The sequence below is a fragment of the Ensifer sp. R1-3 genome (genome assembly GCF_056739175.1).
In genome coordinates this window covers 1,199,523-1,257,193 of sequence record NZ_CP096516.1, presented here as the reverse complement: position 1 = coordinate 1,257,193, position 57,671 = coordinate 1,199,523, and the positions used below count along the sequence as shown (strand labels likewise).

Here is a 57,671-nt window from a genome sequence, read left to right as displayed (position 1 = left end):
CGGTCATCACCTGGAAACCGAGCCATATGATGATCAGCGCGCCGACCATGCCGAGCAGCCGGGTATCGATTTCGGTGGCACGGAAGAAGCGTTTCACCGGGTTTTCGTCCGTCGTGCGGGCGCGGCCGGCCTGCGCGCCCGGTTTCTGATCGGCCCGTGTCTGGTTGGCTTTTGTGATGTCGGCCATGGCCATGCCATCCCCCACTTATCTGTCGATGTCGTTCGATCCGCTTCGCACCTTGCAAGAGCGCCGCAACGGTGTGCGTTGCGGCGCTCTTGAAGACCAGAGATCGGCCATTTCGTTGCGGTTATTTGCAGGCAGCAACGTCGCTCTTGGCGCCCTGGCAGGCTTCTTCCTTGGAAATCCAGCCGGCGTCGATGACGACGTTCAGATTGTCCTTGGTGATCGCCAGCGGCGCGAGAAAGACGGACTTCATGGCGACGCCCTTCGGCCCGCCGTTGAAGGTCTGCACGCCTTCGACTTCGTCCATGGTTTTGCCGCCGGCAAGCGCCACGGCGATTTCGGCTGCCTTCTTTCCGAGCTCACGGGAGTCCTTCCAGACCGAAACCGTCTGCGTGCCGAGCGCCACGCGGTTCAGCGCAGCCTTGTCGGCATCCTGGCCGGAAACCGGAACCGAGCCCGCAAGGCCCTGGGCGTCGAGTGCCGCGATCGCGCCGCCGGCCGTGCCGTCGTTGGAGGCCACGACCGCATCGACCTTATTGTCGTTGGCGGTCAGGAACTGCTCCATGTTCTTCTGGGCGTTCTCCGGCTTCCAGCCATCGGTATAGGCTTCGCCGACATTCTTGATCTTACCCGCGTCGATCGCCTCCTTCAGGACTTCCAGCTGCCCGGAGAAGAGGAAATCGGCGTTCGGATCGGCGGAGGAGCCCTTGATGAAAACGAAGTTGCCTTCCGGCTTCTGCTTGAATACCTCGCGCGCCTGAAGGCGGCCGACTTCCTTGTTGTCGAACGTGATGTAAAAGGCGTCGGGATTTTCGATGAGGCGATCATAGCCGACGACCGGAATCCCCTCGGCGGCTGCCTTCTCGATCGCCGGGCCGATTGCGTCGGAGTCCTGCGCAAGCACGATGAGCGCGTTGGCGCCCTGGGCGATCAGCGACTCGATGTCGGTGAGCTGCTTGGCGGCGGAAGACTGCGCGTCGGCCGAGATATACTTATCGCCCGAAGCTTCGAGCGCGGCCTTGATGGCGGCCTCGTCGGTCTTCCAGCGCTCTTCCTGGAAATTGGACCAGGAAACGCCGATGACCAGATCCTTGGCGATCGCCGCGGAATGCATGGACGCTATGATGGCAGCCCCCGCCATCAGCTTCAAAATGGATTTCATCCTATCCTCCCAAATGGCCCGGCCGCGCGCACGAACCTCCCGCACGCATCCCCGACGAGCCTCCAGATGCTGCCGCTATCGCGTCGCCGCGTTTTTTCTCGACAGTCGAGAAAATAAATGTCAGAGTTTCCGCAAGCTGTCAACAAGGCCGCCGAAGCGTGTGAATCATTCCCGCAGCGCGTTGAAATCGCTACGGAAAACATGAATGCGCCTTGTCTTCTCGGCCGTCAGATGCTTTGGGAGGGGCATGTCTTCGAGGGACCCGCTAACGCTAATGCATGTTTCACTTGATCGCACCGGTTCAGGGATTGAACATGCGGCACCTTGAAGAGCTGCAGCGCCCTTTGAGCGCCTCGTCGGGCGCGCGGCGCTGCAAGGCGAACCGATGCTGACCAAATCCAGCACCGAGCTTGTGCGTCAGCAGAACAGCGCCCTCGTTCTCGCGGCGCTCCGCCGTAAAGGCTCGCTCTCCCATACGGAGATTGCGGCTCAGACGGGTCTTGCCTCGGCGACGATCTCCGTCATCACCGCTGAGCTGGAGCGCTCCGGGATCATCGCAAAGACCGAGCAGCACGTTCAGGGCGGCCGCGGCCGCCCGCGGGTTCTTTTCGAGCCGAGACGCGGCTGCGGCTACGTGATCGTCGTGCGCATTTCCTCCGACGTCGTGCAATACTCGCTTGCGGACTATGGCGGCATCCTGCTCGACCGTTTCGAGGATGCGCGCAGCCATGATCTTCGCGGCACTGCCGCTTTCGGGGAGGTTCTGGCAGCAGCGCTCGAACGCCTGCTCGTCCGCTCGAATATCTCGAAGGACGAGGTGCTTGCCATTTCGATCAGCAGCAAGGGGCTCGTGGCCGGCGGTGGCGCGCGGCTCATCTGGTCGCCGGTTTTCGGCAGGGAGCAACTCGACTTCGTGGAACTGCTCCGGCCCGCCTGGCGCGCGAGGATCATGCTGAGCAACGAGTCGCTGCTGGTGGCGCACGCCCTCGCGGTAAGGGAAGAGGAAAGAGAGAGAGGTTTCCATGCGCTTGCCGCCGTCTCGCTCGGTCACAGCATCGGGCTTGGGCTCGCCAGAAGAGGCAAGCCCGGCGAGCTCGATGTCTCGGCGCCGGATTTCGGTCATATGCTGCATCAGGCGTCCGCGGGGCTTTGCCGCTGCGGCAGCTATGGCTGCATCGAGGCGGCAGCGGGCTTCTACGGGATCCTGCGCACGGCCTTCGAGGTGCCCTCCGACACGATACCGGCGAAGTTCGTGCCGCTTTCGGAGGTGGACAAGATCGCCGCGAGCGCGCGCCAGGGGAATCGGATGGGCGGCTATGCCTTCCGCCAGGCCGGCTTGGCGCTCGGAAACGGCATTTCGCGGATGCTCAGTCTCTACGAGCCGATGCCGATCTTCGTGACGGGGCCGGGCACGCGCTATTTCGATCTTCTGGAGAAGGGATTGGAGGAGGGCCTCGCGCATTCGCTGCAGGTCCGCCTGCAGGGCATGCCGCAGATAAGGGTGGTCCCGGACGAGCAGCGGCTTGTTTTCGACGGTCATCTCGATCGGGCCCTCGGTGCGATCGACGGCGACATTGCAGCAGCGGGACATCCGTGAGGCGGCCGGTCTGCCGGGTCGCTGTCGCAGAGTTCCGGCTGACGCGAGTGCTGCGCAGTTTTCAATTTACGGTTATTTAGAGTCTCGTTGCCAAGCTGTCTTCGGCGTGGGGGACGGCGATGTTTTCAGCGATTGCATGCATACGCGATGATCATGACTGGCGCCTGATCGTGGTGGCGGCGGTCGTCTGCCTTGCCGGCAGCGTCGCGACGATGCTGCTTCTCGAGCGCGCCCGGCGCAGCGCAGGCAGTCAGCGGCACCTCTGGATTGCGGTCTGCGCCTTTGCCTGCGGCGTCGGCGTATGGTCGACGCATTTCATCGCGATGCTCGCCTATGACGGGGGAATCCCCATCGCCTACGGTGTCGGCGGCACGAGCTTTTCCATCGCGGTCGCGATCGCGGCGTCCTGGGTTGCCTTTTCGGTCGGTCTGGCTGGAACCTCGCGCCATGCTCCGGCCGTTGGCGGTTTGCTGCTCGGGCTCGGAATTGCCGCCATGCACGTGAGCGGCATGCGCGCCATCGAGGTCCAGGGACGGGTCGCATTCGATCCGGAAACGAGTTTCGCCGCCGTTCTTCTCGGCACCTTGATCGCCGCGCTCGCCCTGCATTCGTTCCAGGTGCTGCGCGGCGTGCGCGGCCTCGCCGCATCCATCCTGCTCCTGGTGGCCGCGATATGCGTCCTGCACTTCACGTCGATGAGCGGCGTCGTCCTGATCCCCGACCCGAGCGTCGCGGCAACGCACGTCTTCGATCCGTTCTGGCTGGCGGGCGGCGTCATCGCCGCATCGACCACGCTCATTCTCATGGCCTTCGGCGCTCTCTTCGTCGACAGGCACCTGACGGACCTCAAGGGGCTCGCCAATGCCTCGCTGGAGGGCATGGTGATCCTTCGCGGCGGCGAAGTCATCGAAGTGAACGAACGCTTCGCCACTCTCAGTGGTCGAAAGCCCGCCGAGCTCGTCGGCAGGCAACGGCGGGAGCTGTTCGCCGAGGCGCCCGAAAGACGGAGCTCGAACGATCTCGGGGCCGGAGAGGGGGCAAGCGAGGGAGAGCTCCTTCACGCGGACGGCGGGTACGTGCCCGTCGAAAGGCTCTGCCGAACGATCGAATACAAGGGCCGGCAATGCGACGTGATCTTCGTGCGGGATCTGACGGCGCGCAAGGATGCCGAACGGACGATCGAACACCTCGCTCACCACGATGCGCTGACGGATCTTTCCAATCGAAGCTCCTTCGACCGCCGCCTGAGGCAGGCCTTGGCCGCCGCCGTTCACCACGATGACGCGCTGGCGGTTCTGTGTCTCGACCTCGATCGCTTCAAGGCCGTGAACGACATTTTCGGCCATGGGGAAGGCGACCGTATTCTCAGGAAGGTGGCCGATATCCTCCGGGCGGCGACAGGAGAGGCCGACACGATCGCGCGGCTGGGCGGCGACGAGTTCGCCATCGTCCAGACCGGGGCGGCGCAGCCGGAAGCCGCACGACTACTGGCGGACCGTATCCTCAAGCTCTTTTCGGAAGAGATGGATACGCGGCGCGATCCGATGGCGGTCGGCGTCAGCATCGGCGTAGCGATCTGTCCGGGCGACGGCACCACCGCCGAGCGGCTCTACGGCAATGCCGATACGGCACTCTATCGGGCGAAGCAGACCGGCAAGGGCATCGCGTGTTTCTTCGACGCCGAGATGGACGCAGCCGTGCGCACGCGCCGGCAGATCGAAAACGATCTGAGGCACGCGGTCGTCAGGGGGCAGCTCTTCCTCGAATATCAGCCGCTGGTCGACGTGCGGGACGACAGGATCGTCGGCTACGAGGCGCTGTTGCGCTGGCGCCATCCAGATCGCGGTCTTGTCGGGCCAAATTTGTTCATTCCGATCGCCGAGGAGAGCGGCTCGATCATTCAGATCGGTGAATGGGTGCTGGAAGAGGCCTGCAGTGAGGCGGTGCGTTGGTACGAGCCGCTGCCGGTCTCGGTCAACGTCTCACCGGTACAATTCCTCCTCCCGAACCTTTTCGACCGGATCGAATCCATCCTGATGCGGACCGGGCTGGAACCGAGGCGGCTCGAACTGGAGATCACCGAAGCCGCGCTGATGCATAACCGCGACGACGTCCTCGCAACTCTTGTCCGGCTGCGTCTCCTTGGCGTCCGGATCGTGATGGACGACTTCGGCACCGGCCACTCCTCGCTCAGCAATCTCCAGACGTTTCCATTCGACAAGCTCAAGATCGACTGCAGCTTCACCGCCTCGCTCGACAAGGATCCGGCAGCCCATGCCATAATTCGCGCGATCATCGCTCTCGGCCACAGTCTCAACCTTCCCGTCGTCACCGAAGGCGTCGAGACCGAGCGGCAGAGACAGATCATCGTCGACGAGGGTTGCCGGCAGATCCAGGGGTTTCTGACCGGCCGGCCCGGGCTGGCGCCGAGCGTGGACGCGGCCTCATCATCCTCCACGATGCCGCATCGGATAGGGGCTTAACTCGTCATGAGACAAAAAGGCCGGGCAGCGCCCGGCCTTTCTCCACGATAAGGCAGCAGGCCGTCAGGCGATGCTGATCTGGCGCTTTTCCGCAACCGAGCGGACCGCCGCATCGGCGAGCGCCAGCGCGGCAAGGCCGTCGTTGCCCGACGGCGCGATCTCGGCGCCTTTTTCTATTGCGGCTATGAAGCTTTCGATCTCGTTGGCGTAGGCTTCCGTATAGCGCGTCATGAAGAAATCGTGCAGCGGCGGGCGCGTGTAGCCATCGCCGGTCGCGATCTCGATCGAAACGGGGCGCTGGTTTTCAGCGGCGACGGCGCCCTTGGAGCCGTGAACCTCGATACGCTGGTCGTAACCATAGGTGGCACGGCGCGAGTTCGAGATGATCGCCTGCTTGCCGGATGCCGTCTGCAGGATGACCGAGACGCTGTCATAGTCGCCGGCGTCGCCGATCGCCTTGTCGATGAGCACGGCCGCAGTCGCGGTGACCGAAACGGGCTCCTCGCCGAGGAGGAAACGCGCCATGTCGAAATCATGGATCGTCATGTCCCGGAAGATCCCGCCCGAACGCTTGATGTAGTCGACTGGCGGCGCACCGGGATCGCGCGAGGTGATCGTCACCATCTCGACCTCGCCGATGCGCCCGTCGTCGATCGCCTTGCGCACGGCCATGAAATGCGGGTCGAAGCGGCGGTTGAAGCCAACCATCAGCTTGGCCTTGGTGTCGGACACGACCTTCAGGCAGGCCCTGACGCGCTCGGCGTCGAGATCGATCGGCTTCTCGCAGAAGATTGCCTTGCCGGCACGGGCGAAGCGCTCGATCAGATCGGCATGAGTATCCGTCGGCGTGCAGATCACCACGGCGTCGATGTCGGCGGCAGCTTCGATCGCATCGATCGTCCGGACTTCGCATCCATAGGCGCCGGCGATCGCTTCCGCGGCGGCCGGAAAGGCATCCGCCACCGCGACAAGGCGGGCATCGGCATTGCCGCTGACGGCTTTCGCATGAACCTTGCCGATACGCCCGGCGCCCAGAAGACCAAATCTCACTGTCATCACTGTCGTCCTTGAATTCCGGTTTGCGACCGGGTTGGCACACGATGATTGACGCTCATCGCGCGAAGGCGTCGCGGGGCATCCGCGGAGGAACTGGAATGAAACGGCCAATTGGTGAATACACGGAATATTTATTCCAATCGCCTTGGCGCCGTCAAGTGTCAACCGCCTGGAGCTGGGTAGCAACTACCCATGCGTCCGGAAACCGACCCAACCTTTTTATGATTGTGATCTAGCAACTCAGAGGCGATCAGGGCTTCTTGTCATCGAGGAACGGCAGGACTTCCAGCCGTTCGGCGAACCTTCGCGAGGCCATGTTTCCCTCCCGTTTAAGACGCGAGGCTGCATCAATGACATCCAACAGGGAAGGGGACTTCATCTCCTTTGTCGACCAGAGACACAAAGGGCCGTACAGCTCGAACGCCTGGTGATAGAGCGACACAACAGACTCAGGCGCGGCCCCACGAAGGGCCCCACCACGTCTCGCAAATCTCTTGTCGCAGAAGAAGACATTTCAGCACCCGACTACATACAAAAAAATATGCGCTCGGCGCACTTTCCAAAAGTGGCCGAACGCATCGAACCGACAAGATGTACCTGCTACCTATTTGCAGAAATATGCAGTAGATGAACTTGCCACAAGTCTCCCCAGAGGAACCAGAATGATCAAATTCATCGATCCGGATCATCCCTTCTATCGTCCCTTATGGATCCGGCTGCTGATCATCCTGTTCTGCGCTGTATGGACGGCGGTGGAGTTCTACGGGGGGCAGGTGATGTGGGGGACGATCTTTCTGGTCGTGACCGCCTATGCGGGCGCGTCCCTCCTCGTCTTTTACCGGCCGAAGGAGGAGAGCCAGAGCAAAGGCGAAACCACCGGCGACACGACCGACGGCACGAACTGACGCTTATCCAGTCACCGTCGGCTTTTCGATTCGCCTCAAAGCCTCGTCGATGAGCATGTTGGCGAGCTTCATGCGCAAGGTCGCATTGACCCGCGCTTCCACTGGCAGCCTGTCGGGATGATTCGCGGCGGCGAAACGCCTTCGCTTGGCCGCGAGCGTCAGCGCGGTTTCCGCTTCTCCGAGCGCGAGCTCGGAAGCGACTTCCGCAAGGCTGGTGCGCGTGAGATAGTCGGGCATGGAGAAAGGTTCGGATCGCTCATCCGCCGCCAGTGCGCGATAGGCCTGTTCCACGGCGCTGCGGGATGCCCAAGCGTGGGCCGAGCTTTCGGCAATGAAGCCCGGCGCCGCGCCGATGACGGTGCCCCGCCATCCGCCCCTTGCCTCGTTCGTCAGCTCTTCGGCCTGCTCGGCCTTGAGGCGCTCGAGCACCGAGTGGAATACCGACATGCCGAACATCAAGTCTCTCCGGGCAGGCACTTGGTTGGCAGGATCTTGCGATATCAAGATTATGCGGACCTGATCACGCCCTGCTCTGCTTCAGGATCAGATCGTAAAGCAGCTTTGCGCTCGGGGGGAGAGCCCGGCCTTCCGCCGTGATCAGCCCATAGGGTTTGATGCGGATCGGAAATTCGGTCGGCAAAATCCGGATCTCGCCGGCTTCCGTGCCGTTGCCCGCCACCAGCCTGGCGACGTCGAGCGCAACCGGAGCGATCGCATTGGTGTTCCGCACGATTGACAGCGTCAGGATGGTCGATGAAGTATTGATGACCGTTGCCGGAAGCCGGACGCCGGCGGAAGCGAAACTGTCTTCGACCGCGCGTCGAAGCAGTGTACCGGGCGGCTGGAACACCCAGTCGTAGGCCGGGAGGTCGTGGGCGCTGGCTGACGCCTTGTCCAACAGCGGGTGGCCCTCCCGGACGATGAGGCAGACCTCCTCGAAACCGATTTCGACCAGGTTGAACAGCCGCGGATTGAGGTCGTCGGGGATCCGCCCGACGATGAAATCGTGCCGCGCCGCCAGAAGCTCCCGCGTCAGCACGTTGCTGTTGTCGATCTGCACGTTGATCTCGATGCCGGGATAGGCCGTCGACACCTGGCGGATCGCCGGCACTGCGAGATTGAGTCCCGGGCCGGTGACCGATCCGAGCGAGACCGATCCGCCGCTGCCGGTCTTCAGCTCGTTGATCTCGCGCGCAGCCTCGCGCAACTCGAGGAAGATGGTGCGGGCCCGGCGCGCCAGGGCCTCGCCGTAGCGGGTCAGTTCGACGCCGCGCGCCACCCGCTCGCAGATCGGCGCCTTCACGATCGCTTCGATCTCCGCGAGCATGCGCGATGCCGCCGGCTGCGAAATCCCGAGCGAATCGGCCGCGGCGCTGATGCGCCGATGGTCGTCGATCGCCAGGATGAGCCGCAAGTGGTTGATCTTCAATCCGGAGCGGAAAAGCCCCGTTTCCAGCATTTCTCCTGTGAGCCCGGCTGCATTCTGCCTGCCATCGAGCATCGCATTCGGTTCCGTTTTCAAGAGTTTCAAAAATCACACTCTTTTAGAGTGGTATATCAATTTTGATATGCATGCAAAGCGATATTGTATTTGACAGTTATGGCAATTGATTCCAGTTTCCCAGCATATGCGCCAGCGCATGCGGGAGTATGATAAGACGGGGAGGGCTTCCTTTATCTTGAACCACCGCCGGGGGGTCACGCTCCGCGACGGTGGTCGCTGCGCATAGACGGAGGCCCCGCGCCTGCCGGTTCAACACTCAGGGAGAGATCTGATGAAATTCTTTACTTCGCTTCTCGCGGCTGCGGCGATCACGGTCGCCGGCTTCGCTGCGCCGGCAGTCGCCCAGGAAAAGGGCATGGTCGGCATCTCCATGCCCACCAAGACGTCGACGCGCTGGATTTCCGACGGCGAGACCATGGAGAAGCTGTTCAAGGAGGCCGGCTATACGCCGGACCTGCAGTTCGCCGACGATGACATTCCGAACCAGTTGGCGCAGATCGAGAACATGGTGACCAAGGGCGCGAAGGTCCTCGTCATCGGCGCCATCGACGGCACGACGCTCTCCGACATCCTGCAGAAGGCTGCCGATGCCGGCGTCAAGGTCATCGCCTACGACCGCCTGATCCGCGATTCCGGCAATGTCGACTACTACGCCACCTTCGACAACTTCCAGGTCGGCGTGCTGCAGGCGACATCGCTCGTCGAGGGTCTGAAGCTCGACAGTGCCACCGAGCCGAAGAACGTCGAACTTTTCGGCGGCTCGCCGGACGACAACAACGCCTTCTTTTTCTACGACGGCGCGATGTCCGTCCTGCAACCTCTGATCGACAGCGGCAAAATCGTCGTCAAGTCCGGCCAGATGGGCATGGACCAGGTCGGCACGCTGCGCTGGGATGGCGCCGTGGCTCAGGCCCGCATGGAAAACCTTCTGTCGTCCGCCTATACCGATGCGAAGGTCGATGGTGTTCTGTCGCCCTATGACGGTCTGTCGATCGGCATCATCTCGGCTCTGAAGGGCGTCGGTTACGGCTCCGGCGACATGCCGATGCCGATCGTCACCGGTCAGGACGCCGAACTGCCGTCGGTCAAGTCGATCCTCGCCGGCGAACAGTATTCCACGGTCTTCAAGGACACCCGTGAACTGGCCAAGGTCACCGTCAACATGGTCAACGCGATCATGGATGGCAAGGAGCCGGAGGTCAACGACACGAAGACCTATGAAAACGGCGTCAAGGTCGTTCCGTCCTACCTCCTGAAGCCCGTTTCCGTCGACAAGTCCAACGCCAAGGACGTTCTCGTCGGTTCCGGCTACTACACGGAAGATCAGCTCAACAACTGATGCGGCGAACCGGGAGGGTGCGCGACACGCTCGCGCACCCTCTTAATCCAGGCGGCATGCGTCTCGTGGCAATGTCGCTGTAGCACTTTGGCCCGCCGCGTGGTTTTATTTCGTATCGGAGCCGGTCGAAACAACCGCGCAGCACGGGAGAGCGCCTGCAGTCTCTCCGACTGCAGCTGGAATGGCTGAGTATGGACAACATCATTCTTGAAATGCGGGGCATTACGAAGACGTTTCCGGGCGTCAAGGCCCTGGACAATGTCTCGTTCAAGGTCCGCGAAGGCGAGATCCACGCGCTTGTCGGGGAAAACGGCGCCGGCAAGTCGACCTTGATGAAGGTGCTGAGCGGAGTCTATCCGGCCGGCACCTATGAGGGCGAGATCCATTACGACGGCGAGCTTCGCCAGTTCAGCACGATCTCGGACAGCGAAGAGCTCGGCATCATCATCATCCATCAGGAACTGGCGCTCGTTCCGCTGCTTTCGATCGCCGAGAACATCTTTCTCGGCAACGAGGTGGCCGAAAAGGGCGTGATCCACTGGCCGCAGACCTTTGCCCGCACCCAGGAGCTCCTGAAGAAAGTGGGCCTGAACGAGTCCCCCGCGACGCTGATCACCGACATCGGCGTCGGCAAGCAGCAGCTGGTGGAGATTGCCAAGGCGCTTTCGAAGAAAGTCCGCCTGCTGATCCTCGACGAGCCGACCGCATCCCTCAACGAAAACGACTCCGACGCGCTTTTGAAGCTGCTCATGGAGTTCCGCAGCCAGGGCATGACGTCGATCATCATCTCTCACAAGCTCAACGAGATTAAGAAGGTTGCCGACCAGATCACCATCCTGCGCGATGGCGGAACGGTAGAGACGCTCGACTGTCACAAGGAAGACATCAGCGAGGACCGGATCATCAACGGCATGGTCGGCCGGGCCATGGAAGACCGCTATCCGCCGCGTGAACCGAAGATCGGTGACACGCTGCTCGAGGTGAAGAACTGGAACGTCTACCATCAGCATCACCGCGACCGGCAGTTCCTGCATGACGTCAGCTTCAAGGTTCGCGCCGGCGAGGTCGTCGGCATCGCCGGGCTGATGGGCGCCGGCCGCACCGAGACGGCGATGAGCGTTTTCGGCAAGTCCTGGGGCCACAAGATCACCGGCGAGGTGACGATGCATGGCCGGCCGGTGGACGTGAGCACGATTCCCAAGGCCATCAAGGCAGGTCTTGCCTATGTAACGGAGGACCGCAAGCAGCTCGGCCTCGTGCTGATCAACAACATCATGCACAACACCACGCTCGCCAATCTGCATGCGGTCGCATCGAACGGCGTCATCGACGAGCGCAAGGAACGGAAGGTCGCCGCCGAATATCGCTCGAAGCTCCGCATCCGTTCCCATTCGATCTATCAGGAGACGGTCAACCTCTCTGGCGGGAACCAGCAGAAGGTCGTCCTGTCCAAGTGGCTGTTCACCAATCCCGAAGTCCTCATACTCGATGAGCCGACGCGCGGTATCGACATCGGCGCGAAGTATGAGATCTACACCATCATCAACCAGCTCGCGGCCGAGGGCAAAGGCATCCTGATGATCTCGTCGGAGATGCCGGAGCTGCTCGGGACCTGCGATCGCATCTATGTCATGAACGAGGGGCGCATGGTGGCCGAGCTTTCCAAGGAGGAAGCAAGCCAGGAATCGATCATGCGCGCCATCATGCGTTCAGGGGAGAAACACTAATGGTCGCCGATACGAGCACCGAAACCACCAAACCGTCGATCGGTGACTACCTCAGGAACAACATTCGCGAATACGGCCTGCTGGTCGCGCTCGTCATCATCATGCTGTTCTTCCAGTTCGTCACCAACGGCGTCCTCTTCAGGCCCGTCAACATCACGAACCTGGTGCTGCAGAACTCGTTCATCGTCATCATGGCACTGGGCATGCTGCTGATCATCGTTGCCGGGCACATCGATCTGTCGGTCGGCTCCATCGTGGCCTTCATCGGCGCGATTTCGGCGATCATGCTCGTCAAATGGGGCTTGCCTGCCTTTGTGGTCATTCCCGCCTGCCTGATCGTGGGCGGTATCATGGGCGCGGCGCAGGGCTACTGGGTCGCCTATCAGAAGATCCCTTCCTTCATCGTCACGCTCGCCGGCATGCTGGTGTTCCGGGGAATGACCTATGTGGTCCTCGGCGGCCGTCCGATCGGACCGTTTCCGAAGGACTTCCAGATACTGTCGACCGGATTCGTTCCCGACTTTCTTTACTTCCTCAGCCCGAGCCCGGAGACGATCAAGAACATGGTCGCCCTGGTCGCCGTGCTGTTGCTCGTCGGCTATGCGATCTTTGCCGGGGTTCGCAATCGCCGGATCAACGAGCAGCACGGCACGGAGAACGAGCCGTTCGTCTTCTTCGCGATCCAGATGGCGGTCATCAGCCTGGTGGCACTGTTCCTCGGCTTCCAGCTTTCGACCTATCGGGGCCTGCCCAACGTCCTAGTCGTCATGGGCGTGCTGATCGCCGTCTACACCTTCGTCACCACGCGTTCGACGATCGGCCGCCGGATATACGCGATGGGCGGCAACGAGAAGGCGACCAAGCTCTCCGGCATCAATACCGAACGGCTGACCTTCTACGCCTTCGTGAACATGGGCGCGCTCGCGGCGCTTGCCGGCATGATCATCACGGCCCGTCTGAACTCGGCGACCCCGAAAGCCGGCGTCGGCTTCGAGCTCGACGTGATCGCGGCCTGCTTCATCGGCGGTGCGTCCGCCTCGGGTGGCGTCGGCAAGATTACCGGCGCGGTGATCGGCGCTTTCATCATGGGCGTCATGAACAACGGCATGTCCATCATGGGCATCGGCATCGACTACCAGCAATTGATCAAGGGCCTCGTGCTGCTCGCAGCCGTGTTCTTCGACGTCTACAACAAGAACAAGGGCAAGGGCTGACCGGCTTCCGCTCGGCCCCCGATGATCGCAACAGAAAAACGCGGCATGTTTGCCGTAACTGGGTGGCGTGAGCCACTCTCGGGCGAAGCGCTGCTTTTCCGCAAGGAAAGGCATCGTGGAAGCCAATTCATCAGGAAGGACAGAACGTGCTGATTTCTCAGGTCAGGAAAGAAGACGGTTCGGTTATCGTCGCCGTGCGTGCCCCGGGCGAGACGGCGCGTGCCGTCAGGGGAGCGGAGAGCGTCTATGCTCTGGCGATGGAAGCGGCCAATAGCGGCCGGAGCCTCAGGGACGTCGTCGACGCCAAGGGCTTTGGCGAAACGATCGATCTCGAGGAAGCCTATTCCCAGGGGCGGCTGCTTTCGCCGATCACGCATCCCGATCCCGCCCACCTGCATCTGACGGGGACCGGGCTCACGCATCTTGGCTCCGCTGCAACGCGGGACGCGATGCACAAGAAGGCGACGGAAGCGACCGAGGAAACGCTGACCGACTCTATGAAGATGTTCCGCATGGGGCTCGAGGGCGGTAAGCCGAAGTCCGGTGAGAAAGGCGTGCAGCCGGAATGGTTCTACAAGGGCAACGGCACCACGGCTGTGGCCCCGGGCGAGCCGCTCGTGTCTCCGTCCTTCGCCGAGGAAGGCGGCGAGGAGCCCGAAATGGCCGGCATCTATGTGATCTCCGACAAGGGCGTCCCCTTCCGGCTCGGCTTTGCGGTTGCCAACGAGTTCTCAGATCACAAGACCGAGCGGGTCAATTATCTGTGGCTCGCACATTCGAAGCTCAGGCAGGCGAGCTTCGGGCCGGAAATCCGCATCGGCGCGGCTCCCGAGGATATTCGCGGGGCATCGCGCATCCTTCGGGGCGGCAAGGTGCTGTGGGAGAAGCCTTTCCTTTCCGGTGAGGCGAACATGTCGCACAGCTTCGCCAATCTCGAATATCACCATTTCAAATACGGACTCTTCCGCGCACCGGGAGACATCCACGTCCACATGTTCGGCACGGCGACGCTCTCTTTCGGTGACGGCATCCGCACGGAGGAGGGAGACGTATTCGAAATCGAAGCCAAGGAATTCGGCCTGCCCCTGCGCAATCCGCTGGCGATCGCGGCGGAGGAAGAGGTCGCTGTCCATCAGCTCTGACATATCTCCAATGGCACGCCCGAGGCCGTGAACCACCACGGCCGCTTGCGGCAAGAAGACAAGGAGGCTGAAGCCCATGACACTTCACCAGAACCTGATCGCCGGCGAATGGGTCGGCGGAGACGGCGTTGCGAACATTAATCCGTCGAACACCGATGATGTCGTCGGAGAATATGCACGCGCGAGCGCCGAAGACGCGAAAGCCGCGATCGCGGCGGCAAAGGCCGCCTTTCCCGCGTGGTCGCGCTCCGGCATTCTCGAGCGCCATGCGATCCTGAAGAAGACCGCCGACGAGATCCTGGCGCGCAAGGACGAGCTCGGACGCCTTCTCTCGCGCGAAGAGGGCAAGACGCTCGCCGAGGGTATCGGCGAGACGGTCCGCGCCGGCCAGATCTTCGAGTTCTTCGCCGGCGAGACCCTGCGTCTTGCGGGTGAGGTCGTCCCGTCGGTCCGGCCGGGGATCGGCGTCGAGATCACCCGCGAGCCGGCCGGCGTCGTCGGCATCATCACGCCTTGGAATTTCCCGATCGCCATTCCTGCCTGGAAGCTCGCCCCGGCGCTTTGCTACGGCAACACCATTGTCTTCAAGCCGGCCGAGCTGGTTCCGGGCTGTTCGTGGGCGATCGTCGACATCCTCCACCGGGCGGGTCTGCCGAAGGGCGTGTTGAACCTCGTCATGGGCAAGGGCTCGGTCGTCGGCCAGGCGATGCTCGACAGTCCGGACGTCCAGGCGATCACCTTCACCGGCTCGACCGCGACCGGAAAGCGGGTCGCCGTCGCCTCGGTCGAACATAACCGCAAGTACCAGCTGGAGATGGGCGGCAAGAACCCGTTCGTGGTGCTCGACGATGCCGATCTGTCCGTCGCCGTCGAAGCCGCGGTCAACTCAGCTTTCTTCTCGACCGGCCAGCGCTGCACCGCCTCGTCGCGGATCATCGTCACCGAGGGCATCCATGACCGGTTCGTCGCCGCCATGGGCGAGCGGATCAAGGGTCTCGTCGTCGACGACGCGCTGAAGCCCGGCACCCATATCGGTCCGGTGGTCGATCAGAGCCAGCTCAACCAGGACACCGACTATATCGCCATCGGCAAGCAGGAGGGCGCCAAGCTCGCCTTCGGCGGCGAGGTGATCTCGCGCGACACGCCCGGCTTCTATCTGCAGCCGGCGCTGTTCACCGAGGCGACCAACGAGATGCGCATCTCGCGCGAGGAAATCTTCGGGCCGGTCGCGGCCGTCATCCGCGTCAAGGATTACGACGAGGCGCTCGCCGTCGCCAACGACACACCGTTCGGCCTGTCTTCGGGCATCGCCACCACCAGCCTGAAGCATGCGACGCATTTCAAGCGCAATGCCGAGGCCGGCATGGTGATGGTCAACCTGCCGACGGCGGGCGTCGATTTCCACGTGCCGTTTGGCGGCCGCAAGGCTTCCTCTTACGGCCCTCGTGAGCAGGGCAAATACGCCGCAGAGTTCTACACCAACGTCAAGACAGCCTACACGCTTGCCTGAAGAAAACAGGGCGTAAAGCCGGCGTGTCCAGCCCGCGCAGGGCGCAAGGAAGGAAGAAATGAAGAAGAAAGCTGAGTGGCCGCGCAAGCTCCGTTCGCAGGAGTGGTTCGGCGGTACTGGCAAGAATGCCATCATGCATCGCTCCTGGATGAAGAACCAGGGGCTTCCCGCCGACACCTTCGACGGGCGGCCGATCATCGGCATCTGTAACACCTGGTCGGAACTCACGCCGTGCAATGCGCATCTGCGCGACCTCGCTGAGCGCGTGAAGCGCGGGGTTTACGAGGCGGGAGGCTTCCCGGTGGAATTCCCGGTCTTCTCGACCGGTGAGAGCACGCTACGCCCGACGGCGATGATGTTCCGCAACCTGGCGGCGATGGATGTCGAGGAATCGATCCGCGGCAATCCGGTCGATGGCGTCGTCCTGCTCGGCGGCTGCGACAAGACTACGCCCAGCCTGTTGATGGGTGCGGCAAGCGTCGACATTCCGGCGATCGTCGTCTCCGGCGGCCCCATGCTCAATGGAAAGTGGCGCGGCAAGGACGTCGGGTCCGGCACGGCGATCTGGCAGTTTTCCGAAATGGTGAAGTCCGGCGAGATGTCGCTTGAGGAGTTCATGGACGCCGAGCAGGGCATGGCCCGTTCCGCGGGAAGCTGTATGACCATGGGCACGGCCTCGACCATGGCGTCGATGGCCGAAGCGCTAGGCATGACGCTTTCGGGCAATGCGGCCATTCCCGCGGTCGATGCGCGCCGCCGGGTGATTTCGCAGCTTACCGGCCGTCGCATTGTCGAGATGGTCAAGGAGGACTTGAAGCCCTCCGATATCCTGATCAAGGAGGCCTTCGAAAACGCCATCCGCGTTAACGGCGCCGTCGGCGGCTCGACCAATGCGGTCCTGCATCTGCTCGCGCTTGCGGGCCGTGTCGGCGTCGATCTTTCGCTGGACGATTGGGACAGACTCGGCCGCGATGTGCCGACCATCGTCAACCTCCAGCCTTCCGGCAAATATCTGATGGAGGAGTTCTATTATGCCGGCGGTCTGCCGGTCGTGATTAAGGCGGTCGCGGAGATGGGCCTCCTGCACAATGACGCCATCACCGTCAGCGGCGACACGATCTGGAACGACGTCAAGGGCGTCGTGAACTACAACGAGGACGTAATCCTGCCGCGGGAAAAGGCGCTGACGAAATCGGGCGGCATCGCCGTCCTGCGCGGCAATCTGGCGCCGCGCGGTGCTGTTCTGAAACCTTCGGCCGCTTCGCCGCACCTTATGCAGCACAAGGGCCGTGCGGTCGTATTCGAAAGCATTGAGGACTATCACGCACGCATCAACCGTGAGGATCTCGACATAGACGAGACCTGCATCATGGTACTGAAATATTGCGGCCCCAAAGGCTATCCGGGCATGGCCGAGGTCGGCAATATGGGCCTGCCGCCGAAGGTCCTGAAGAAGGGCATCACCGACATGATCCGTATTTCGGATGCTCGCATGTCGGGTACGGCCTACGGCACCGTCATCCTTCATACCGCGCCGGAAGCCGCGGAAGGCGGACCCCTGGCGCTCGTCGAGAATGGCGACCTGATCGAGGTCGACATCCCGAATCGCACGCTGCATCTCCATGTCTCCGACGAGGAACTTGCACGACGCCGTGCGGCCTGGGTATCGCCGGTAAAACCGCCCACGGGCGGTTATGGCGGCCTCTATATCAAGACCGTGATGCAGGCTGACGCCGGCGCCGATCTGGACTTCCTAGTCGGCGCGCGCGGATCGGTGGTCGAGCGCGACAGCCACTGATGCCGTGAACCCGGGGAGCCGTCGGGTACGGAATCTCTCCGCGACGTCATCACCAGACGGGGCAGTCGCATACTGCCCCGCCTTGAAAAGTTGTATGCTCTACGCCAGTTCGTGAAACTTGTTCGCGTGTTGGGAATTTTCCTCAATCGGGCAATCGCATCCCCGTCGCAAGAGGAAGTGAACATGCGGAAGAAAGCCTTCGTTCTCTCTGTCGGTCTCATAACGAGTCTGACCTTTATTCCCAGTACCCCCGGCTTTGCACAAAGCGTCGGAGGCAATGGTGGCCTGAACGTCGGGGTGTCGCTCGGAGGTTCGAGGGGCGTCAATGCCAATGTCGGCGCATCGCTGGGCGGATCCAGAGGTGTCAGCGCCGATGTCGATGCGTCCGTCGGAGGATCGCGCGGGGTCAACACTTCGGCCACAGCATCCGTCGGCGGCAGCCGCGGCGTCAACGCCAATGCCAATGCAAGTGCGGGCGGCAGCCGCGGCCTCAATAGCACTGTCAGCGCAAATGTCGGCGGCGGCAACGGCATCGACGCCGATGCGGACGTCTCGCTCGGCGGCAGCCGCGGTCTCAACGCCAATGTGAGTGCGAATGCCGGCGGCGGAAGCGGAGTCGGACTGGACGTTGGCCTCGGGATTGGCGGTGGCAGCTCGGGCGGCGGCGGAGGTGGACCTGACAACGGCGGCGGCGGTGGCGGACCGGGTGCCGGTGGCGGCGCGGGCGGAATAGGCAACCCCGGCCAAACTCCAATCGCAGCTTTCAACGCCATGTCCCCCAACGAGCGGCGCACGGTGCTGAAGCGCTGCCGCGATGTCGTCAATGGCGGCTATGACCGGGGATTGGTCGCACTCTGCCGTATCCTGCAGTCCAATGCATCGCGCTGAGTGGAGCGGAAGACTTACCTGGATCATTTCACGGTTTCATTGAAACGGTGAAATGATCCAACCCCTCTTCGATAACACCGCGGGCCAGTTCCGCTTCAATTCTGAGCTTGGCTCTGCCCTTGTTGCTCGACCGTCACGGCCACCTTCAGAGTCTCGGTGCCTGTGCCGTGCACCAGTCCCGACACCGGCGCGGCATCGCGGTAGCATAGCCCCGAGGCGATGCGGACATAGCGGTCGTCCGGGCAGACCTTGTTGGCGGGATCGAATCCCACCCAGCCAAGGCCGGTAATGTGCACGTCGGCCCAGGCGTGGCTTGCGGTCTGCTGCGGATGGTCCTCCATCATGAGGTAGCCAGAGACGTAGCGTGCGGGCAGGCCAAGGGTCCGCGCGGCAGAGATCAGGATATGGGCATGATCCTGACATACGCCCTTGCCGCGCTCCAGTGCCTCCTCGGCGGAGGTCCCGACCTGGGTCTCACCCTGTTCGTAGCGTACGGTCTCGTGAATGATCGTCATCAGCGCGTGCATGCGCTCGAGTTCGGTGGCGCCTCCGGCGGCTTTCGCGAGCTCGCGGATCCGCTTGCCCGGCTTGGTGAGCGGGGTTTCACGGGCGTAGAGCCACAGCGGCACATAGGACTGGTGAGCGCCGAATACGCCGGCCCGGTCTTCCGTTTCGACTTCGCCTTTCGCCTCTATGCAAAGGGTCGTCCGATCGGCGTCGACGCTGACGAGATGCGTGCGGTTGCCGAACTGGTCGTCATAGCTCACTTCTATGGCGGCGCCGTCCACGAGCGTCTTCCAGTTCCGGACGGTCTGGCCCGGCAGATTTACCGGCGTGAGGCGCAGGCGCTGCAATGCGTATTGTACCGGTTCGTCGTAATGATACTCGGTCGTGTGGCTGATTTTCAGATACATCTACGCCCCCTGAAGCTCATTGATAGAACCGGTAACCATCGGAGATTTCCCGGCCGAGGCGATTGTTCTGGTTGATGAACTCCTTGAGATATTGGTGTAGCCCCTGATCCATAATTTCCGCGATCGACTGGCTGCGCAGCAAGCCGAGCGTCTGCTCGGCGGTCTCGTGGGCCGCGTGCCGCTCGCCGTATTCGCGCGCGAGATAACCGAGATTGGAGACGAGCTTGTCGTAGCAATAGGCCAGCGAGCGCGGCATGCGGCCGTTTGCGATCAGGAAGTCGGCGATATTTGCGGGCCTGAGTTCGGCATCGTAGACCCAGCCATAGGAGCGGTGTGCGGAGACCGAGCGCAGGATCGACTCCCATTGGACGTTGTCCATGGACGATCCGACCGCGGAGACTGCCGGCAGAAGCACGTAATATTTGACGTCGAGGATGCGGGCGGTGTTGTCGGCTCTCTCGATGAAGGTGCCGATGCGAGAGAAGTTGAATATCTCGTTCCTGAGCATCGTGCCGTGGAAGGCGCCCCGGATAAGCCCGGCCCGCCGCTTAATCGTGTCGATGATCTCCGGCATGTCGGTCGTCTTCGCCCTCCTGGCGAGGCTTCCCTTCATTTCGATCCAGCATTCGTTGATCGCTTCCCATGTCTCGCGCGTGAGCGCCGTGCGGACCATGCGGGCGTTGTTGCGGCCGGCCTCGATGCACGACATCACGCTTGACGGGTTGGTGCGGTCACGCAGAAGGAAGTCGATCGCGTCGCCGCTCGTCAATCCTTCATGGACCTGATCATAGAGTTCGCGCACGTCCGCGCTTTGCAGCACCCCGTCCCAGTCGTCCTCGGCCGCTTCGCTGCGCGTGAGCGACATGCGCAATCCGGCATCGATGAGGCGGGCGCTGTTCTCCGCGCGCTCGATATAGCGGAACATCCAGTAGAGGCCGTTTGCAGTTCTTCCCAGCATGGCCTCAGTCCTCCAGCACCCAGGTATCCTTGGTCCCGCCGCCCTGGCTGGAATTCACCACCAGGGAGCCTTCTTTCAGGGCCACGCGGGTCAGGCCGCCCGGAATGATCTGAACCTTGTCGGAGACGAGCACATAGGGACGCAGATCGACGTGGCGCGGCGCAATGCCCTTGTTGACCATGATGGGCACCGTCGAGAGCGACAATGTCGGCTGGGCAATGTAGTTGCCGGGACGGGATTTGAGCTTCTCGGCGAAGGCTGCACATTCCTTTTTTGTCGCGGTCGGGCCGACGAGCATGCCGTAGCCGCCGGAGCCGTGAACCTCCTTGACGACGAGCTCGGCGAGATGTTCGAGCACGTATTTGAGACTCTCTGGTTCCGAGCAGCGCCAGGTGGGCACGTTCTCGAGGAGGGGTTTGCGGCCGGTATAGAATTCGACAATTTCCGGCATGTAGGAATAGATCGCCTTGTCGTCGGAAATGCCGGTGCCGGGGGCATTGGCGATGGTGATATTGCCGGCGCGATAGACATCCATGATCCCCGGTATCCCGAGGGCGGAATCCGGGCGGAAGGTGAGGGGGTCTAGGAAATCGTCGTCGACGCGCCGGTAAAGCACGTCTATCGCCTCGTACCCGCGTGTCGTGCGCATCTTTACCCTGCCGTCGATGACGCGCAGGTCCGAGCCCTCCACCAGTTCGACGCCCATCATATCCGCCAGGAATGCGTGCTCGTAGAAAGCCGAGTTGTAGATCCCGGGCGTGAGGACGGCAACGCGCGGCCTGCCCTCGCAGCCGGCCGGAGCGAGCGAGGAAAGGCTCTGGCGAAGCAGATTGGGATAGTTCTCTACCGGCCGCACGCGGTTCTGGTGGAACAGCTCCGGAAACATCTGCATCATCGTTTCCCGGTTTTCCAGCATGTAGCTGACGCCGGACGGCGTGCGGGCATTGTCCTCCAGCACATAGTACTGGTCTTCGCCAGTGCGTACGATGTCGGTACCTGCGATGTGGGTGTAGACGCCGCCCGGCGGCCGGAAGCCGATCATCTGCGGCAGGAAGGTGTCGTTCTTCTCGACCAGTTCGCGCGGGATGCGCCCGGCGCGGATGATTTCCTGCTTGTGGTAGATGTCGTCGAGAAAGGCGTTGAGCGCGATGACGCGCTGTTCGATGCCTTGGGCGAGCCGGCGCCATTCGCGCCCGGAGATGATGCGGGGTATGAGATCGAAGGGGATCAGTTTTTCGGAGGAATCCGCGTGTCCGTAGACTGCGAAGGTGATGCCCGTCTTACGAAAAATCTTTTCGGCTTCCTTCGATTTCGCGATGAGCCGGTTTCTGTCCTGACTGGCATACCATTGATGATAAGTCGAATATGGCTGGCGCGGGCTGCTGTCCGCATTGATCATTTCGTCAAATGCCAAAGGCTGGTCCCCTTATTTTCGACCATTTGAATACAACGCAGAGTGCAATGCAAGAAGCGTGCACATTTGCCGTCGAAGAAATTTGGCGGGTGGCGGCGCGGCCGGATGCGGCCGTATTCGGCGTTCCGGGTGAGAACCGGGGCCGCGGCACGCGCAGCCTGGGCTTCCGCTGCGCAGAAAAAACGGGCTGATGCCCGGATTTTAGGCCCTTAGGATTCGAGGAGACGCGTTCAGCAGGTTGTGGAGCGGCGGTTCCTATTCGCTGATGCTATCCATCAGAAAAATTCCTTTGACGGGGCGCTATCGCCGCTCTATCGCGGCAGCGGCGATCCTGCGCGGATCGTCGTGAATCCATTCGCTCAGGAAAGATTTCATGCTCGCCCGCCTGGCCCCGGCCATCTTCGTGCTGCTCTGGTCGACAGGCTGGGTCGTTGCAAAATATGCGGCCATCTTCGCCGATCCGCTGACCTTCCTGGCGCTGCGCTACAGCTTCGCCATTCTGCTCTTCATCGGCTTCTGTCTCCTGAGCGGTGCGCGGTGGCCGCGCTCCGCCACGGCGATCGGCCATGCCGTCGTGTCCGGCATCTTCCTCCACGGCCTCTATCTCGGTGCCGTATGGTGGGCGATCGGGCAAGGTGTGCCCGCGGCGATCTCCGGCATCATTGCCGGCTTGCAGCCCCTGATGACGGCTGCGGTCGCGCCTTGGCTGATCGGCGAGAAGCTGGCGGGTCAGCAGAAGTTGGGTCTTATCCTCGGCTTTTGCGGCATCGCGCTTGCGGTTGCGCCGAAAATGCTGGCGATCGACGCGGCCGCAACGCCGATCCACCTGCTGCCGCTGGCCGTCAACGTTCTCGGCATGGCCGCCGTCACCTACGGGACGCTCTATCAGAAACGTTATTTGCAGACTGGCGACATCCGGTCGATTGCAGCGCTGCAATATGTGGGAGCGCTCCTCGTCACCATCCCCCTGGCGCTCATGCTCGAGGACCTGCGGGTCACCTGGAATATCGAACTTGTCGCGGCGCTCGCCTGGTCGGTCCTGGGCCTCTCGATGGGAGCGATCGCGCTCCTGCTCTATCTCATTCGCCGCGGGCAGGTATCGCGCGCGGCATCGCTCATCTATCTGGTGCCGCCGCTTGCCGCCGGCGAGGCGGCGCTGTTCTTCGGAGAAGCGCTGACCTGGCCGATGATCATCGGCACCGTAATTGCCGTGACAGGGGTCTATCTCACCAACCGAAAGGCCGCGGGGGGGACAGCGGCGAGCGAGCCTGCAAAGGAAATGCCGGCGGTTTGACGAGCTCTATGGCGAGGTGCACTCGCAGAATTGAACGCGCACCGTCCGGTGTCGTCGGTCGCAACTTTCCGTGACCGGCTTCCATTGGACGCCGACCTGTGCCAGCTTACGCGCATGTTCGTCGTCGTCGCGCTCCGGCGCTTCCTGTGTCTGCTCGTCTTGCTCGCGGTCGTGATCGGCCCCGTGAGTGTCGGCGCGGCCACGAGCGCGATGGCCTCGTCGGACATGCAAATGGCGGCCATGGCAAGCACGGATGTCTCCGAGGACATGTCCTGCTGCCCGCGGCAACCGCCCCTAAAGAACGACTGCGGAAGCGCATGCCCCCTAGGGCTGGTCTGCGCCGGCAGCATCCTTGCACACGCGGACCGGGCGGAAGGCTGGAGCGTCTACCGCGAGGCGCGCGACGCGTCGCACGCCCTCCTGCAGGACAGCGAACTTTCGTCGGCCACCATCGACCCCCCGGCGCGGCCTCCCAAAGCCTGAATCTCACTCTTCGAATCGACGGAACTGCTCCGCCCGACAGAGGTGGGGCGTCCGACCATCGACGTTTTCCAAGGACGCGGCCGACAGGCCCGTCGGGTGAGAGTTCACATGACTGCGATCCGTCTTATGCCGAGAGCAGGCCTCGCCTGCCTTGCCCTGGCGCTTTTCTTCACGAACGCCTACGCCGCCGCTACGGACTACCGGTTCGAGCTCGTCGAGCCCGAGATTGCCGAGGGACCGGAAGCGATCGTCGCCGTCCGTCTCATCGACGAGAGGACGAAAGTGCCGGTTTCCGGCGCGATCATTTTTGCGACCCGGCTCGACATGGCGCCGGAAGGTATGGAGGCGATGACGACCGCCGTCGAAGCGATGCCTTCGACAGAGCCCGGAGTTTACCGGTTCAGGACCGATCTCGGCATGGAAGATGGCTGGCGCTTCAAACTGGCGGCCAAGCTCCAAAGGGAGGCCGAAACCGTTCGGGGTGAACTCCTTCTGAAGGCGATCCCGTGAAGACGCTCAAATTCCTGGTTCTGGTCGGCTCCCTCGTCCTGGCAGGCGGAGGAGGCTACGTAGCCGACAGGCGGCCTTACCCAACAGTTCTTCCTTGGGCAACTGCACGAGAACCCACGCCGCCTGCGGCAAAGCCGGCGGGCAAGATCATCTACTACCGGCACCCGGACGGGGTGCCGGAATGTTCGGCGGCGCCGAAGCAAACGGCAGACGGGCGCCCGTTCGTCGCGGTCAGGCAAAGCGAGGATGTCTCTTTCGAACCGCTGGAGGCGGTTGCGGAGGGTCCGGCGCCGGCAGCGAGCGAAAAATCCTCGATCTATCTGGATCAGCTATTGCGGGAGCGGCGCGCGGCTTGCGCGGCCGAGGGGCGTTCCCTGACGCATTCCGATCTGCAGGAGGCCATCATGGTGGGGGCGGTCGAGCGGGTCCGGCCGAAGATGATGACCGTCGTCGCCATCATGGCGGGGCTTGTGCCGATCCTTTGGAGCACCGGGTCCGGGTCGGAGGTCATGCAACGGATCGCCGTCCCGATGATCGGCGGAATGGTATCCTCGACGATCCTCACCCTGGTGGTCATTCCGGCCGTTTACGGCTTGGTGAAGGGCTGGCGGCTGTCCTCGTCGAGTGCACCGAAGAAAGTCAGTCAATTCAATGCCGCACAACCAATGTTCAAAGGAGAGCAACCATGAGAAGAAGAGAGTTTCTGTTTTCCGCGGCCGCGGCCGCGTCGGCTTGGACGATCGGGCCTGCCTTTGCGGCCGGCCGGGAAATGGTCGTCTACAAGGACCCAAATTGCGGTTGCTGCCATGCATGGGCCGAGGCGATGAAGGGAGCCGGCTTTGCGGTAGGCATAAAGGACGTCGACGATCTGTCTGCGGTAAAGCAGCGCTATGCGATACCGGATGAGATGCAAGGCTGCCATACGGCTGTCGTCGGCGGCTATTACGTGGAAGGCCATGTACCGCTGGATGCCGTGGAAAGGCTCCTCGCCGAGCGCCCGGACATTGCCGGCATCGCGGTCCCGGGCATGCCCGTCGGATCGTTGGGCATGGGGGACGACCCTCGCGCATCCTATGACGTGTTCGCGGTGAAGAGAGACGGCACCAGCGCGATCTATCAGTCCGTCAGACCCAAAGGCTAACTGGCGCAGGTGACGCAGGGCAGTGTCGAAACGGCGGGCATCTACCCGCCGTTCCACGACGTCATTGCGCCTAAGGGCGTTCAGCGCATGAAACACCAAACGCTCTAAGTCTTTGACGCTGCGCACTTATCCTCGAAGTGCTCTAGAGCGGGATGAGGAAAAGTGTGTGCGGTTTTCCGCCCGCATCCCGCGTCTCAACTTCTTGGAACCGATCACGTTCATGTTTTTAGGTCGACCCGACCTAAAAGCATCGTGATCTAGCGCTGATGGCCGCGACCGTCGGCACGCTGCGGTCGATTGCCGCCGCCGTTGCGTTCGCCTGACTGTTCGCTCCCACGGCGGCCGGCCTGCTGCGGTCCGGGCCGCCCATGGTGCTTCTGCGCCTTGTGATTGCGGTGGCCTTCCGGCCGTCCGTCCGCCGGTCCATGCCCGGCAGCACGCTGGTCGCGGCGCTCGTGCGAGCGCTCGTCGCGCAGCAGTTCATCGCCGGCGAATCCGCCGGCTGCCGCCTGGCGCTGCGGCCGATCGCGGCGGGGTCCGCCCTGGCGCTGCCCTGCGCCATTGCCGCGAGACTGGCCGTTACCACGAGGCTGTCCGTTGCCGCGACCGCCACGTCCCTTGGAGGGGCGCGCCTGGTCGGCGGGCGCTTCGCCGCTGGCGACGGCGATCTGGATGCCCATCAGCTTTTCGATGTCCCGCAGCAGGCGGATTTCGTCCGGCGCACAGAATGCGATCGCGATGCCGTCGCGGCCGTTACGGGCCGTGCGGCCGATACGGTGCACATAGGCGTCGGGCACTTCCGGCAGGTCGTAGTTGTAGACGTGGGTGACGCCTGGAATGTCGATCCCGCGAGCGGCCACATCCGTCGCCACGAGCACGCGGATCTCACCGTCGCGGAATGCCTTCAGCGCGCGCTCCCGCTGGCCCTGGCTCTTGTTGCCATGGATCGAGGCGGCCTTGAAGCCGACATGGTCGAGATGCTTCATCAGCTTCTCGGCGCCATGCTTGGTGCGGCTGAAAATCAGCGACAGCCCATCGGGATTGGCAGTCAGCGTCTGCTTCAGGATCGTCGTCTTCAGGTCCTTGCCGGGGACGAAATGCACATATTGTTCGACCTTGTCGGCGGCCTTACCCGGAGGCGAGACTTCGACCTTGACCGGATCGGTCAGATATTCGCCGGCAAGCTCGGCAATCAGCTTCGGCATGGTTGCGGAGAAGAGCAGCGTCTGACGATTCTTCGGCACCAGCTTGGAAATCTTGCGCAGGTCGTGGATGAAGCCGAGATCGAGCATCTGGTCAGCCTCGTCGAGAACGAGGTAGCGAGCCTGTGTCAGCGTCACCGCCTTGCGAGAAACAAGGTCGAGCAGGCGGCCGGGGGTCGCGACGAGAATGTCGACGCCACGGGCGAGCTGTTCGGTCTGCTTGTTGATCGAAACGCCACCGACGACGAGGCCGATCTTGAGCGGGCTCTTCTTTACGAAAAGCTTCAGGTTGGCCGCGATCTGGTTCACCAGTTCACGGGTAGGTGCGAGCACGAGAGCGCGAATGTTGCGCGGATCGGGACGTCTGCCATCGGCTACGAGCTTTTCGATCATCGGCAGGCCGAACGCAGCGGTCTTGCCGGTGCCCGTCTGCGCAAGACCGATGAGGTCATGGTCTTTCAGGACCAGCGGAATGGCTTGAGCCTGGATGGGCGTCGGCTTTTCGAAACCATTGGCGGAGAGTGTCGCCACGATGTGCTCGGAGAGGCCAAGCTCTTTGAAAGTGGACAATGCATATACCTTTCGGGGCGCCAAACGCTCTCGCCGGAACGGCAGGATGCGGTTCCGGTGTCATCTGGCGTCAAGAACCCCGCGTGAATTGGGAACTTGTGGGTTAATAGAAAATCGTCAGGCGCCTGTGCTGCCGCGGAGGGCGGCGATGTTTCGCGCTTTTCCTTCTTCACGGCTTCGAAGTGATGCCGAGGGCGCGCTCACGCGGCGGCCGGAAGGTGACGCAGGCCTTAGATCGTTGTTTTGCGCCGGAAAGTCAAGCCGCATCTTTTCGCAGCTGCGAAGGCAGCGCCGTCTATCACGCCGGCAGGCGCAAAACATCGTCCCCGCCAAAGGGCATGACCACGCGCCGAGTTCCGCGGCGATAGCCGGCAAAGAAGCAGCGCGTCATGTATGTTCCCCTTGCAGAAGAAGGGCCTGAGCGTACAATCTGGCCGCTTGGCCTCGCCGATTGCCGGCTGCTGACGGGCTCGTGATGCGAGCAGGCCACGGCGACACGGAATGCGCAGATATTCGGCGGCAAGGAACCTGACGCGGCCTCAGCCGTTCTGTCCGTGAGCCTCGCCAACCTATCTGCCATCGACACGGGGAGACAATAGTGCGGAACCGAATCTGGATACTGACAGCCGATGGAAACACGGCGCGCATCGTGAAGGACGTCAACCTGCTGAAGGATGGCAGGCAGCAGCCGGAGGAGGAGACATTCCAAATCGAGACCAAGCGTCGTCAGGACATCATGGCCGACAGGCCCGGACGCAGCCATTCGTCGGTCGGTCACGGCCGCTCGGCGATGGAGTATAGCAGCGACCCCGTACGGGAGGAGCAGCATCGCTTCGCCATGGAGATCGCCGGGAAGCTCGACCACTATGCCCACGACCATGCCTTCGAGAACCTCGTGATCTGCGCGGCGCCCAGGACGCTCGGCGACCTGAGGAAGCTGCTCTCGCACCAGGTCAAGGAAAAGACACTTGCCGAAATCGACCGCAATTGCGTCGCCGTCCCCACCGATCAGTTGATCGCGACGGTCAAGTCCGTGGTCTTTCCGGGATAAGCCCACCCGGATCCGGGAAATCAGGATTTGTCGCCGCGCAGCATCTCACGCTTGCCGGCAAAGCCGGGGCGGCGCTCGACGGTGAAGCCCGCGGCCGCCAGGTTGCGGCGGACGAAGCCGGCTGCCGCATAGGTCGCGAAGCTGCCGCCTGAGACGGTCCTGTCGAACACCAGCCGCATCAGTTCTTCCGACCACATGTCGGGATTGCGCGAGGGGGCGAAACCGTCGAGATACCAGGCGTCGAAGTCCGGACGGGACGCTGAAACGCCGTCGAGCGCCGCGCCGATCACGACGGTGAGCCGTACCTGCCCGGTAAAGGCGATGTCTACCTGGCCGGCCGGGTTCGTGGGCCAATTGGCAACGAGCGCCTGCCGCTCCTCGTCGATTTCCGGCCAATGCGCCAGCGCCCGGTCGATCTCGCCGGCTTGCATGGGAAAGCGCTCGAAGGAAACGAAATGGAGGCTCCCCGCCGCCGGCGACTGTTTCCATTGGCGCCAGGTTTCGCAGAAATTGAGCCCCGTGCCGAAGCCGAGTTCGCCGATCGTGAATGTGCCGCCCGCTTCCCAGCGTTCCGGCAGCCGGTTGCCGGCAAGAAAGACGTGGCCGCATTCGAGCCGTCCGTCGGTGCGGCAATAAAAGTGATCGCCAAATTCCTTCGAATAGGGCATATCGCCCTCGTGCCATTCGAGGTTTTGCCGCGAGGATGAAGGGCTCTGGCCGGGATCGGTTCCTGTCATGGTGAACCCGATAATTCTCCGGCCCGGGAAGGTCAATCGATGTGCGAAGTTTTGATCGTGGGCGGCGGCGTCATGGGGCTCTGGGCCGCCGTGATGGCTGCCCGCGCCGGCCTCACGACGCGGCTTCTCGAGCGCAGACTGATCGGTTCCGGCGCGAGCGGCGGTCTCCTCGGCGCGCTCATGCCGCATATGCCCGACCGCTGGAACGACAAGAAGCAGTTCCAGTTCGATGCCCTGGTGTCGCTCGAAGGCGAGATCGCCGCCCTTGAAACAGCCACCGGCCTCTCGGCAGGCTATCGTCGCTGCGGCCGTGTCATGCCCCTTGGCAAGCCGCATCTGCGGGAGATCGCCCTTGGTCGCGAGCAGGATGCGGCGCAGAATTGGCATACTCCGGCACGCCGGTTCCATTGGCATGTCCGCGACGCCGATGCAGGCGGTTGGCCGGCCGCCGATGCGGCGCCCTTCGGTGTCGTCCATGACACGCTGGCCGCCCGGCTGGCGCCGCGCAGCCTGCTTGAGATGCTGCGGGCCGCATTGGAGCAATTTCCGCATGTCCGGCTCGAGGAAGGGGCGGAAGTCGTCTCGCTCGATCCGGCGCGCGGCCGGATTTCACTCGCGGACGGGCGCGATTTGACCTGCGATCGCCTGATCCTCGCCGCGGGCGTCGAAAGCTTCTCCTTCATCGACGGTTTGACCGAGCCGCTGCGGGCACCGAGCGGCGGTGCGGTCAAAGGCCAGGCGGCGCTGCTTCGCGCCGATATCGATCCCGCTTTGCCCATCATCTTTGCCGACGGGCTCTATGTCGTCCCGCATGAAAGCGGCCAGGTGGCGGTCGGCAGCACGAGCGAGAACCGGTTCGAGGAACCCTATTCCACCGATGGCCAGCTCGATGCCCTGCTTGCCCGCGCAACGGCTCTTGCGCCCGCTTTGCGCGGCGCCCCGGTGGTCGAGCGCTGGGCGGGCCTGCGCCCCAGATCTACGGGGCGCGAACCCATGGTCGGCCGTCACCCCGATCACGAAAGGGTCTTCGTGTTGACGGGCGGATTCAAGGTGAGCTTTGGACTGGCGCATGCTCTGGCGCGATCCGCGGTCGACGAGATTGCCGGCCGTCCAGCCAGCGCGCTCCCCCAAACTTTCCAATGTGCGCACCATATCGCGGCATTGCGATAGGCGAGGCTGGCTTCACGACCCCGTTATGGCCTGCGTAATTCGTCAATCTGTCACGCAAATCACTTAACACGCCGCCATTGGATCTCGAACGGGATGCGGGCGGAGCGCACGTTTCCTTATTCCGCTTTCACGGACTTCCGGAGCTTGCGCCATGCGCTATGCGATCTGTTTCACCCCGCCGATGGGAGACCCGCTTTCTGCGGCAGCTGCCAGCTGGCTCGGCCGCAGCGTCTATTCCGGGGAGGCCGTGGAACTGCCGTCGATTGCCGGCCTTGCCGTTTCGGAGATGGCCTTTTACACGGCCGTTCCACGCCGCTTCGGCTTTCATGCAATGATCATGGCGCCCTTCCGCCTGAGGCCGGATATGGACGAAGCGCAATTGCTCAAGGCCATGATGCTTTTCACGAGCGGGGAGACGCCGTTCCAGATCGAGCGGCTGGAGGTTGCGCGCCTCAGCCAGTGCTGGGGGCTGATGCCAGAGGTGCCCAGCCAGTCGATGCATCTGCTCGCCGCCCGAGTCCTGCAGGCGCTCGACCGCTTTCGCGCTCCGCTGAGTGAGGACGATATCGAACGGGCGGACCCGGACAGGCTCACGGCTCCGCAATTCACCAACCTGCATCGCTGGGGCGATCCCCATGTGATGGACGAATATCGTTTCCACATGCCGCTGACCGGCCCTGTGAACGTCGATGTGGGGCGGCGGGTTGAGGCCCCCTTGCGCGGATTGTTCGAACCGCTGCTGACCGAGCCGCTCCTGATCGGCAGCCTCGCCCTGTTCATCGAGCACGAGCCCGGAGCGCCGATGCGCGTGCATTCGCAGCATCCGCTTGGAAAGATTTCCGCGCGCCCGCGGGCCAAGGCAGGACTTTCGGTCGGGCAGCGCCCCGGCACGGACACTCTTGCCACGCCGCCGGTCGCGGTGACCGCCTCGCTCCCCGGCAGGCCGTAACCTCGGAATCGCCATTTTTCTCATCTCGACAATCCGGTGCGGGATGCTACCGTTCCGGAAAAGTCGAAGGGTGAAATCATGTCCGAGAATTCCTATCCGCGCGACCTCGTCGGCTACGGGCGCAGGCCGCCTGAGGTGCGTTGGCCGGGCGACGCCAATATCGCCGTGCAGTTCGTGCTGAACTATGAGGAGGGCGGCGAAAGCTGCATTCTCGACGGCGATCCAGCGTCCGAGTGTCTGCTGTCGGAGATCGTCGGCGCTCAGCCATGGGCTGGACAGCGCAACCTCAATATGGAGTCGATCTACGAGTATGGCGCCCGCGCCGGCTTCTGGCGGTTGTGGCGGATGTTCACGAGCCGGGGCGTGACGCTGACGGTCTATGGCGTGACGCTCGCCATGGCACGCAATCCGGAAGCCGTCGCCGCCATGAAGGAGGCCGGTTGGGAGATCGCCAGCCACGGCCTGCGCTGGCTCGAATACAAGGACGTTCCGGAAGATATCGAGCGCCAGCACATCCGCGAGGTCGTGCGGCTGCACACCGAACTGACCGGCGAGCGCCCGCTCGGCATCTACCAGGGCAAGCCCTCGGCAAATACGCTCAAGCTCGTGTTGGAGGAGGGCGGTTTCCTCTATTCCTGCGATTCCTACGCGGACGAGCTTCCCTATTGGGTCCCCGGACCGACGCCCAGCAATCCGCATCTTATCATTCCCTATACGCTCGACGCCAACGACATGCGCTTTGCGACCAATCAGGGCTTCAATTCCGGCGACCAGTTCTTCACCTATCTCAAGGACACGTTCGACGTGCTCTATGCGGAGGGCAGGGAAGGCAGCCCGAAGATGATGAATATCGGCCTGCACTGCCGTCTGGTCGGGCGGCCCGGTCGCGCCGCGGCGCTTGCGCGGTTCATCGACTATGTGATGTCCCACGACAAGGTCTGGGTGCCGCACCGCATCGACATCGCGCGCCACTGGTACGAACACCACAAGCCCAACGGTACCCGCTGATGTCGGAGCGCGATGATTTCATCCGGCGCTTCGGCGGCATCTTCGAGCACTCGCCCTGGGTCGCGGAACGCGCCTATGATCGCGCGGCTTCTTCCGGATTGACCGCTGGCAACGTCCATTCGGCGCTCTGCAACGCGTTCCGCGCGGCTTCCCCGGCCGAACGGCTTCGGGTATTGCGGGCTCATCCTGATCTTGCAGGCAAGCTGGCGGTGGCGGGCGAGCTCACGGCCGATTCGAAAGCCGAGCAGGCGTCTGCCGGTCTCGACCGGCTCTCCCCCGAAGAGCATTCGCGCTTCACCGGGCTGAACACGACCTACACCAAGAAATTCGGCTTTCCCTTCATCATCGCGGTGAAGGGGCTGACGAAGGAAGACATCCTCGCCGCTTTCGAGAGGCGCATTGACAATTCCAAGGAAGAGGAATTTGAAACGGCCTGTGCCGAGGTGGAGCGGATCGCCCGCCTGCGGCTCCGATCCATGCTTCCGGGAGACGACAATGCCTGACACCATTCCTGATCTGTCCGTCTGTGCGGCCGAGACGCCACGTTTCGCGTCCGGGCCTTCGCGTGCCAACGCGCAGAGAGCCGGAACGGCAGGCTGATGTCGCATATGCTTTCGATCGAGCCTCTGACCAGGGAGGCTTTCGCGCCGTTCGGCAGCGTCATCGAGGCCGACCCGGCCTCGATGCGCTTCATCAATGGCCGCAATACCGAACGGTTTCACGCGCTCGCACGCGTCGATGCGGCGGGAGAGGGTGCCGGCGTCATCATCAACATCTTTCGCGGGCAGCCCCGGGTATTTCCCTATTCCGTGACGATGATGGAGCGCCATCCGCTCGGCAGCCAGAGCTTTTCGCCGCTCCGGGACCGGCCGTGGCTGGTTGTAGTCGCCGAGGATCAAGGCGACCGGCCGGGCCGGCCGAGGGTCTTCATTGCGGATGGCAGGCAGGGCGTCAACTACGGCCGCAATGTCTGGCATCATCCGCTGATGTCAGTGGGCGCCGTCAGCGAGTTCATCGTTGTCGACCGCGAGGGGCCGGGCAACAACCTGGAAGAGTTCCACTACGACGAGGCTTTCGTCATTCCCGATCCATCAAGCGAGGAATTGCGTTGAGCAAGACCTACTCACGGATTTGTAAAGAAATCCAGGACGCCAAAGAAAACGACATAAGTTATTGGAGCATGTATAAGCAGCCTAGCTCAGTTCGAAATCGATAACCTGTATAGTCTATATAATGTAGTATAATAACGTCAAAGATATAATAACCAGTAAAGCAGAAAGCAAAGGATACCAGGTCATCGGCTCATCTAGCTCCCGGTAACGGCAAGTCGCGAAGCTGCCACATTGATCGCTCTGCATCTGTAGGTTGTCAAATTATATTTATTTTTTTAGCAGTTGTGTCAACCTTCAATAGAGGGTTTTCAAAGTTTCATGGAAACACTGAGCGCTCTAAGAATTTAAAAACTGCGCACTTCCGGACGGAAAGCCGTTACAAGGCTTTTCCTGGAAGTGCGCTATATGCGCGGGTCGTAAATCGTAAAGAGGCATGTCGGCCGCCAGCTCTGAAATCCATTTCTAGTCAAAGCGTTCAGCTTTTCATGGCGCGCACCCGGAGGCCGCAGCCGCGATAAAGGCGGCTAGGCGCCAGCGGAAGAAGTTCCGGAGCGCCGGCGCCGGTCCGGGCGCACGGTGTTCCAGCCGAGTCAGGGCAAATGTCGTCACCGTGCCGGTAATATCGCTTTTCCGCGTTCGACAATGGTGTTCCTGTCAGCCTCGCGCAGGAACCCGGCGGAAACGAGCGCCGCTTTCTGCGGACAGCGCGGCCCGTGATGTAGGACAGGGGTTGCTTCTCGAAGGAAGAGAAGGCTAGCTTCCTCCACAATGACAGGACTTGCGAGAGGGAGATACATGAGCAAGTCAGGCCGCCTGACGACCCACGTTCTCGACACCGCGCTCGGCAGACCCGCCCACGGGCTGAAGATCGATCTCTACCGGCTCGAAGGCGATGCGCGGCACCTCATCCGTACGGTCCATACCAATAGCGACGGCCGTGTCGATGGACCGCTCATGGAGGGGGCCGGGTTCGCGACCGGGACCTACGAACTGGTCTTCCACGCCGGTGACTATTTTAGGTCCGCGGGCGTGAAGGTTCCGGATCCCGCCTTTCTCGAGCTCGTTCCCCTGCGCTTCGGCATTGCAGATGCCGACAGCCACTACCATGTGCCGCTGCTGCTCTCGCCTTACGGCTATTCCACTTATCGCGGCAGTTGAAAACGCGTCGGCGGAAAAGCACGCTGGCAGACATGACGGATGAAGACTAGGACCCCCGAAGCCTCTGCAAGTACTTAGAGTCTGTAGGCAACTCATGACTACGCATCGCTCCTGCGAGCAGGCTCCATGCGCTGCATCTCAAGTCAGGGTCATGCCGCCATCGACATGAAGCTCGACCCCATTGACAAAGCTTCCCGCATCGGAGGCGAGGAAAAGTGCGGCGCGCGCCAACTCTTCCGGCCGGCCAAGCCGGCCCGCGGGGATCAAGGAAGCCATGCGGTCTTCGAAAGCCGGCCGCTCGGCCTCCGATACGCCCAACTTGGCGAGGATTTCGGTCTCGACCGGTCCCGGGCTCAGGATGTTTACGCGAATCCTGCGCGACTTGAATTCGAGTGCCCAGTTTTTAGCAAAGGCGGCGGTTGCTGCCTTTGAACCGGCATAGACGGTGTGATCCGGAAGAATCTTAGTGGCCGCGAGCGAGCTTGTAACGATGATGCTTCCGCCGTCGCGAATCAGAGGGGCGATCGTCTGCACGCCGAAAAACACGCCGCGCGTATTGGTTGCGAAATGCCGGTCATAGTCTTCCGGGGTCACCTCCGCGGAGGGAGTGAGATTGATGACCGCAGCATTGGCCATGTAGATGTCGAGCCCGCCGAAGCGGCTCTTCACGGCGTCCGCCAGCCTGCGATGGTCGCCAAGGTCGGCCGCGTCGCCCACGAAGCCGATGGCCGACGGACCGATTTCTTGCACGGCGCGATCGACAACATCCCGTCGCCGTCCGGTAATGATGACCTTCGCCCCTTCTTCCGCGAACAGACGAGCAGTTGCCTTGCCGATCCCGCTATTACCGCCGGTGATGACGGCGACCTTGTCTTTGAGGTGGTGCATTGTTTATCTCCTTTCGACTAGAAACTAGATAAACGGCGCCGCCCGGGATAATTAGATCATGGGCGGGCACATGAGCTGTGCCGCGGAGGCGCAATTGCCGAACCTTCTCAACGAAATTTCCGGGTTGATGGCTTTTGTGCGGACGGTAGAGGCCGGATCGTTCAGCGCTGCGGCCCGCGACCTGGGAACAACACCGTCGGCGGTGTCGAAAGGTGTTGCACGCCTGGAAAAGAAAATCGGTACCCGGCTCTTCCTGCGATCCACGCGCGCCCTGATGCTTACCCAGGATGGTCAGTTGTTCTTCGACCGCGTTGCGCCGCTGTTGCGGGACTTGGGGGCAAGCGAAGAGGCGATCAGATCAGATATTGCACCCTCCGGCCGCTTGCGCATCAGCATGCCGAACGAAATGGCCCCCCTATTGCTGCCTCGTCTCTTCGGAAGTTTCGCAGCCGACTATCCGAACCTGCATATTGAAGTCGGACTGACAGACCGGTTTGTCGATCTGATCAGGGAGGACTACGATGTCGCGTTGCGCGTCGGGAATTCCGCTCCGGGGGATTATATGGTTCGTCACCTGGCTGACCTACCGATGACGATTGTCGGGTCTCCGGCCTTTCTGAAAACCTGGGGAAATCCTGCGACCGCCGAAGCGCTGGCAACTCTGCCCTTCGCGCGCTATGCGCTGGGCGGCATCACTCAGCCAATGCGTCTGCCGGACGGGAGGAGTTTCATACCCTCGGGGCGCGTCGATTGCGACTCAGGAACCGCACTCATTCAGGCTGCGCTCAGTGGGCTCGGAGCGGCCTATCTTTTGCGGTGTCTGGTAGCGAAATACCTGGAAGGAGGCAGGCTTGTTGCACTCGCGACAGGTTTTTCGTTCCCCAGCGCTCCATTTAGTGCCCTGCACGCCTTTGGAGGCACGGTGCCGTTGCGTGTAAAACTCGTCTGCGATTTTATCGCCCGAGAGGCAAAAGCCATCGCCTTTATCTGAGCAGCCGATGTCGGGTTGTCAAAATCCTGCTTCCGCCCTCTCGCGCACCGTCGGGGGCAAGGTTTCCCATACCCTGATCAGTTCGCCGATGGAACGGACCTCCATCTTACGCATTACGTTGGCACGGTGCAGCTTGACCGTGACCTCGCTGATGCCAAGGTCGAAGGCGATTTGCTTGTTGAGGCGTCCGCGCGTCACCACCTCGCGTAGGACTTCCCGTTCGCGCCGCGTCAGTGTCTTCAAACGTTCAACATTGCGCTTGACCACGATCGCTTCCGCTCGCTGGGTTTGATCCAACGCGATAGCGGCTATGACCGCATCGAGCAACGTCCGGTCCGACACGGGCTTGGTAAGGAAATCCACCGCGCCATCCTTCATCGCTTGAACCGTCATCGGGATATCGCCGCGACCGGTCAGGAAAATGATGGGCTTGCCAATGCCGCGCTCGGCCAGATGGTGCTGGAGATCGAGCCCGCTTTCTCCTGGCATGTGGACGTCAAGAATCAGGCAGCCCGGGCCATCCAATATGTCAACGGCGTTGAGCAGTTCCTGCGTCGAGGCGAAGCTGACGGGCTGGAAGCCCGCCGAGAGGATCAACTCGGACAAACCCTCGCGCACGGCTGCGTCGTCATCGACGACGACGACAATTGATTCGGCTGAACTTTTTTTGCGTTGTGATAACAGGGGGGCTGATGTTCCAGCCGACTGGCTAAGTCTCATGTCACCCTCTATCTCTCGATTTTCGCAACGCCTTGCAAACAGCGACCAGCAGGTCAGGAGCGTCGAAGGGTTTGCGGAAAAAGCCGTTAACGCTCTGGGCGCCACCCTGGTCAGCGATTTCGTGACGTCCTGTAGTCAGGAATACCGGCAACTCCGGACACGCACTCTTCACCCGGTCACGAAGTTCGAAGCCATTTATGCCGGGCATCCCGATGTCGGTTATGAGCAGGTCCAGATTCGATAGTCCGTGATCGAGCAGGCCGCTGGCCGAACCAAAGCAACAGGCGGTATATCCAGCGGATTCCAGAAGCTCTTCCAGCGAGTCAAGCAGCCTTGGATCGTCGTCGACAACCGCGATCATCGGTCTTGTTTTGTGCATGTCGGGAATGCCTCCTGCATCGTACGCTCCAGGAGTTCGCCGAGCGCCCCCTTGATGCTGCCGCGTCGTCGCAATGAAAGCACATACCCCCTTGTCATGTCGCCCCCTTCGCTACCTTTGGTAAGGTGAAAACGAACCTCGCGCCGCGCGGTTCGTTTTTTTCCGCCCATAAACGTCCGCCGTGTGCTTCGACGATCGAGCGACTGATGGCGAGACCCATGCCCATTCCATTTTCCTTTGTCGTGAAGAAGGGCTCGAAAATGCGCTCGGGAAACGCGACCCCGTTTCCGTTGTCGCCTATCTCGATCCGCACTTCGTCGTCCACCTGATGCATGCGCACATCGACAGTTTTGTTGTCGTCAACGGCATCCATTGCCTCCATGCCGTTGCGAATGAGATTGACGAGGACCTGCTGTACCTGGATCCGGTCGACTGTAACCGGCGCAAGGTTAGTTTCCACGTCGATGTTGAGCCGGATGCGACGGCGCAAGGCTTCGGCGGCGACCAGACTACACGCTTCCGAGATAACGTCCGAAAGAACCAGAATGCCTCTATTCTCCACCGACTGCTTGAAGAGGGCTCGAATCCGGCTGACGACGTCCGCCGCTGACTTGGCGTCGCGGATGACACGTTCGGTCGTGATCTTGGCGCGTTCGATGTTGACGGGGTCTGCCGAAAGCCATCGGTAGCATGCGTGCGAATTGGCGACGATCGCCGCCAAGGGTTGGTTTACTTCATGTGCGATGGAAGCCGACAGCTCGGCAAGGCTCGCTGCCTGGCCGGCGCGCGCAAGCCGTTCCTGTGCCAGTCGCAATTCTTCCTGCATCCGAACCTCTCGGTCGACATCCAGACAAATAACATTCCATTGCACGATGGCGCCTTTCTCGTCGCGCATCGGCGCCGCGCGCGTCTCGATCCAGCGATATTCGCCATCGAAACGCCGCAGACGATGTTTTCTGCGATAAGGTTCTCCGCTTTCCAACGAACGCGCATACTGCTCCTTGACGCCCGCAAGGTCATCCGGATGGACGCCGGCATCGAGCGTTGCATCCAGTCGGGATTTCGCCCCGCCGTCGAGTTCTTCAAGCTCATAACCAAGGAAATCACGGAGCTGCTGGCTCCGATAGACCGGCTCGCCGTTTGGCGCAGCGCAATCGATCATGGCCGGCAGGGTTTCCACCAGTTGCCAGAGGAAGCGTTCCCTCTCGCGCAATGCCTCCTGTGCGCGCATCTCCTCTTCGATGTCGATTGAAGCAAAGTACCACTGTACGATTGGGCCGTCCGCACGCCGCAAAGGCTGAGCGCGCGCCTCAATCCAGCGATAGTTGCCGTCCTTCAGGCGCCGGCGAAACCGATTGACGAAGGGTTGGCCGGTCGCAAAGCCTTGCGTTGCCCGTGCAAACATTGTTGGAAAATCGTCGGGGTGAGCCACTTCCCGGGCCAGTGCATCGAAATCCTTGATCTCCGCCCCCGGCGCGCCAGCCTGATCCTGATATCGCTTGCTGACATAGGTCAGTTCGCCCGTCGGCGCGAAGCTTAGGGTGCTGAAGGGCACTGCCTCAATCATCTGCTCCAGCTGCTGCTTGCTGTTCCGCAGCGCTTCTTCCACGTGCATAATGTCGTCGATGTCGTGCGAGAGGCCGTACCACTGGAGGATACGTCCCTCCTCATCGCGCATCGGCTCAGCGCTACCCTCCACCCAGCGATAGACGCCGTCGGCGCGTCGCAGTCGATACTTCATGGAGAATCGTTCGCCGGTCGCAACGCTGTGAAACAACGCGTTGCTCATGCGCGTTTTGTCGTCCGGATGCACGACAGCGCCAATGATAGCAGCCAGAGGATGAACGCCTTCAACATTCGCGTTAACGACGTCCGGGCCCAGAAAATCGATCAGTCGCTGATTTAGAAAGTTCGGGACACCGTCGGGCGTCAACCGCCAGAGATAGCTGGGAACCATGTTCACGAGCTGCGAGAATTCCCGCTCGCGTGCGCGCAGAGCCTCTTCGGCCCGCTTCCGCTCTGTGATATCGATAAAGCCGACGAGGCTCTTGTCGGCAATGGCGCCGGGCTGGGCAATAGCGAAAACGACGTCCATGACGCTGCCGTCCATCCGCGCCACTCTGGTTTCTTCCTGGAAGACCTCTTCGCCGCGATAGCGTGCTTCGATGGAGCGGCGGATGGTGGCAAGGGCCGGCTGCCAGTAGCGGGTGATCGAGCCGCCCATTTCTTCCCGGCTATTTGCGCGGAACATGTCAATGACATGCTGGTTGACCTCTTCGACCTCCAGCGCTTCCAGCGCGTGGCTGAGGAATTCGGGGTTCTCGTCCATGTAAGTTTCGAGACTGACGACGCCCTGTGCCCGCATTTCTTTGAACATCGGGATAAGCTTGCCTGCATCTATCTGGGCAAGACCGATCGGCATATAGTGGAAGAGTTCGCGGTAGCGACGCTCGCTCTGCTTGAGCGCCTCTTGCATTCGGACCTCATCATCGATGTCGATGGAGATTGCAAACCATTGCAAGATGGTTCCGCTGTCATCCCGCAAAGGCTCGGCCCTGCCATCGACCCACCGATAGGCGCCGTCCGCACGCCGCATGCGATATTTTATGGAGTACGGTTCGCCCGTAGCCAGGGACCGGCGAACGGCTTGCAGCAAGCTATCGGCATCATCGGGATGGACGAGGGTCTGCACGGCCGTCACCAGCCGGCTTGCATTCGGCTTTTCCAACTGTTGCAGGTCAAGCCCGAAGAAATCAGTAAGACGCTTGTTGAAGAACGTCGGCTCGCCTTCGGGGGTCAGCCGCCGGATATGAACTGGGACCATGTTCACGATCTGAGAGAGTTCCCGCTCCCTCTCCCGCAAAGTAGCCACGCTTTGTTGCAGGTTCGACAATGCCAGTTGATACTGGCGGGATATGGCGGCGACGATGAGCGCTGAAAATGCCGAAATTGCCAAGAAAAGTTGTAGCATGAACTGCTTGTGGCGCTGGGTCTCGTCGTCGCCGGCAAACGGACTGGTTCCGGATATCGTGAATATCGCCGTGATCAGTGTGAGGAGGACCAGGACGACGACCGCACCCTTGACCTCGAATCGCACCGCGGCCCAAAGAAGTGGTGGCATGATGATGTATGCAAAGGGTAAGTAGCCGCTGAGCGAAAGGGCGGCGACTCCAAGAAAAATCAGCCCAAGAACGCAGGCTTCTGCCAATCGGGCGGCCGAAAGCTCGGTCTTGTCGCGCCAGTTCTGGATCACGATAAATGCCAGCGGTGCAACGATCAAGACACCAGTGGCGTCTCCAATCCACCAGAGCGGCCAGGCGCCGGTGAAGGTTTGCGATAATATGCCGAACCAGGCGAGTGTCGCACTTCCGACGGTGGCGCTCACCACCGGTGCAACTCCAGCACCCAGAACGACGAAAGCGAGAACCTCCCGCAAGGTTTCCAATCGAATCGATCGCTTTAAGGCCCAATTGACCAGCGAGGCACCGATCACTGCCTCTAGGGCATTGCCGACATATATCAGCATGGCGGCAGGGAACGGGCTGTGGAACCACAGGAAATTGCTTAGCACCTCGGCGAAACATCCCGCCAGAAGCCACCACGGCCAGCTCTGCCTTTGGACAAGAGCGAGCGTGGCAATGAAGAGCCCGCTAGGAGCCCAAAAGGAGATCCCGGTCCCAGGGACGATTGCCAGGGCGTGCGCAAAACCGCAGCCCAGGACGTAGGCTACGATAAAGAGAGCCAGATGCCGGGGGTGGGGACGATACGGCCAGATGAGCATCATCGGCTGCTCCGACAAAACAAATGAAACATAAGATCACCAGCGTTCGAGCGAATTAGCTTTGAGAGGGTGCTGGCGGTTGCGCGCGCACCCTAGTCTGGCGGCTGTGCGGCCGCAACTTGCGGCAATCCATGTTTGGGCGCTCCTTGAGAAATAGCGCCGAGCCTCAATGGGCCCGCGACGTTGATCACGAAGGCTATGGGAAAGGCCAAGCACCAGTTCGCCAGACGAGTGATGCCTCATCAGGGCGATGATTTTCAGCGATGGTCGAAATCGAATGCCGGCGAAGCAGCAGAGCGCTGCGCAAATGACGATCCCAATGATCATCGCCGGACATTTATCGCGCACGAGAATTCGACCGAGCGGCGACGCCGGGCGATCGCCGCATGCGGATGCGTCAGCAGCAATAGCTCTACAGCGGCAGCAATCGTTCTGGCGCAGCCGCAGATCGCTTTCGATAGATCATTAGAGGACACACCGGCATTGAGTGTGTCGCGATCGACTTTCACCCCGCTTCCACCCAGGAAGCGCAAGCCATCCACGACATAGAACAGAGGAGCGTTCAAAGATGAACCAGATGAGCAGCAATACTCAGGAGGCAAGCATGAAACGGGAAAACGCCTCATATGTCGGCAGACCCGCACCCGAGGAGCTGGTGCCGTCACGCTACGCGGTGCAAATCGGCGAGATTGAAGTCCTGGTGATCAGCGATGGGGTGCTACCGCTTCCAACCGCGATGCTGGGCCATAACGCCGACCCGGCCGCCCGTGCCGCGTGGTTGGGCGACATGTTTCTGCCGCAGGACGCGTTCGACTGGGCGCTGAACGTCGTCGTGGTCCGTAGCGGCGAGCAGACCATTCTCATCGACGCTGGCCTGGGACTCGACCCCGACTTGAACTTACCCCGTGCTGGGCAGCTGATGAAGCGGCTGGCGGCCGCCGGCATCGACCTCGCATCCGTGACCGACGTGGTACTGACCCACATGCACATGGATCACGTTGGCGGACTGCTGGTCGACGGGGTGAAGGAGCAGCTGAATCCGGACCTGCGGATCCACGTTGCCGCTGCCGAGGTCAAATTCTGGGAGTCGCCCGATTTCACCCACGCGGTCATGCCGGAGGGGTTCCCGGACGCGCTTCGGGCGGCCGCCAAGCGGTTCGCCAAAGATTATCAGAACCACCTGCGGCTGTTCGAGGATGAGCGTGAGGTGGCGCCGGGCGTGGTCGTGTCTCGTACCGGCGGGCATACCCCGGGACACAGCGTGGTCCGCGTGGCTTCGGGCAACGACCGTCTGATGTTTGCCGGCGACGCCGTGTTCGCGGTCGGATTCGACCACCCCGACTGGCACAACGGTTTCGAACACGACCCCGAGGAGGCAGCTCGCGTCCGCGTCCGGCTTTTGCAGGAGCTGGCGGCGACCGGTGAACTGCTGGTGGCAACGCATATGCCGTTTCCTTCCGTCGGCCATGTCGCGGTCGATGGCGACACCTTTCGTTGGGTGCCGGTCTTCTGGGACTACTGACCGCTTGTGGAATTGAGGTCGAACCAGAACGTGCAACTTTGAAGGCCGTGTTCAGGACGGCCTTCAATCCCTGGCGTCAACGGGCTTTCTCAAATTCACCTATCGAGCGACGCGCACCGTATGGGCCCTCGCAAATGGAGCCTCTCATGAAAATCGTGATCATCGGCGGAACCGGCCTGATCGGTTCGAAGACTGCAGAGCGCTTGCGCAAGAAAGGGCATGAGGTCATTGCCGCTGCCCCGAAAACCGGCGTCAACACCCTCACCGGCGAGGGCTTGGCGGACGCACTGAAGAATACCGAGGTGGTTATCGACCTCGCGAACTCGCCCTCCTTCGAGGACAACGCCGTGCTCGAATTCTTTCAGAAAGCGGGCAGGAATCTGATGGCGGCGGAAATGACAGCCGGCGTAAAGCACCATGTCGCCCTCTCCATCGTCGGCGCAGATCGGCTGCCGGATAGCGGCTATCTTCGAGCCAAGATTGCTCAGGAAAAGATCATCCGGGCAGCCGGCATACCCTATACGATCGTGCGCTCCACACAGTTCATGGAGTTTCTCGGCGGTATCGCCCAGGCGGGCACGGTCAATGGCACTGCTCGCCTGTCGACGGGTTCGTTGCAGCCGATAGCGTCCGAAGACGTCGCCGATTTCGTGACGGACGCGGCCCTTGCCGCGCCGGCTGACGACATCATCGAAATCTGCGGGCCCGAGCGCGCTCGTCTTTGCGATTTTGCCGCGCGCTATCTCAAGGCGATCGGAGATTCCCGCACCGTCATCGCAGATCCGGATGCCCGGTATTTTGGGACAAAACTGGAAGAGGGTTCACTCGTCTCCGACAAGCACCCTCGCGTCGGCCGTATCGGTTTCGATGAGTGGTTTGCGACGACACCCAGAAAGTAACGATCGGCGCACGGGCGGTCTATTGGGCAGCCCGGTGCCCCCAGTCACGAAAGGATGGAAGACATGATCAAGACATTGCATTTTGCCGTCGTGTTGGCGGCTCTCCTATCAGGGACGGCGCTCGCACATGATTCGTCAGGTGGCGATGAGGGCGCGAAGGTTACGCTCGTCTATGAGCATGAATTGCCGAACGTTCCTGGCAAGAGCGTGAAGGGCGTTCTCGTCGAGTACGCTCCGGGCGGCTTTTCGGAGGGCCATACACATCCAGTATCCGCCTTCATTTACGCTACCGTTCTCGAGGGCGCCATCCGCAGCCAGGTCAATGACGGTCCCGTTACAGTTTACAGCGCTGGTGAAAGCTTTTCGGAATTGCCAGGCGATCGCCACGGAGTCAGCGAAAACACCAGCACTACCAAGCCGGCAAAGCTGCTCGCCGTCTTTGTGGTCGATACCGCTGAAACGGAACTGACCTTCCCGATCAAGGAATAGACTATCAGGCCGGGCCTCCAGTGTTGGCGCCCGGCCGCGTCTTTGATTCAACCACAATCGGGGATTTGTGCCATGTTTGGTGATGACAACTCGGTACCGCTTGTCCTGGTCAACGTTCTGGGGGTTGCCGGGATCGTCGTCTGGCACATCCAGGGCGGCACCCGACCGACGGGCCGTCTGATCGCCCAGATTCTGTTCTTCAGCGTCATGAGCGTGGTGCTTTACCTTGGGGGTATCGCTCCGTATCGGCCTGATGCCGTCCATTTGCAGGGCATTGGAGCGCTGCTTTCAAAATCGGCCAGAATCCTGTGGTGGGCCCATCTCGCCTGGGCCGTCATCGGTTTCATCCAGATCTACGTCAGGTTGAACCGAAGGCCGCGGGAAGCACACCTCATCCAGGATATGGCCATTGCCGCCATCTATCTTGGTGTGGCGCTTTCCGTTGTAGGTTTCGTCTTCGGCATGCCGGTCGGCACCTTGGTCACGACGTCGGGTGTCATCGCCGTTATCTTCGGCCTTGCGTTACAAAATACGCTCGGCGATGTCTTCTCCGGCATCGCGCTGACACTCGGCAGAGCCTATGCGATAGGGGACTGGATTGAGTTGACCGACGGAACCGAGGGCCGCGTCATCGAAACCAATTGGCGCTCCACCAACCTGTTGAGCGCTACGCACAATGTCGTCGTGCTGCCGAACAGCGTCTTGGCAAAGCAGGGCATGACAAATCTCAGCCGCCCCGACGAGACGCACCTGATCACGTTACGTGTGCGCGTCGCGGCAACGCAAAGGCCGCGCGTCGTCGAGGAAATCATGCGGTCTGCGCTGCAATCCAGTGTCCTGATCAATAAGAGCCCGCCGCCGGTCGCCGCCCTGAAAGCAATCGACGCCATCGCCATCGAAGTCGAGCTTCAATTCCGCGTAGACAACGTCGCAATTCGAACTCCTGCCAAGAATGAGATCGTCGACCTCCTTCATGACCGATGCGAAGCAAACGGGCTTTCGCTCGCTATACCGGCTGAAAGCCTTGCTTTCATGCCTCCACCGACCGACAGCCAATATCTGGCGACGCTCTCCTCCCGGCCGGTCCGGGTCACCGCCTCATAAGTTCGTAGCCACTGTGGATTCAGGCGCACTGGATGGACGTGAGGGATCGTTGAAATAGCTATCTCGCGTGCGACTCAGCTGTCTATCTGGATGCAGTGGCATATCGTGCATCAACGTCGCGTTATCCCGGAAACTGAAACTGATACCCGAATGGGAGCAGATCGGATTCAAGGCAGATTTCGGCGGGATATTAGCCATGTGGAAAGCGCCATCCTTCCCTAGATCACGATGTTTTTAGGTCGGGTCGACCCAAAAACATTGAACGTGATCGTTCCAAGAAGTTGCGGCGCGGGATGCGGGCGGAAGACCGCACACACCTTTCCTCATCCCGCTCTAAGGCCTGTTGAGATTTGGATTTCCTGCCGCGGCTTGTTTGATCTCCTCATCCCTGTGCTCGTCACAGGGGCTGAAAGACCTCTTCCCGCGCCGCCCACGCGGCGCCGCTGGATCTCTGTGACAAGCACAGAGATGAGGGCGAGGAGAAGCGCCATCATCCATCTCGCAGGAACCGTCTTAGACTCCAGATGAATCTCAACAGGCCTTAGTGCAGGAAGTCCAACCGAACTACGCAGGTCACCGATGTTGGGAGGCCGTCGCGGCAAATGCACTGCGGATGGCCTGTTTGGTGAGCATCGGTGCAACCTGCAAAAAGGCGGTCTGGCGATTGTCGGGCTCTCAAACGCGCCAATCTTGCTGGTTCGAGCGGGTAACTTCGTGACGATCTCTTCGCCAACCCCGGCCTGTCTGCGATGTCGTACGTGCATGCCACGGATCGAGATGCCAGTGGTGCACGCAAAGGTCCGGGACAGAAGCTTATCTGTGAATTGACGGGGTGCCTCATGAGCAGGCCGGATGTGGCAAACTGCGCTCTTGCTCAGAGCGCAGTTCGTGCCTTGAAGCGATCAGAGGTCCGTCACACGCTCCGGATCGGCGGAAGCCAGCGCCGCGGCACGCTCGGGCTTCGGCGGATAGATCCAGACAGTGTTGATCTCCTGCTTCGTCGCCTTCGCTTTTTCGCCGACCATCTCCACCTCGCGATCCCAGCCCCGGGTGAAGAGGGCTCCGGCATCGCCGAGGTCAAGGCAGGTGACATAGGCTTTCTGATGATATTGCCGTGGCGGTACGCCTAACAGTTCGGCAGCGGCATTGTTGCCCGCGAAGGCGCCCATGCGTGTGGCGTGCTGGCACGACATCAGTGCGTAGTTGCCGCAGTCGTCGCAAGCAGCGCGCGCGGCATCCCCGGTGGCGAAGACGCCTGGCACGGACGGTACACGCAGGCAGCCGTCGACCAGCAGCCGGTCGAACTTGTCACGTTCGCCGGGAATTTTAGTGGTGACCGGATTGGCCCGCATGCCTGCCGCCCAGATCACCGTCATGGTTTCGATATGCTCGCCAGTACTCAGCGTGACGCCGGACTTGTCGAGCGATGAAACTCCGGCGTTGAGCCGCGTCTCTACGCCGAGCCTGCGCAGCGCGTCCTCAATGATCGGGCGAGCGCCTTCACCCATGTCAGGGGCGACCGCGCTGCTGCGGTCGATGATGATGACGCGCGGATTGGCGGTTTTGTCGAATAGGGTCCGCAGCCGCGAAGGCATCTCGGTCGCCGCCTCGATACCTGTGAAGCCGGCGCCGGCAACGACGATGGTGTCACGCGCGGCCGAGGCCGGCATCTTCGCAAGCTCGTGGAGATGGCGATCGAGGGCAATGGCGTCATCGACATTGTCGATGCTGAAGGCGTATTCGGCGAGGCCCGGAATATTCGGACGGAACAACCGGCTGCCGGTGGCGAGCACAAGGCGATGATACTGAAGGGTCTTTCGTTCACCCTCGGCGTTGACGACCTCTACGGTGCCGGCCTTCGTATCAACCGCCTCAACACTACCCTGCACGTAGGCGACATCGACGGCGTCAAATACATTCTGCAAAGGCGCCGTCAGAGTCTCGGGGCTCGGCTCGTAAAGCCGTGGGCGGATGACAAGCGTCGGTTCCGGGGATACCAGCGCGATTTCAAGCTCTTCGGGCGAGACGCCTTCGATATCGCGCAGACGGGCTGCGGAAAGTGCGGCGTACATGCCGGCGAAACCGGCGCCTACAATCACAAGTCTCATAATGTTTACTCCGTGTCCTGTGGTTTCGAAGGGCGCGCGCCGTCGTTGCCGCTCCGGATGGGAGACGATCGATGGCGCGCGGGTTGGTGTGATGTTGCTCAGGCCGTGACGAAGGCCAGTATGTCGGCGTTGACGATATCTGCATGGGTCGTGCACAGCCCATGCGGCAGCTTCTCGTAGATCTTCAGTGTCGCGGCCTTAATCAGCTTCGCCGATAACGGAGAGGAGGTGCCGATCGGAACGATCTGGTCGTCATCGCCATGCAACACCAACGTCGGCACGGAGATGCTCTTCAGGTCTTCGGTGAAATCCGTCTCCGAGAACGCCTTGATACCTTCGTAATGCGCTTTGGCGCCGCCCATCATGCCCTGACGCCACCAATTTGAGATGACCGCTTGCGAAGGTTCGGCACCCGGGCGGTTGTAGCCGTAGAATGGACCACTCGGAAAATCCCGATAGAACTGCGAACGATTGGCGGCCAACTGGCTGCGTAGTCCGTCGAATACTTCGAGCGGAAGACCGCCGGGATTGGCGGCGGTCTTCAGCATCAAGGGCGGCACCGCCGCAATCATAATGAGTTTGGCAACGCGGTTCTTGCCAAAGCGCGCGACATACCGCGCGGCTTCACCGCCGCCGGTCGAGTGACCGACATGGATCGCGTTACGAAGATCGAGGTGGTCGATCAGTGCGGCGACGTCGGAAACGTAGTGATCCATGTCGTGACCCTCGCTCGCCTGGCTTGATCGGCCATGACCGCGGCGATCGTGAGCGATCACGCGAAAGCCTCTGCCGAGGAAGAAGAGCATTTGATTATCCCAATCATCAGAGCTGAGCGGCCAGCCATGGTGAAAGACGATGGGTTGCGCGGACTTCGGTCCCCAGTCCTTGTAGAAAATCTGAACGCCGTCGCTGGTTGTAATGGAGGTCATTGCACTGATCCTTTGCACATATTTGTTTTACGCCGCCCATCGAAGTGAAGGGGCAGTGGCTAAAATCGGCCATGCTGGCCACTCCAGGTCGCCGCACCGCGATCGACCCGCAGTCCGAGCCCAGACCATCCCGTGTTTCGCCAGGATCAATTGGCATGGGCGCAACGATGGTTTAGCGGAGCAGAACTGCGGCTGCGCCAGAGGGATTGGCGCCATTAAAGCGCAATTGCGGTTAAGCGATCGCGCCGACGCACATAGGCCGGTCCCTGTCGGTCAGCTTTCGAAAGAGTGGTTGAGACTGGAGGCGCAGGAAAAACGGGAATGCGGCCGAGCCATACCCGCGGGCGTGCGGGCATAGTCGTCACGCGGTCGAGCCGATTGAATCGTAGAAAAACGCGCTGTTTCGGAATGTGAAACGAGGACGAGAGGAACTTAACCGTCAGCCGTGGCTGCGCCGCCACTCGGTCGGTGTTTCGCCGGTCAATTTGCGGAACGCAGCTGCAAATGCTGTTTGCGAGTTATAACCGAGAGAGGCTGCGACCGAGGCGACCGAATTTGCAGGATTGCGCAGCATGTTTATGGCTTGCTCAAGCCGATATTGACGCAGCCAGTTGTGCGGTGAGAGCCCCGTGCTTTCCTTGAAAGCGCGACAGAAATGAAAACGTGACAGCCCGGAATCAGCTGCGAGAGCGGCGAGGGAGACGTCCGCATCGGAGTCGGACCGCAATCGCTCGATGGCCCGGCGCAGCACATTCGGTGCCAGGCCGCCGACCGCCGGTTGGTAGCTCGGCGCCTTGCCCGTATGTGCAGCCAGCAGGCGCGTGGCCAGAAGATCAGTTAGCTGTTGCCTGAAAAGTGTATCCAGTGCCCTATTGCCTTCCAGGACATCGGCTGCGCTCAGGAGCAACCGAGATGTAATGGGGTCCGGATGCGCCGTTCGCTCCAGAAGATCGGTCGGCGTGAAAGTATCGGTTGCCTCGGCAATGCGTGTCAGTGTCGTGTGAGGGAGATAGAGCTGAACGACATCAACCGGCTTCGGAATATCCCAGCGGGAGCTCGATCCAGCCGGGATGATTATCACAACCCCACGACGAAACGTGCCACTCTCGACCGACCTTCCGGACCGTCGTTCCATGCGCTGTATCGTGCCGTTGTAAGCCATGACGACGTGGTCGGTCATGGGCTCGACGACGTCATGCAGGGGGCCATGGTTCCAATGAGCAATTGCACCGCCGGAGGGATCCGCCGCGAGATGAATAGGTGCTGTCCGCAGAACGCGCGACATCTCGGTTGCAGGTGTGTGATCGGCAACCCGCACGCCGTCTGCGGTCGCGTCGGCTGAATCATCTGCCTCGCTCTCGCGGGAATTGCAGGAGCAAGGCGCGCTCATGATTGCGCGCTCGTTGACTGACGCTGCTCACATATGACCCCGTCGACAATCGCAGGATCATTGGGGATGCGCGTGTGATGGCCGACACTGTCAGTCCTGCTACCCATGAGATCCCCAATGTCGCGAGCAATGTCGCGGTGCTTTGGTTTTTCGCGCGTTGTGACGCAGGGAAAATATAAGAACTCCCGGAGGGGGGAAATCTATTCTCCAGGATAGGTTGCCTTAGCGATTGGACCTCGTTCTCGATCACGCGGGCTTCAGCGTCCCGCGATGCGGCACTCGCGGCAAGCACTACAGCGCCGCGCGTCTTATCAGACGCGCAAAGGTCGCTGTAGTACTTTGATCTGCTGCATGTTTTTGCCCTTTAATCGGATAGGATTAAAGGAAACATGCAGTAGACGGCCTATTGCGAGGGATGTTCACTCTCTCGCCAAATTGCTGATCGTGCGGTTCCGCTCTAAGTCTTTGAAGCTACGCACTTCCGATGGAAAACCGCTACACGCTTCCTGCACCTGCTACTCGGCGATGATGTCGCGGCCGACCTCGGTGATGCGGCGTTTGCCGCAGAGCGCCATGGTCGTGTCCATCTCCTTGCGGATGATGTCGAGCGCGAGTGTCATGCCTTCCTTGCCGAGCGCGCCGAGGCCGTAGAGGAAGGGTCGGCCGATATAGGTGCCTTTCGCACCGAGCGCGATCGCCTTCAGGACGTCCTGGCCGGAACGAATGCCGCCGTCGAGGTGTACCTCGATCTGGTCGCCGACGGCCTCGACGATGCGCGGCAGCATGCTGATCGAGGAATGCGCGCCATCGAGCTGGCGGCCGCCGTGGTTCGAGACGATGATTGCGTCGGCGCCGGTCTTCGCCGCCATTTTTGCGTCTTCCGGATCGAGAATGCCCTTGAGGATCAGCGGACCAGCGCCAGCCGCACAAATTCCTGCCTCTCTCCCATGACCGGCACCTCTTTCCACGGCATGGACAACCTCCTCTCGAAGCCAACCCATGCCATTATGAACGTGTCAGCCATCTCCCCGAACACCTGTCAGTCATGTGTCCGGGCTAGACAACGAGCACAGGGATGAGGCGATCAAACCAGCGGTGACGGGGAACGCCAGACAGGATCCCCGACAGTCTTCAGTCAACTCTCGACATGATGTCTTCTACAAGCGATGGGTGTCTCCCTGAATAACCGGCGTTATCGACTGTGGTCCATCCACCGTTCCCGTCATCGACAATACGGCTCCGCATTCCCCCCGCCTTCGCAATGACGTCGTAGTCCTGACCGGCGGCATCCGCGGGATAGGAAAATGTCATTACAAGTGGTTCCAGGCCGACGTTGACAGAACGATGGATCCAAAAGGGTGGCACATAGCACATAGTCCTCGCGCGCATCTCGATCGTGCGAATCTCGCCATGGGGCGATTCCAGCAGCATCACGCCTACCCCAGCCTCGCCATAATACATTTCCGGCCGATTGGGCCTCGCATGGATGTGGCCCCGCGTCATGAAATACTCGTCACCGATCTTCCCAGGCTCCATGCGCGTGACGCCGATGATGATGTCACCCCCATTGGCCGATGGCTTGTAGTCCGTAACCTCATAGGCGACATCATCACCGCGGGTTGCGATAAGCGCTTGATATGCGCTCTCGTCCCGATACAGCCCTGCAAGATCCCGGAAGGTTTTGACATAGCGGTTCGTCGCACCCTTCAACTGGCCTGTTGCAACATCGACCTGACAGACTCCCGGCTCAAACAATATCAACACTTTTCTCCTGTTCTCTATTTCGTAGCAAAACTACCAAATAAAATTGCGAGCGCAAGTCCCAGCGCCTGCTGCAGGCGAAACGTGGGCATTCTCGCCTTGTTGCAGCGCACGATTTGTCACTTATGTGGTATAGTATCAAAAATGGGGGTTAATTTTGCTTGACCAATCTCTAATCCTGTAATTAAACTACGGAATGGAAGCCCAAACCGCTTCCTGTCTCATGGAAATCGGAGGAGTTACCCATGAAGAAATCAATCGCAGGATGCATGTTGGCCCTCATGGCGAGCGTTGCTTCCGCTGGCATCGCAAACGCCGCCGACTGCAAGGTTGGCATCGCCATGTACACGCTTGGCGCACCTTATTTCGCCGCTCAGGTGGCGGCAGCGGAAGATCAGGCCAAAAAGGCCGGTTGTGAAGTTACCAGCGCCGACGGCCAGAACGACATGACCAAACAGATCGCGGACGTGGAAGACATGGTGGCGCGCGGCGTTAATCTGTTGATCCTCAACCCGCGCGATCCGGAAGGCCTTGTCGCGGCCGCAGACGCTGCAACGGCAGCTGGCGTGAAGGTCGTCGTCATGGACTCCTCTATCAACACGAAGGCCAACGTCGTCACCCAGGTTCGCTCTTCCAATGACCAGAACGGTGTGCTTGTCGGCCAATGGCTTGCCAATGCCATGAAGGGCAAGCCGATGAAGATCATCCTTCTATCGGGCGACAAGGGTAACGAAGTGGGCCGCGATCGGCGCCTCGGCGTTTTCAAGGGCCTTGTCGAAGGCCAATTGGTCAACGACGGCAAGGTCAGTTTCGAAGTCGTGGGCCAGGGCTGGGGTGGCTGGGCCCATGAAGGTGGCCTCGCCGCGATGGAAGACCTCCTGACTGCGCATCCGGACGCCAATGTCGTTCTTGGCGAAAACGACTCGATGGTGCTTGGCGCCATGAAGGCTCTCGAGGCACAAGGCAAGACAGATGTTCTCGCGCTTGCCGCTGCGGACGGCCAGAAGGAAGCATTGGCACTGATCAAAGAAGGCAAATACGGGGCAACCGGGCTTAACGACCCGGACCTGGTCGCGCGTACCGCGGTCGATGTCGGGCTCAAAGCGGTCAACGGCGAACTGCCAGCCGACTTCCCGAAGCTCAATCTGACGACACCGGCCGTCATCACCAAAGAAAACGTCGACAAATATTATCGCGCCGACGCCGTTTTCTGATCTGCTCCTCCCAGGAGGCTGCAAAGCCGCCGCGGACTGGACAACGGGGCTCCTGCCTCGTTGTCTGCAGCCATTGTTAGGAGGGCCATGGTGACCGAACTTGCCAATCTGAAATCAATTTCCAAGTCCTTCGGGGGCATTCACGCGCTTCGGTCCGTGAATTTCGACGTGCGGCCGGGGGAGGTTCATGCCCTTCTCGGCGAGAACGGTGCTGGAAAATCCACCCTTATGCGCGTTCTGGGCGGCGAGATTATCCCCAGCCAGGGAGAGGTCGTCATTAATGGAAAGCGGACCGAGCTTCGCGATCCTCGAGACGCACGCGCACTTGGCATCGTCGTGATCCACCAGGAGCTTGCCCTTGCCCCTGATCTCAGCGTGGCAGAAAACATTTTTCTCGGAGAGCTACCGACCCTTATTTCCCGATTCAGCCTGCGAAGACGCGCAAAACAGCTGATCGACCGTCTGGGTTTCGATATCGATCCCGGGCGCCTTGTCGGCACCCTGTCCGTCGCCCACCAGCAGGTGGTCGAGATCGCCAAGGCTCTTTCGCAGGACATCAAGATCATCGTCTTCGACGAACCGACCGCAGTGCTCGGTGCTCAGGATGCGATGAAACTGCACCAGATCATCCGGGGCCTGCGCGATCGTGGAGGCGGCATCGTCTATATTTCGCATCGCCTCGATGAAGTGTTCGATATCGCGGATCGAATGACAGTAATGAAGGATGGGGAGACGGTCGGAACAGTCGCGACGACGGACGTCAAGATCGACGATATCATTCGCATGATGGTCGGCCGGCCAATCGCCAACATGTTCCCGGAGCGCTCGCAGCGCACCATCGGCGCCGAACTGCTCAACGTGAAAAAACTCAATGCGGGCCGGATGGTTCGCGATGTCAGCTTTTCTGTCCGCGCCGGCGAGATCGTCGGGCTTGGAGGCCTGATCGGATCAGGCCGCACGGAAGTCGCACGCGCGATTTTCGGCGCTGATCCGCTGGACAGCGGCACGATCAGCCTCAAAGGGAAGGCCCTCAAACTCAAATCGCCCAGAGACGCGGTGAAGGCCGGTATCGGGCTCGTCCCGGAAGACCGCAAGGAGCACGGCGTCGTCATCGACAAGCCGATCCGCGTCAATGCAACGATGGCCAGGATGTCGTCGGTCGTGAATGCCTTGGGCTTCCTCAAGCCAGCCTTGGAGCGCACCGACGTCACCGCACTTGGCAAGAGCTTGCGGCTCAAGGCTTCCAGTATCGATGCACCGGTTTCCAGTCTGTCGGGCGGCAATCAGCAGAAGGTCGTGCTGGCGAAATGGTTTCACGCCGGTGGCGACGTTATCATTCTGGACGAACCCACACGCGGCGTCGATGTCGGCGCGAAGGCCGAAATCTATGCTCTGATCAACAAGCTCGCCGAAGACGGCAAGGCAGTTCTGGTGATTTCCTCAGAACATCAGGAACTCTTTGGTCTTTGCGATCGCGTTCTGGCAATGGGCCAGGGGCAGATCCGAGGCGAACTGACACCCAGCAACTACTCGGAAGAAAATCTGCTTGGCCTGTCGATGATGGGCGGAGCCAGAGCGAGCAACCAAGGCAGCCAGGTATGACCCACACAACAGACACAGTGATGCCGCAGGAACAGAAGGGTTTTGTCGACTATCACTCCATCGTTCAGCGTTTCGGGACCCTGGCGATCTTTCTCGTGCTCGTCGCCGTAGCGACCTGGTGGTCGGACAGTTTTCTCACTCGCGGCAACCTCCTCAACGTATTGCGGCAGGTTGCCTCGACAGCCGGCATCATGGCCGTCGGCATGCTGTTCGTCATCCTGACGCGCGGCATTGACCTTTCGGTTGGATCGGTCATGGCCCTGGGTTCTGTACTCACGGGCTACTTCTGCGCGATGTTAGGCTATGGCACCGGGGCCACCATTTTTCTTGTCTTGTTGTGCGGCGCTGCCTGCGGCCTGGTAACGGGCGGTTTCATCGCGTATCTCAGGCTGCCGTCCTTTGTCATGTCGCTTGCCATGATGGCAGTCGCGCGCGGCCTTTCCCTGATCATTTCCGAGGGGCGACCAATTCCGCTCAGCGATGCGGGCGCAGCTTTCAGCAGTTTCGGTTCCGGCTTCGTGCTGGGCATTCCCCAACCAGTCATTTTGATGTTCGCAATCTATATCGCCGGCGGTGTCGTCCTCAACTTCACCCGGTTCGGACGCGTCATTACGGCAATCGGTTCCAACGAGGAGGCTGTCCGACTCTCCGGTATCGCCGTCCCGCGCTATATCGTCGCCGTCTATGTGATCTCCGGTTTGCTCGCCGGTTTGGCAGGTATCATCGCCGCGAGCCGCACAGGCGTCGGCTCTGCTCAGGTCGGCATCGGGGCCGAACTCAATGTGATCGCCGCCGTCGTTATCGGCGGGGCGAGCCTGATGGGCGGGAAGGGCGGCGTCATCAACACGCTGCTTGGCGCTTTGGTCATGGGAATTATCACCAACATCATGAACCTTGCGGGCGTGCCCGGCTATCACCAGCAGGTTTATATGGGAGCGATCATCGTCGTTGCCATGCTGTTGCAGTACAGCACCGGCTCTCTGAAGCGATGAAATCATTCTCCGGCAGATAACGACGTAACAGTTACAGAGCCCAGCTTAATGAGACGGGCGGCATGAAGGCCGCCCTTCGACCGGTCCACGTCGCGAAAATTCTCGCATTTGATTAATTGTCACGACAGCTGTCCTAGCAAAGGTAACCAAATGACGCAGATGCTAACAGGAGACGCCATGCGCGCCATCGTGCTCCACGCCCCGGGCGATATACGGCTTGAAAAGCGGCCAAAGCCGGTGGCCGGCCCCGGAGAGGTCCTGCTGCGCGTCGCATCCGTCGGCGTGTGTGGGTCGGATCTGCCCCGCATGCTGGTCAAGGGCGCATGGAAGATGCCTCTCATCACAGGCCACGAGTTTTCCGGCCATATCCATGCGCTCGGTGAAAACGTCGAAGGCTGGGAAATCGGCGAGCTGACCGCTATTGCGCCGCTGATGCCGTGCAATCAATGCATAGAATGCAAGACAGGCAATTTTTCCCGATGCCGCGACTATGATTACTTCGGTAGCCGCCGCGACGGCGCTTATGCGGAATTTGTCGCCGTCCCCGTCGAAAATCTCATCAAGACACCGCAGCACGTCGATCCCAGGGCTATCGCCATGACCGACCCTGCCTCGATCGCTCTCCATGCCATCTGGAAGGCCGGCGGTATAACGGCCGGCCAGACCGGGGCCGTCGTCGGGTGCGGCCCGATCGGTCTGTTCGCGATTCAGTGGATGCGCATCATGGGGGCCTCGAGGGTGATCGCCGTCGATGTCACGGAAGAGAAACTCGCCTTGGCGCGTCAGGCGGGCGCCGATCTATGCATCCTGTCTGCCGATTTTGCCGACAACAAGGAACGAGCCGATCTTGTGATCGAGGCCGTCGGTATCGATTCGACAATCAACGCTGCCGTCATGCTGGCTGCGCCGGGCGGACATGTCACGTTTATCGGGATACCTGTCCCCGATGTGAAGCTGTCGAACGCGACGTTCCAGAGATTCCTGCGTCAGGAAGTTTCACTGCACGGCTCGTGGAACAGTTTCGGTGCGCCTTTTCCCGGCCCGCAGTGGACGACAACCGTCCAAAAATTCGCGACCGGGGAACTGAAGTGGGAATTCATGATCTCGCATGATCTCGACCTTGCCGAGCTACCTGGTATCTTTCAGCGCTTCGCGGCGAAGGACCTGCACTTCTCGAAAGTGCTGTTCCGCCCCTGATCGTTCGGGAGACGGTGGGGCAAACAGGGAGGCAAGGTTAGGGATGGTCGCAGTTCTCAGCCTGGATTTTGGAACCGGCGGCGCGAGGGCAGCGATCTTCGACACGCAGACGAACCACATCGTTGCGCGTGGCGAGGCGCCTTACAAAACGCAGCATCTTCCGCCCAACCGCGCCGAGCAGAATCCTGAAGACTGGATGACCGCGCTCGTCTCGCTCGTCCCCGATGTCGTTGCAAAGGCGGGTTCGCCCGATATCGCTGCGGTTTGTGTAGCGACCTTCGCCTCGACGGTTGTACTCTGCGACCGGTCTGGCAAGCCGATTGCCCCTGCCGTCCTCTGGATGGACGCACGCGCGGCCGACGAAGCCGCGTTCACTGAAACCGTGGACCACCCCATTCTCGCAGACAGCGGTGGTTCGGATGCGGTCGAGTGGCTGGTCCCGAAAGCCATGTGGTTCGCGCGCCGAAAGCCGGACCTCTGGGCGCGCACGGAAGTCATTTGCGAGGCTCTGGATTTCGTCAATCACAGGTTAACCGGTGTATGGGCCGGCTCTCTGATGAATGCCACATGCAAGTGGAACTACGATAGCCGGAACCGCAAATTCTGCGAGGATCTCTATGCTCTGCTCGGCGTGCCGGACCTTGGTGCCAAGCTTCCGCAGCGAATTGTGGACATCGGGGACGTCGTCGCTCCCATGCTTCCCGAGATGGCACGTACGCTTGGCATTCCGGGTAATCCTGTCGTGGTGCAGGGTGGCATAGACGCGCATATGGGAACATTCGGTGCCGACGCGGTGACGCCAGGCTCCATGCTGTTCATCGGCGGGACATCGAATGTCCACCTCACGCAGGTACCGGATGACGGGCGTAATATCCGCGGGGTCTGGGGTCCTTACCCCAACGCCTTGACGCCCGGCTTGCGAATGATCGAGGGCGGCCAGGTCTCGGCTGGTTCCATTCTTCAGTGGCTGAGCAACACCATCTTCGGGCTTGATGATGCCGGCTTCCGATCACTTTGCGCGGCCGCTGACGCAATCGAGCCGGATTCCACCGGGCTCCTGGCGCTGGATTATTGGATGGGCAACCGTACACCCTACCGGGATGCACGGCTGCGGGGCGCCTTTTTGGGTTTGTCGCTGTCTCACGACCGGGCCAGCATCTACCGTGCTGCTGTGACTGCGGTCGCACTCGGGGCGGCCAATGTCGTCTTCGATCTGGAAAAGCAAGGGGTGGCGATCGACCGGATCGTCATGTCTGGCGGCATCATGAAAAACCGTCTCTGGCTCGAGGCAACCATCGATGCAATAGGTAAGCCCGTGGAGCTTGCGCTCGATGACAACCTGTCGCTGCATGGCGGCGCCGTCGCCTGTACGGTGGCGCTTGGACTGTTTCCAGACCTGACGACCGCGGCGCATGCGTTGCGCGCGCCTGTCGTGAAAAGAGCGCCTGATTTCAATCGTCATAGACAATATCTCGCTATGCTTGGCGACTACCGCGAAGCAACGGATGTCCTGACGCCCGTCTTC

The 57,671-nt window shown here is 61.3% G+C and carries 49 protein-coding genes and 2 pseudogenes (2 of these 51 cut by a window edge); 32 read left to right on the top strand and 19 right to left on the bottom strand.

From position 1 onward, the window contains the following. Window positions 1-193, bottom strand: partial view of a sugar ABC transporter permease gene (locus M1D43_RS23010; protein WP_015242893.1) — the 5' portion only. Its footprint begins 1,169 nt before the window's first position; only the first 193 of its 1,362 coding nucleotides appear in the window; the start codon lies at window positions 191-193; its stop codon lies beyond the left edge, outside the window. Between the two features lie 115 nt (window positions 194-308). After that, window positions 309-1,346 (bottom strand): D-xylose ABC transporter substrate-binding protein, encoded by a 1,038-nt coding sequence (gene xylF / locus M1D43_RS23005; protein ID WP_003535546.1) that lies wholly within the window; start codon window positions 1,344-1,346, stop codon window positions 309-311. Between the two features lie 385 nt (window positions 1,347-1,731). On the opposite strand from xylF, the gene M1D43_RS23000 reads away from it, so the two are divergent. After that, on the top strand, window positions 1,732-2,943 hold the full coding sequence (locus M1D43_RS23000) for an ROK family transcriptional regulator (protein WP_015242894.1): 1,212 nt from the start codon (window positions 1,732-1,734) through the stop codon (window positions 2,941-2,943). Between the two features lie 119 nt (window positions 2,944-3,062). Next, complete coding sequence (locus M1D43_RS22995) at window positions 3,063-5,426, top strand: bifunctional diguanylate cyclase/phosphodiesterase (RefSeq protein ID WP_122103555.1); 2,364 nt, start codon at window positions 3,063-3,065, stop codon at window positions 5,424-5,426. A 63-nt stretch (window positions 5,427-5,489) separates the two neighbouring features. Here the strand turns inward: M1D43_RS22995 and iolG are convergent, their stop codons facing one another. Beyond that, window positions 5,490-6,482 carry an inositol 2-dehydrogenase gene (gene iolG / locus M1D43_RS22990; protein WP_003535539.1) on the bottom strand — a complete coding sequence of 331 codons (993 nt, stop codon included), beginning with the start codon at window positions 6,480-6,482 and terminating at the stop codon, window positions 5,490-5,492. Between the two features lie 662 nt (window positions 6,483-7,144). Here iolG and M1D43_RS22985 point away from each other — a divergent pair. Beyond that, a complete protein-coding gene (locus M1D43_RS22985) occupies window positions 7,145-7,387 on the top strand; it encodes a hypothetical protein (RefSeq protein ID WP_013850487.1) in 243 nt (80 codons plus the stop codon). A gap of 3 nt (window positions 7,388-7,390) precedes the next feature. Here M1D43_RS22985 and M1D43_RS22980 read toward each other — a convergent pair whose 3' ends face one another. Beyond that, complete coding sequence (locus M1D43_RS22980) at window positions 7,391-7,843, bottom strand: hypothetical protein (protein ID WP_122103554.1); 453 nt, start codon at window positions 7,841-7,843, stop codon at window positions 7,391-7,393. A gap of 64 nt (window positions 7,844-7,907) precedes the next feature. Further along, window positions 7,908-8,888: a LysR family transcriptional regulator gene (locus M1D43_RS22975; protein WP_122103553.1), complete on the bottom strand. Its 981-nt coding sequence runs from the start codon at window positions 8,886-8,888 to the stop codon at window positions 7,908-7,910. Window positions 8,889-9,162: 274 nt separating this feature from the next. Between M1D43_RS22975 and chvE the strand changes: the two genes are divergently transcribed. The 7 genes from chvE (at window position 9,163) to M1D43_RS22940 (ending at window position 18,509) form a co-directional block, all read left to right on the top strand. Then, a complete protein-coding gene (chvE, locus tag M1D43_RS22970; protein WP_003535531.1) occupies window positions 9,163-10,230 on the top strand; it encodes a multiple monosaccharide ABC transporter substrate-binding protein in 1,068 nt (355 codons plus the stop codon). A gap of 191 nt (window positions 10,231-10,421) precedes the next feature. Further along, entirely contained in the window at window positions 10,422-11,957 is a 1,536-nt protein-coding gene (gene mmsA, locus M1D43_RS22965) for a multiple monosaccharide ABC transporter ATP-binding protein (RefSeq protein ID WP_003535529.1), read from the top strand. Next, on the top strand, window positions 11,957-13,171 hold the full coding sequence (gene mmsB / locus M1D43_RS22960) for a multiple monosaccharide ABC transporter permease (protein ID WP_003535527.1): 1,215 nt from the start codon (window positions 11,957-11,959) through the stop codon (window positions 13,169-13,171). Before mmsA ends, mmsB begins: the two co-directional genes overlap by 1 nt. Window positions 13,172-13,317: 146 nt before the next feature. Continuing rightward, complete coding sequence (gene araD1 / locus M1D43_RS22955; RefSeq protein WP_122103552.1) at window positions 13,318-14,313, top strand: AraD1 family protein; 996 nt, start codon at window positions 13,318-13,320, stop codon at window positions 14,311-14,313. Window positions 14,314-14,389: 76 nt separating this feature from the next. Next, window positions 14,390-15,823, top strand: a complete 1,434-nt coding sequence (locus tag M1D43_RS22950) for an aldehyde dehydrogenase family protein (protein ID WP_010976014.1) — start codon at window positions 14,390-14,392, stop codon at window positions 15,821-15,823. A 58-nt stretch (window positions 15,824-15,881) separates the two neighbouring features. Further along, window positions 15,882-17,621 (top strand): L-arabinonate dehydratase, encoded by a 1,740-nt coding sequence (gene araD, locus M1D43_RS22945; RefSeq protein WP_127603394.1) that lies wholly within the window; start codon window positions 15,882-15,884, stop codon window positions 17,619-17,621. Between the two features lie 183 nt (window positions 17,622-17,804). Then, complete coding sequence (locus tag M1D43_RS22940; protein ID WP_027989621.1) at window positions 17,805-18,509, top strand: hypothetical protein; 705 nt, start codon at window positions 17,805-17,807, stop codon at window positions 18,507-18,509. Window positions 18,510-18,604: 95 nt separating this feature from the next. Here M1D43_RS22940 and M1D43_RS22935 read toward each other — a convergent pair whose 3' ends face one another. The 3 genes from M1D43_RS22935 to M1D43_RS22925 are packed head-to-tail and all read right to left on the bottom strand — an operon-like array spanning window position 18,605 to window position 21,780. Then, the gene (locus M1D43_RS22935; protein WP_017266686.1) at window positions 18,605-19,423 is read right to left on the bottom strand and encodes a transglutaminase family protein; all 819 of its coding nucleotides are present in this window, start codon (window positions 19,421-19,423) and stop codon (window positions 18,605-18,607) included. Between the two features lie 16 nt (window positions 19,424-19,439). Beyond that, entirely contained in the window at window positions 19,440-20,381 is a 942-nt protein-coding gene (locus M1D43_RS22930; RefSeq protein ID WP_013850493.1) for an alpha-E domain-containing protein, read from the bottom strand. A gap of 4 nt (window positions 20,382-20,385) precedes the next feature. After that, the gene (locus M1D43_RS22925; protein WP_164828657.1) at window positions 20,386-21,780 is read right to left on the bottom strand and encodes a circularly permuted type 2 ATP-grasp protein; all 1,395 of its coding nucleotides are present in this window, start codon (window positions 21,778-21,780) and stop codon (window positions 20,386-20,388) included. Between the two features lie 388 nt (window positions 21,781-22,168). On the opposite strand from M1D43_RS22925, the gene M1D43_RS22920 reads away from it, so the two are divergent. The 5 genes and pseudogenes from M1D43_RS22920 to M1D43_RS22900 all read left to right on the top strand — a co-directional run bounded on the left by M1D43_RS22920 (window position 22,169) and on the right by M1D43_RS22900 (window position 25,223). Further along, the gene (locus M1D43_RS22920; protein ID WP_014527049.1) at window positions 22,169-23,089 is read left to right on the top strand and encodes a DMT family transporter; all 921 of its coding nucleotides are present in this window, start codon (window positions 22,169-22,171) and stop codon (window positions 23,087-23,089) included. A 30-nt stretch (window positions 23,090-23,119) separates the two neighbouring features. Next, entirely contained in the window at window positions 23,120-23,572 is a 453-nt protein-coding gene (locus tag M1D43_RS22915) for a hypothetical protein (RefSeq protein WP_014527050.1), read from the top strand. Between the two features lie 108 nt (window positions 23,573-23,680). Beyond that, window positions 23,681-24,082, top strand: coding sequence for a FixH family protein (locus tag M1D43_RS22910; protein ID WP_017269512.1), 402 nt, complete (start codon window positions 23,681-23,683; stop codon window positions 24,080-24,082). A 314-nt stretch (window positions 24,083-24,396) separates the two neighbouring features. Further along, window positions 24,397-24,771, top strand: a pseudogene (locus M1D43_RS22905) (efflux RND transporter permease subunit); the annotation flags it as partial. Beyond that, window positions 24,768-25,223, top strand: coding sequence for a DUF411 domain-containing protein (locus M1D43_RS22900; RefSeq protein WP_013850498.1), 456 nt, complete (start codon window positions 24,768-24,770; stop codon window positions 25,221-25,223). The pseudogene M1D43_RS22905 and the gene M1D43_RS22900, both read left to right, overlap by 4 nt. Before the next feature lie 257 nt (window positions 25,224-25,480). On the opposite strand, the gene M1D43_RS22895 is transcribed toward M1D43_RS22900, so the two are convergent. Further along, window positions 25,481-26,995 carry a DEAD/DEAH box helicase gene (locus M1D43_RS22895; protein WP_017271947.1) on the bottom strand — a complete coding sequence of 505 codons (1,515 nt, stop codon included), beginning with the start codon at window positions 26,993-26,995 and terminating at the stop codon, window positions 25,481-25,483. A gap of 598 nt (window positions 26,996-27,593) precedes the next feature. On the opposite strand from M1D43_RS22895, the gene M1D43_RS22890 reads away from it, so the two are divergent. Next, on the top strand, window positions 27,594-28,046 hold the full coding sequence (locus tag M1D43_RS22890; protein WP_003535926.1) for a host attachment protein: 453 nt from the start codon (window positions 27,594-27,596) through the stop codon (window positions 28,044-28,046). Between the two features lie 20 nt (window positions 28,047-28,066). Here the strand turns inward: M1D43_RS22890 and mnmC2 are convergent, their stop codons facing one another. Next, window positions 28,067-28,783 (bottom strand): tRNA (5-methylaminomethyl-2-thiouridine)(34)-methyltransferase MnmC2, encoded by a 717-nt coding sequence (gene mnmC2, locus M1D43_RS22885; protein ID WP_088201334.1) that lies wholly within the window; start codon window positions 28,781-28,783, stop codon window positions 28,067-28,069. A 39-nt stretch (window positions 28,784-28,822) separates the two neighbouring features. On the opposite strand from mnmC2, the gene M1D43_RS22880 reads away from it, so the two are divergent. From M1D43_RS22880 to uraH, 6 genes are all read left to right on the top strand, one after another. Beyond that, the gene (locus M1D43_RS22880; protein WP_010976003.1) at window positions 28,823-29,953 is read left to right on the top strand and encodes an NAD(P)/FAD-dependent oxidoreductase; all 1,131 of its coding nucleotides are present in this window, start codon (window positions 28,823-28,825) and stop codon (window positions 29,951-29,953) included. Between the two features lie 151 nt (window positions 29,954-30,104). Continuing rightward, entirely contained in the window at window positions 30,105-30,902 is a 798-nt protein-coding gene (locus M1D43_RS22875; RefSeq protein WP_122103549.1) for a DUF1045 domain-containing protein, read from the top strand. 78 nt (window positions 30,903-30,980) lie between these two features. Continuing rightward, window positions 30,981-31,910, top strand: a complete 930-nt coding sequence (gene puuE / locus M1D43_RS22870; RefSeq protein ID WP_014527055.1) for an allantoinase PuuE — start codon at window positions 30,981-30,983, stop codon at window positions 31,908-31,910. Then, window positions 31,910-32,413 (top strand): 2-oxo-4-hydroxy-4-carboxy-5-ureidoimidazoline decarboxylase, encoded by a 504-nt coding sequence (gene uraD / locus M1D43_RS22865; protein WP_010976000.1) that lies wholly within the window; start codon window positions 31,910-31,912, stop codon window positions 32,411-32,413. The genes puuE and uraD overlap by 1 nt, the downstream gene beginning before the upstream one ends. Window positions 32,414-32,509: 96 nt before the next feature. Continuing rightward, window positions 32,510-33,022 (top strand): ureidoglycolate lyase, encoded by a 513-nt coding sequence (locus M1D43_RS22860; protein WP_122103548.1) that lies wholly within the window; start codon window positions 32,510-32,512, stop codon window positions 33,020-33,022. Window positions 33,023-33,817: 795 nt separating this feature from the next. After that, on the top strand, window positions 33,818-34,180 hold the full coding sequence (gene uraH, locus M1D43_RS22855; RefSeq protein ID WP_014527056.1) for a hydroxyisourate hydrolase: 363 nt from the start codon (window positions 33,818-33,820) through the stop codon (window positions 34,178-34,180). Window positions 34,181-34,318: 138 nt separating this feature from the next. Here the strand turns inward: uraH and M1D43_RS22850 are convergent, their stop codons facing one another. Next, window positions 34,319-35,068, bottom strand: a complete 750-nt coding sequence (locus M1D43_RS22850) for an SDR family NAD(P)-dependent oxidoreductase (RefSeq protein ID WP_010975997.1) — start codon at window positions 35,066-35,068, stop codon at window positions 34,319-34,321. A 58-nt stretch (window positions 35,069-35,126) separates the two neighbouring features. On the opposite strand from M1D43_RS22850, the gene M1D43_RS22845 reads away from it, so the two are divergent. Further along, window positions 35,127-36,059, top strand: a complete 933-nt coding sequence (locus tag M1D43_RS22845; RefSeq protein WP_014527057.1) for a LysR family transcriptional regulator — start codon at window positions 35,127-35,129, stop codon at window positions 36,057-36,059. Window positions 36,060-36,077: 18 nt separating this feature from the next. Here the strand turns inward: M1D43_RS22845 and M1D43_RS22840 are convergent, their stop codons facing one another. From M1D43_RS22840 to M1D43_RS22830, 3 genes are all read right to left on the bottom strand, one after another. Next, entirely contained in the window at window positions 36,078-36,779 is a 702-nt protein-coding gene (locus M1D43_RS22840) for a response regulator transcription factor (RefSeq protein ID WP_010975995.1), read from the bottom strand. A gap of 1 nt (window position 36,780) precedes the next feature. Continuing rightward, window positions 36,781-37,158: a response regulator gene (locus tag M1D43_RS22835; RefSeq protein ID WP_017265325.1), complete on the bottom strand. Its 378-nt coding sequence runs from the start codon at window positions 37,156-37,158 to the stop codon at window positions 36,781-36,783. A gap of 94 nt (window positions 37,159-37,252) precedes the next feature. Further along, window positions 37,253-40,942 carry an MASE1 domain-containing protein gene (locus tag M1D43_RS22830; protein ID WP_122103547.1) on the bottom strand — a complete coding sequence of 1,230 codons (3,690 nt, stop codon included), beginning with the start codon at window positions 40,940-40,942 and terminating at the stop codon, window positions 37,253-37,255. 565 nt (window positions 40,943-41,507) lie between these two features. Between M1D43_RS22830 and M1D43_RS22825 the strand changes: the two genes are divergently transcribed. From M1D43_RS22825 to M1D43_RS22810, 4 genes are all read left to right on the top strand, one after another. Further along, on the top strand, window positions 41,508-42,461 hold the full coding sequence (locus M1D43_RS22825; RefSeq protein WP_013850510.1) for an MBL fold metallo-hydrolase: 954 nt from the start codon (window positions 41,508-41,510) through the stop codon (window positions 42,459-42,461). A gap of 146 nt (window positions 42,462-42,607) precedes the next feature. Further along, window positions 42,608-43,360 carry an SDR family oxidoreductase gene (locus M1D43_RS22820; protein ID WP_010975991.1) on the top strand — a complete coding sequence of 251 codons (753 nt, stop codon included), beginning with the start codon at window positions 42,608-42,610 and terminating at the stop codon, window positions 43,358-43,360. Window positions 43,361-43,423: 63 nt separating this feature from the next. Next, on the top strand, window positions 43,424-43,849 hold the full coding sequence (locus tag M1D43_RS22815) for a cupin domain-containing protein (protein ID WP_010975990.1): 426 nt from the start codon (window positions 43,424-43,426) through the stop codon (window positions 43,847-43,849). A gap of 72 nt (window positions 43,850-43,921) precedes the next feature. Then, on the top strand, window positions 43,922-44,953 hold the full coding sequence (locus M1D43_RS22810) for a mechanosensitive ion channel family protein (protein ID WP_017265322.1): 1,032 nt from the start codon (window positions 43,922-43,924) through the stop codon (window positions 44,951-44,953). 902 nt (window positions 44,954-45,855) lie between these two features. Here M1D43_RS22810 and M1D43_RS22805 read toward each other — a convergent pair. The 5 genes and pseudogenes from M1D43_RS22805 to M1D43_RS22785 all read right to left on the bottom strand — a co-directional run bounded on the left by M1D43_RS22805 (window position 45,856) and on the right by M1D43_RS22785 (window position 51,141). After that, the gene (locus M1D43_RS22805; protein ID WP_014527062.1) at window positions 45,856-47,061 is read right to left on the bottom strand and encodes an NAD(P)/FAD-dependent oxidoreductase; all 1,206 of its coding nucleotides are present in this window, start codon (window positions 47,059-47,061) and stop codon (window positions 45,856-45,858) included. Window positions 47,062-47,159: 98 nt separating this feature from the next. Next, on the bottom strand, window positions 47,160-47,990 hold the full coding sequence (locus tag M1D43_RS22800) for an alpha/beta fold hydrolase (RefSeq protein WP_017264527.1): 831 nt from the start codon (window positions 47,988-47,990) through the stop codon (window positions 47,160-47,162). 439 nt (window positions 47,991-48,429) lie between these two features. Next, window positions 48,430-49,380: a helix-turn-helix domain-containing protein gene (locus M1D43_RS22795; RefSeq protein ID WP_010975984.1), complete on the bottom strand. Its 951-nt coding sequence runs from the start codon at window positions 49,378-49,380 to the stop codon at window positions 48,430-48,432. A 515-nt stretch (window positions 49,381-49,895) separates the two neighbouring features. Then, window positions 49,896-50,389 (bottom strand): annotated as a pseudogene (locus tag M1D43_RS22790) (alpha-hydroxy acid oxidase); the annotation flags it as partial. A gap of 122 nt (window positions 50,390-50,511) precedes the next feature. After that, window positions 50,512-51,141: a glucose-6-phosphate isomerase gene (locus M1D43_RS22785; protein WP_498814262.1), complete on the bottom strand. Its 630-nt coding sequence runs from the start codon at window positions 51,139-51,141 to the stop codon at window positions 50,512-50,514. 245 nt (window positions 51,142-51,386) lie between these two features. On the opposite strand from M1D43_RS22785, the gene M1D43_RS22780 reads away from it, so the two are divergent. The 5 genes from M1D43_RS22780 to M1D43_RS22760 form a co-directional block, all read left to right on the top strand. Further along, window positions 51,387-52,355 (top strand): sugar ABC transporter substrate-binding protein, encoded by a 969-nt coding sequence (locus tag M1D43_RS22780; protein WP_010975981.1) that lies wholly within the window; start codon window positions 51,387-51,389, stop codon window positions 52,353-52,355. An 87-nt stretch (window positions 52,356-52,442) separates the two neighbouring features. After that, a complete protein-coding gene (locus M1D43_RS22775; RefSeq protein WP_017264541.1) occupies window positions 52,443-53,957 on the top strand; it encodes a sugar ABC transporter ATP-binding protein in 1,515 nt (504 codons plus the stop codon). Between the two features lie 20 nt (window positions 53,958-53,977). Continuing rightward, a complete protein-coding gene (locus tag M1D43_RS22770) occupies window positions 53,978-54,949 on the top strand; it encodes an ABC transporter permease (protein ID WP_017265602.1) in 972 nt (323 codons plus the stop codon). A gap of 177 nt (window positions 54,950-55,126) precedes the next feature. Next, complete coding sequence (locus M1D43_RS22765; protein ID WP_013850519.1) at window positions 55,127-56,146, top strand: galactitol-1-phosphate 5-dehydrogenase; 1,020 nt, start codon at window positions 55,127-55,129, stop codon at window positions 56,144-56,146. A gap of 43 nt (window positions 56,147-56,189) precedes the next feature. After that, on the top strand, window positions 56,190-57,671 hold the 5' portion of the coding sequence (locus M1D43_RS22760; protein ID WP_498814260.1) for an FGGY-family carbohydrate kinase. 48 nt of this gene lie beyond the right edge of the window; 1,482 of the gene's 1,530 nt are visible here — the first part of the coding sequence; it begins with the start codon at window positions 56,190-56,192; its stop codon lies beyond the right edge, outside the window.

Excerpts from the sequence above, each read along its gene's own strand:
- xylF (WP_003535546.1), bottom strand. The coding sequence starts at position 1,346 with ATGAAATCCATTTTGAAGCTGATGGCGGGGGCTGCCATCATAGCGTCC.
- M1D43_RS23000 (WP_015242894.1), top strand. The coding sequence starts at position 1,732 with ATGCTGACCAAATCCAGCACCGAGCTTGTGCGTCAGCAGAACAGCGCC.
- M1D43_RS22995 (WP_122103555.1), top strand. The coding sequence starts at position 3,063 with ATGTTTTCAGCGATTGCATGCATACGCGATGATCATGACTGGCGCCTG.
- iolG (WP_003535539.1), bottom strand. The coding sequence starts at position 6,482 with ATGACAGTGAGATTTGGTCTTCTGGGCGCCGGGCGTATCGGCAAGGTT.
- M1D43_RS22985 (WP_013850487.1), top strand. The coding sequence starts at position 7,145 with ATGATCAAATTCATCGATCCGGATCATCCCTTCTATCGTCCCTTATGG.
- M1D43_RS22980 (WP_122103554.1), bottom strand. The coding sequence starts at position 7,843 with ATGTTCGGCATGTCGGTATTCCACTCGGTGCTCGAGCGCCTCAAGGCC.
- M1D43_RS22975 (WP_122103553.1), bottom strand. The coding sequence starts at position 8,888 with ATGCTCGATGGCAGGCAGAATGCAGCCGGGCTCACAGGAGAAATGCTG.
- chvE (WP_003535531.1), top strand. The coding sequence starts at position 9,163 with ATGAAATTCTTTACTTCGCTTCTCGCGGCTGCGGCGATCACGGTCGCC.
- mmsA (WP_003535529.1), top strand. The coding sequence starts at position 10,422 with ATGGACAACATCATTCTTGAAATGCGGGGCATTACGAAGACGTTTCCG.
- mmsB (WP_003535527.1), top strand. The coding sequence starts at position 11,957 with ATGGTCGCCGATACGAGCACCGAAACCACCAAACCGTCGATCGGTGAC.
- M1D43_RS22950 (WP_010976014.1), top strand. The coding sequence starts at position 14,390 with ATGACACTTCACCAGAACCTGATCGCCGGCGAATGGGTCGGCGGAGAC.
- araD (WP_127603394.1), top strand. The coding sequence starts at position 15,882 with ATGAAGAAGAAAGCTGAGTGGCCGCGCAAGCTCCGTTCGCAGGAGTGG.
- M1D43_RS22940 (WP_027989621.1), top strand. The coding sequence starts at position 17,805 with ATGCGGAAGAAAGCCTTCGTTCTCTCTGTCGGTCTCATAACGAGTCTG.
- M1D43_RS22935 (WP_017266686.1), bottom strand. The coding sequence starts at position 19,423 with ATGTATCTGAAAATCAGCCACACGACCGAGTATCATTACGACGAACCG.
- M1D43_RS22930 (WP_013850493.1), bottom strand. The coding sequence starts at position 20,381 with ATGCTGGGAAGAACTGCAAACGGCCTCTACTGGATGTTCCGCTATATC.
- M1D43_RS22925 (WP_164828657.1), bottom strand. The coding sequence starts at position 21,780 with ATGATCAATGCGGACAGCAGCCCGCGCCAGCCATATTCGACTTATCAT.
- M1D43_RS22920 (WP_014527049.1), top strand. The coding sequence starts at position 22,169 with ATGCTCGCCCGCCTGGCCCCGGCCATCTTCGTGCTGCTCTGGTCGACA.
- M1D43_RS22910 (WP_017269512.1), top strand. The coding sequence starts at position 23,681 with ATGACTGCGATCCGTCTTATGCCGAGAGCAGGCCTCGCCTGCCTTGCC.
- M1D43_RS22900 (WP_013850498.1), top strand. The coding sequence starts at position 24,768 with ATGAGAAGAAGAGAGTTTCTGTTTTCCGCGGCCGCGGCCGCGTCGGCT.
- mnmC2 (WP_088201334.1), bottom strand. The coding sequence starts at position 28,783 with ATGACAGGAACCGATCCCGGCCAGAGCCCTTCATCCTCGCGGCAAAAC.
- M1D43_RS22880 (WP_010976003.1), top strand. The coding sequence starts at position 28,823 with ATGTGCGAAGTTTTGATCGTGGGCGGCGGCGTCATGGGGCTCTGGGCC.
- M1D43_RS22875 (WP_122103549.1), top strand. The coding sequence starts at position 30,105 with ATGCGCTATGCGATCTGTTTCACCCCGCCGATGGGAGACCCGCTTTCT.
- puuE (WP_014527055.1), top strand. The coding sequence starts at position 30,981 with ATGTCCGAGAATTCCTATCCGCGCGACCTCGTCGGCTACGGGCGCAGG.
- uraD (WP_010976000.1), top strand. The coding sequence starts at position 31,910 with ATGTCGGAGCGCGATGATTTCATCCGGCGCTTCGGCGGCATCTTCGAG.
- M1D43_RS22860 (WP_122103548.1), top strand. The coding sequence starts at position 32,510 with ATGTCGCATATGCTTTCGATCGAGCCTCTGACCAGGGAGGCTTTCGCG.
- uraH (WP_014527056.1), top strand. The coding sequence starts at position 33,818 with ATGAGCAAGTCAGGCCGCCTGACGACCCACGTTCTCGACACCGCGCTC.
- M1D43_RS22850 (WP_010975997.1), bottom strand. The coding sequence starts at position 35,068 with ATGCACCACCTCAAAGACAAGGTCGCCGTCATCACCGGCGGTAATAGC.
- M1D43_RS22845 (WP_014527057.1), top strand. The coding sequence starts at position 35,127 with ATGGGCGGGCACATGAGCTGTGCCGCGGAGGCGCAATTGCCGAACCTT.
- M1D43_RS22840 (WP_010975995.1), bottom strand. The coding sequence starts at position 36,779 with ATGAGACTTAGCCAGTCGGCTGGAACATCAGCCCCCCTGTTATCACAA.
- M1D43_RS22835 (WP_017265325.1), bottom strand. The coding sequence starts at position 37,158 with ATGCACAAAACAAGACCGATGATCGCGGTTGTCGACGACGATCCAAGG.
- M1D43_RS22830 (WP_122103547.1), bottom strand. The coding sequence starts at position 40,942 with ATGATGCTCATCTGGCCGTATCGTCCCCACCCCCGGCATCTGGCTCTC.
- M1D43_RS22825 (WP_013850510.1), top strand. The coding sequence starts at position 41,508 with ATGAACCAGATGAGCAGCAATACTCAGGAGGCAAGCATGAAACGGGAA.
- M1D43_RS22820 (WP_010975991.1), top strand. The coding sequence starts at position 42,608 with ATGAAAATCGTGATCATCGGCGGAACCGGCCTGATCGGTTCGAAGACT.
- M1D43_RS22815 (WP_010975990.1), top strand. The coding sequence starts at position 43,424 with ATGATCAAGACATTGCATTTTGCCGTCGTGTTGGCGGCTCTCCTATCA.
- M1D43_RS22810 (WP_017265322.1), top strand. The coding sequence starts at position 43,922 with ATGTTTGGTGATGACAACTCGGTACCGCTTGTCCTGGTCAACGTTCTG.
- M1D43_RS22805 (WP_014527062.1), bottom strand. The coding sequence starts at position 47,061 with ATGAGACTTGTGATTGTAGGCGCCGGTTTCGCCGGCATGTACGCCGCA.
- M1D43_RS22800 (WP_017264527.1), bottom strand. The coding sequence starts at position 47,990 with ATGACCTCCATTACAACCAGCGACGGCGTTCAGATTTTCTACAAGGAC.
- M1D43_RS22795 (WP_010975984.1), bottom strand. The coding sequence starts at position 49,380 with ATGAGCGCGCCTTGCTCCTGCAATTCCCGCGAGAGCGAGGCAGATGAT.
- M1D43_RS22780 (WP_010975981.1), top strand. The coding sequence starts at position 51,387 with ATGAAGAAATCAATCGCAGGATGCATGTTGGCCCTCATGGCGAGCGTT.
- M1D43_RS22775 (WP_017264541.1), top strand. The coding sequence starts at position 52,443 with ATGGTGACCGAACTTGCCAATCTGAAATCAATTTCCAAGTCCTTCGGG.
- M1D43_RS22770 (WP_017265602.1), top strand. The coding sequence starts at position 53,978 with ATGCCGCAGGAACAGAAGGGTTTTGTCGACTATCACTCCATCGTTCAG.
- M1D43_RS22765 (WP_013850519.1), top strand. The coding sequence starts at position 55,127 with ATGCGCGCCATCGTGCTCCACGCCCCGGGCGATATACGGCTTGAAAAG.